The sequence below is a fragment of the Microbacterium sp. MMO-20 genome (genome assembly GCF_037147735.1).
Lineage (GTDB): Bacteria > Actinomycetota > Actinomycetes > Actinomycetales > Microbacteriaceae > Microbacterium.
Genome location: NZ_JBBCUU010000004.1, coordinates 56,665 through 114,004 on the forward strand (window position 1 = coordinate 56,665; position 57,340 = coordinate 114,004).

Annotated in this window: 50 protein-coding genes (2 of these 50 running past the window's edge); 26 read left to right on the forward strand and 24 right to left on the reverse strand. The window is 70.5% G+C overall.

Features of this window, described 5'->3' with window-relative positions:
- From eccCa to WFI52_RS07385, 6 genes are all read left to right on the forward strand, one after another.
- Positions 1-1,339, forward strand: partial view of a type VII secretion protein EccCa gene (eccCa, locus tag WFI52_RS07360; protein WP_336626565.1) — the 3' portion only. Its footprint begins 2,672 nt before the window's first position; only the last 1,339 of its 4,011 coding nucleotides appear in the window; its start codon lies off the left edge, out of view; the stop codon is at positions 1,337-1,339.
- Positions 1,340-1,460: 121 nt separating this feature from the next.
- Positions 1,461-1,889 carry a hypothetical protein gene (locus tag WFI52_RS07365; protein WP_336626566.1) on the forward strand — a complete coding sequence of 143 codons (429 nt, stop codon included), beginning with the start codon at positions 1,461-1,463 and terminating at the stop codon, positions 1,887-1,889.
- A 1-nt stretch (position 1,890) separates the two neighbouring features.
- Positions 1,891-2,301 carry a phage holin family protein gene (locus tag WFI52_RS07370; protein ID WP_336626567.1) on the forward strand — a complete coding sequence of 137 codons (411 nt, stop codon included), beginning with the start codon at positions 1,891-1,893 and terminating at the stop codon, positions 2,299-2,301.
- Positions 2,291-2,563, forward strand: coding sequence for a hypothetical protein (locus WFI52_RS07375; protein WP_336626568.1), 273 nt, complete (start codon positions 2,291-2,293; stop codon positions 2,561-2,563). Before WFI52_RS07370 ends, WFI52_RS07375 begins: the two co-directional genes overlap by 11 nt.
- Before the next feature lie 190 nt (positions 2,564-2,753).
- Positions 2,754-3,557, forward strand: coding sequence for a uroporphyrinogen-III synthase (locus WFI52_RS07380; RefSeq protein WP_336626569.1), 804 nt, complete (start codon positions 2,754-2,756; stop codon positions 3,555-3,557).
- Between the two features lie 81 nt (positions 3,558-3,638).
- Positions 3,639-4,109, forward strand: coding sequence for a hypothetical protein (locus tag WFI52_RS07385; protein WP_336626570.1), 471 nt, complete (start codon positions 3,639-3,641; stop codon positions 4,107-4,109).
- A 5-nt stretch (positions 4,110-4,114) separates the two neighbouring features.
- Here the strand turns inward: WFI52_RS07385 and WFI52_RS07390 are convergent, their stop codons facing one another.
- Positions 4,115-4,942, reverse strand: a complete 828-nt coding sequence (locus tag WFI52_RS07390; protein WP_336626571.1) for an ABC transporter permease — start codon at positions 4,940-4,942, stop codon at positions 4,115-4,117.
- A complete protein-coding gene (locus WFI52_RS07395) occupies positions 4,939-6,126 on the reverse strand; it encodes an ATP-binding cassette domain-containing protein (protein ID WP_336626572.1) in 1,188 nt (395 codons plus the stop codon). Before WFI52_RS07395 ends, WFI52_RS07390 begins: the two co-directional genes overlap by 4 nt.
- 131 nt (positions 6,127-6,257) lie before the next feature.
- On the opposite strand from WFI52_RS07395, the gene WFI52_RS07400 reads away from it, so the two are divergent.
- Positions 6,258-7,328 (forward strand): enoyl-CoA hydratase/isomerase family protein, encoded by a 1,071-nt coding sequence (locus WFI52_RS07400; RefSeq protein ID WP_336626694.1) that lies wholly within the window; start codon positions 6,258-6,260, stop codon positions 7,326-7,328.
- 3 nt (positions 7,329-7,331) lie between these two features.
- Positions 7,332-8,288: a DnaJ domain-containing protein gene (locus tag WFI52_RS07405; protein WP_336626573.1), complete on the forward strand. Its 957-nt coding sequence runs from the start codon at positions 7,332-7,334 to the stop codon at positions 8,286-8,288.
- Positions 8,289-8,296: 8 nt separating this feature from the next.
- Here the strand turns inward: WFI52_RS07405 and WFI52_RS07410 are convergent, their stop codons facing one another.
- Both WFI52_RS07410 and WFI52_RS07415 read right to left on the reverse strand, forming a co-directional pair.
- Positions 8,297-8,893 (reverse strand): TetR/AcrR family transcriptional regulator, encoded by a 597-nt coding sequence (locus WFI52_RS07410; RefSeq protein ID WP_336626574.1) that lies wholly within the window; start codon positions 8,891-8,893, stop codon positions 8,297-8,299.
- A gap of 57 nt (positions 8,894-8,950) precedes the next feature.
- Positions 8,951-10,153 carry a sensor histidine kinase gene (locus tag WFI52_RS07415; RefSeq protein ID WP_336626575.1) on the reverse strand — a complete coding sequence of 401 codons (1,203 nt, stop codon included), beginning with the start codon at positions 10,151-10,153 and terminating at the stop codon, positions 8,951-8,953.
- A gap of 91 nt (positions 10,154-10,244) precedes the next feature.
- Between WFI52_RS07415 and WFI52_RS07420 the strand changes: the two genes are divergently transcribed.
- The 6 genes from WFI52_RS07420 (at position 10,245) to WFI52_RS07445 (ending at position 16,670) form a co-directional block, all read left to right on the forward strand.
- The gene (locus WFI52_RS07420; RefSeq protein WP_336626576.1) at positions 10,245-10,784 is read left to right on the forward strand and encodes a YaeQ family protein; all 540 of its coding nucleotides are present in this window, start codon (positions 10,245-10,247) and stop codon (positions 10,782-10,784) included.
- 257 nt (positions 10,785-11,041) lie between these two features.
- Positions 11,042-12,592: an APC family permease gene (locus WFI52_RS07425; protein WP_336626695.1), complete on the forward strand. Its 1,551-nt coding sequence runs from the start codon at positions 11,042-11,044 to the stop codon at positions 12,590-12,592.
- Between the two features lie 29 nt (positions 12,593-12,621).
- Positions 12,622-13,320 carry an SDR family oxidoreductase gene (locus WFI52_RS07430; protein ID WP_336626577.1) on the forward strand — a complete coding sequence of 233 codons (699 nt, stop codon included), beginning with the start codon at positions 12,622-12,624 and terminating at the stop codon, positions 13,318-13,320.
- A 94-nt stretch (positions 13,321-13,414) separates the two neighbouring features.
- On the forward strand, positions 13,415-14,932 hold the full coding sequence (locus tag WFI52_RS07435) for an alpha-N-arabinofuranosidase (RefSeq protein ID WP_336626578.1): 1,518 nt from the start codon (positions 13,415-13,417) through the stop codon (positions 14,930-14,932).
- A gap of 59 nt (positions 14,933-14,991) precedes the next feature.
- Positions 14,992-16,191 (forward strand): cation:proton antiporter, encoded by a 1,200-nt coding sequence (locus WFI52_RS07440; RefSeq protein ID WP_336626579.1) that lies wholly within the window; start codon positions 14,992-14,994, stop codon positions 16,189-16,191.
- Positions 16,188-16,670, forward strand: a complete 483-nt coding sequence (locus WFI52_RS07445) for a glutaminase (RefSeq protein ID WP_336626580.1) — start codon at positions 16,188-16,190, stop codon at positions 16,668-16,670. Before WFI52_RS07440 ends, WFI52_RS07445 begins: the two co-directional genes overlap by 4 nt.
- A gap of 24 nt (positions 16,671-16,694) precedes the next feature.
- Here WFI52_RS07445 and WFI52_RS07450 read toward each other — a convergent pair whose 3' ends face one another.
- The 5 genes from WFI52_RS07450 to WFI52_RS07470 all read right to left on the reverse strand — a co-directional run bounded on the left by WFI52_RS07450 (position 16,695) and on the right by WFI52_RS07470 (position 23,289).
- Entirely contained in the window at positions 16,695-17,663 is a 969-nt protein-coding gene (locus WFI52_RS07450; RefSeq protein WP_442927716.1) for an acetylxylan esterase, read from the reverse strand.
- A gap of 120 nt (positions 17,664-17,783) precedes the next feature.
- Positions 17,784-20,078 carry a beta-glucosidase gene (locus WFI52_RS07455; protein WP_336626581.1) on the reverse strand — a complete coding sequence of 765 codons (2,295 nt, stop codon included), beginning with the start codon at positions 20,076-20,078 and terminating at the stop codon, positions 17,784-17,786.
- A 3-nt stretch (positions 20,079-20,081) separates the two neighbouring features.
- Positions 20,082-20,969, reverse strand: coding sequence for a carbohydrate ABC transporter permease (locus WFI52_RS07460; RefSeq protein WP_336626582.1), 888 nt, complete (start codon positions 20,967-20,969; stop codon positions 20,082-20,084).
- Positions 20,966-21,988 (reverse strand): carbohydrate ABC transporter permease, encoded by a 1,023-nt coding sequence (locus WFI52_RS07465; RefSeq protein ID WP_336626583.1) that lies wholly within the window; start codon positions 21,986-21,988, stop codon positions 20,966-20,968. The genes WFI52_RS07460 and WFI52_RS07465 overlap by 4 nt, the downstream gene beginning before the upstream one ends.
- A gap of 11 nt (positions 21,989-21,999) precedes the next feature.
- Positions 22,000-23,289: an extracellular solute-binding protein gene (locus tag WFI52_RS07470; RefSeq protein ID WP_336626584.1), complete on the reverse strand. Its 1,290-nt coding sequence runs from the start codon at positions 23,287-23,289 to the stop codon at positions 22,000-22,002.
- Between the two features lie 168 nt (positions 23,290-23,457).
- Here WFI52_RS07470 and WFI52_RS07475 point away from each other — a divergent pair, with 168 nt between their 5' ends.
- Both WFI52_RS07475 and WFI52_RS07480 read left to right on the forward strand, forming a co-directional pair.
- Positions 23,458-24,462 carry a LacI family DNA-binding transcriptional regulator gene (locus tag WFI52_RS07475; protein WP_336626585.1) on the forward strand — a complete coding sequence of 335 codons (1,005 nt, stop codon included), beginning with the start codon at positions 23,458-23,460 and terminating at the stop codon, positions 24,460-24,462.
- A 48-nt stretch (positions 24,463-24,510) separates the two neighbouring features.
- Positions 24,511-26,067: a glycoside hydrolase family 43 protein gene (locus WFI52_RS07480; protein ID WP_336626586.1), complete on the forward strand. Its 1,557-nt coding sequence runs from the start codon at positions 24,511-24,513 to the stop codon at positions 26,065-26,067.
- 31 nt (positions 26,068-26,098) lie between these two features.
- Here WFI52_RS07480 and WFI52_RS07485 read toward each other — a convergent pair whose 3' ends face one another.
- From WFI52_RS07485 to xylA, 14 genes are all read right to left on the reverse strand, one after another.
- On the reverse strand, positions 26,099-27,223 hold the full coding sequence (locus WFI52_RS07485) for a glycerate kinase (protein ID WP_336626587.1): 1,125 nt from the start codon (positions 27,221-27,223) through the stop codon (positions 26,099-26,101).
- Positions 27,220-28,257: a LacI family DNA-binding transcriptional regulator gene (locus tag WFI52_RS07490; RefSeq protein WP_336626588.1), complete on the reverse strand. Its 1,038-nt coding sequence runs from the start codon at positions 28,255-28,257 to the stop codon at positions 27,220-27,222. The genes WFI52_RS07485 and WFI52_RS07490 overlap by 4 nt, the downstream gene beginning before the upstream one ends.
- A 10-nt stretch (positions 28,258-28,267) precedes the next feature.
- Entirely contained in the window at positions 28,268-29,179 is a 912-nt protein-coding gene (locus tag WFI52_RS07495; protein ID WP_336626589.1) for a sugar phosphate isomerase/epimerase family protein, read from the reverse strand.
- Positions 29,176-30,378, reverse strand: a complete 1,203-nt coding sequence (locus WFI52_RS07500; protein ID WP_336626590.1) for a dihydrodipicolinate synthase family protein — start codon at positions 30,376-30,378, stop codon at positions 29,176-29,178. Before WFI52_RS07500 ends, WFI52_RS07495 begins: the two co-directional genes overlap by 4 nt.
- 11 nt (positions 30,379-30,389) lie before the next feature.
- Complete coding sequence (locus WFI52_RS07505; RefSeq protein WP_336626591.1) at positions 30,390-31,613, reverse strand: Gfo/Idh/MocA family protein; 1,224 nt, start codon at positions 31,611-31,613, stop codon at positions 30,390-30,392.
- 98 nt (positions 31,614-31,711) lie between these two features.
- Positions 31,712-32,380 carry a hypothetical protein gene (locus WFI52_RS07510; protein ID WP_336626592.1) on the reverse strand — a complete coding sequence of 223 codons (669 nt, stop codon included), beginning with the start codon at positions 32,378-32,380 and terminating at the stop codon, positions 31,712-31,714.
- Between the two features lie 4 nt (positions 32,381-32,384).
- Positions 32,385-33,266, reverse strand: coding sequence for a carbohydrate ABC transporter permease (locus tag WFI52_RS07515; protein WP_336626593.1), 882 nt, complete (start codon positions 33,264-33,266; stop codon positions 32,385-32,387).
- Complete coding sequence (locus WFI52_RS07520) at positions 33,263-34,255, reverse strand: carbohydrate ABC transporter permease (protein WP_336626594.1); 993 nt, start codon at positions 34,253-34,255, stop codon at positions 33,263-33,265. The genes WFI52_RS07515 and WFI52_RS07520 overlap by 4 nt, the downstream gene beginning before the upstream one ends.
- Positions 34,256-34,323: 68 nt before the next feature.
- Positions 34,324-35,616, reverse strand: a complete 1,293-nt coding sequence (locus tag WFI52_RS07525) for an ABC transporter substrate-binding protein (RefSeq protein ID WP_336626595.1) — start codon at positions 35,614-35,616, stop codon at positions 34,324-34,326.
- Positions 35,617-35,746: 130 nt separating this feature from the next.
- The gene (locus WFI52_RS07530; protein WP_336626697.1) at positions 35,747-36,652 is read right to left on the reverse strand and encodes a PmoA family protein; all 906 of its coding nucleotides are present in this window, start codon (positions 36,650-36,652) and stop codon (positions 35,747-35,749) included.
- Positions 36,652-37,773, reverse strand: coding sequence for a Gfo/Idh/MocA family protein (locus WFI52_RS07535; RefSeq protein ID WP_336626596.1), 1,122 nt, complete (start codon positions 37,771-37,773; stop codon positions 36,652-36,654). The genes WFI52_RS07530 and WFI52_RS07535 overlap by 1 nt, the downstream gene beginning before the upstream one ends.
- A 57-nt stretch (positions 37,774-37,830) precedes the next feature.
- Positions 37,831-39,087, reverse strand: coding sequence for a D-arabinono-1,4-lactone oxidase (locus tag WFI52_RS07540; RefSeq protein ID WP_336626597.1), 1,257 nt, complete (start codon positions 39,085-39,087; stop codon positions 37,831-37,833).
- Positions 39,084-40,394, reverse strand: coding sequence for a xylulokinase (xylB, locus tag WFI52_RS07545; protein ID WP_336626598.1), 1,311 nt, complete (start codon positions 40,392-40,394; stop codon positions 39,084-39,086). Before xylB ends, WFI52_RS07540 begins: the two co-directional genes overlap by 4 nt.
- Positions 40,395-40,509: 115 nt before the next feature.
- A complete protein-coding gene (gene xylA, locus WFI52_RS07550; RefSeq protein WP_336626599.1) occupies positions 40,510-41,703 on the reverse strand; it encodes a xylose isomerase in 1,194 nt (397 codons plus the stop codon).
- A 105-nt stretch (positions 41,704-41,808) separates the two neighbouring features.
- Here xylA and WFI52_RS07555 point away from each other — a divergent pair, with 105 nt between their 5' ends.
- Complete coding sequence (locus WFI52_RS07555; protein WP_336626600.1) at positions 41,809-43,008, forward strand: ROK family transcriptional regulator; 1,200 nt, start codon at positions 41,809-41,811, stop codon at positions 43,006-43,008.
- An 18-nt stretch (positions 43,009-43,026) separates the two neighbouring features.
- Here the strand turns inward: WFI52_RS07555 and WFI52_RS07560 are convergent, their stop codons facing one another.
- The gene (locus tag WFI52_RS07560) at positions 43,027-44,637 is read right to left on the reverse strand and encodes an MFS transporter (protein ID WP_336626601.1); all 1,611 of its coding nucleotides are present in this window, start codon (positions 44,635-44,637) and stop codon (positions 43,027-43,029) included.
- A 219-nt stretch (positions 44,638-44,856) separates the two neighbouring features.
- Here WFI52_RS07560 and glgX point away from each other — a divergent pair, with 219 nt between their 5' ends.
- From glgX to WFI52_RS07605, 9 genes are all read left to right on the forward strand, one after another.
- The gene (glgX, locus tag WFI52_RS07565; RefSeq protein WP_336626602.1) at positions 44,857-47,067 is read left to right on the forward strand and encodes a glycogen debranching protein GlgX; all 2,211 of its coding nucleotides are present in this window, start codon (positions 44,857-44,859) and stop codon (positions 47,065-47,067) included.
- A 5-nt stretch (positions 47,068-47,072) separates the two neighbouring features.
- Positions 47,073-49,577: a malto-oligosyltrehalose synthase gene (treY, locus tag WFI52_RS07570; protein ID WP_336626603.1), complete on the forward strand. Its 2,505-nt coding sequence runs from the start codon at positions 47,073-47,075 to the stop codon at positions 49,575-49,577.
- Between the two features lie 260 nt (positions 49,578-49,837).
- On the forward strand, positions 49,838-51,493 hold the full coding sequence (locus WFI52_RS07575) for a TIGR04028 family ABC transporter substrate-binding protein (protein WP_336626604.1): 1,656 nt from the start codon (positions 49,838-49,840) through the stop codon (positions 51,491-51,493).
- Between the two features lie 3 nt (positions 51,494-51,496).
- Positions 51,497-52,501 carry an ABC transporter permease gene (locus tag WFI52_RS07580; RefSeq protein ID WP_336626605.1) on the forward strand — a complete coding sequence of 335 codons (1,005 nt, stop codon included), beginning with the start codon at positions 51,497-51,499 and terminating at the stop codon, positions 52,499-52,501.
- Entirely contained in the window at positions 52,498-53,376 is an 879-nt protein-coding gene (locus WFI52_RS07585; protein WP_336626606.1) for an ABC transporter permease, read from the forward strand. The genes WFI52_RS07580 and WFI52_RS07585 overlap by 4 nt, the downstream gene beginning before the upstream one ends.
- Positions 53,373-55,043 carry an ABC transporter ATP-binding protein gene (locus WFI52_RS07590; protein ID WP_336626607.1) on the forward strand — a complete coding sequence of 557 codons (1,671 nt, stop codon included), beginning with the start codon at positions 53,373-53,375 and terminating at the stop codon, positions 55,041-55,043. The genes WFI52_RS07585 and WFI52_RS07590 overlap by 4 nt, the downstream gene beginning before the upstream one ends.
- On the forward strand, positions 55,040-56,116 hold the full coding sequence (locus WFI52_RS07595) for a putative FMN-dependent luciferase-like monooxygenase (protein ID WP_336626608.1): 1,077 nt from the start codon (positions 55,040-55,042) through the stop codon (positions 56,114-56,116). Before WFI52_RS07590 ends, WFI52_RS07595 begins: the two co-directional genes overlap by 4 nt.
- Positions 56,113-56,763, forward strand: coding sequence for a CMD domain protein (locus WFI52_RS07600; RefSeq protein WP_336626609.1), 651 nt, complete (start codon positions 56,113-56,115; stop codon positions 56,761-56,763). Before WFI52_RS07595 ends, WFI52_RS07600 begins: the two co-directional genes overlap by 4 nt.
- On the forward strand, positions 56,760-57,340 hold the 5' portion of the coding sequence (locus tag WFI52_RS07605) for an alkylhydroperoxidase domain protein (protein ID WP_294979728.1). The gene runs 43 nt beyond the window's last position; only the first 581 of its 624 coding nucleotides appear in the window; it begins with the start codon at positions 56,760-56,762; its stop codon lies beyond the right edge, outside the window. The genes WFI52_RS07600 and WFI52_RS07605 overlap by 4 nt, the downstream gene beginning before the upstream one ends.

Consider the following 57,340-nt stretch of genomic DNA (forward strand, 5'->3'; position numbering starts at 1 on the left):
CATCGCCGGAGTGGCCATGCGCACCGAGACCGAAGCCGTCCGACGCACGGTCGCCCAGGTGGAGGCTGTGCTCGACGCCCGCGAGCAGTACTTCCGGGCTCACGGCATCGACTCGATCGACACGTACCGCACGCGGCGTGCGCAGGGTCTCGTCGACGACGGGTACGGCGACGTCTTCCTCATCGTCGACGGCATGGCGACGCTCCGCGCGGAGTACGACACGCTCGAACCGCGCGTGCAGACACTCGCCGCCCGCGGCCTCAGCTTCGGCATCCACGTCGTCGTCACCGCGAATCGGTGGCTGGAGATCCGCGCAGGACTCAAGGACCTCATCCAGACGCGCCTCGAGCTGCGCTTGGGAGATCCGAGCGACTCCGAGATCGATCGCAAGCAGGCGGCCAACGTGCCGTCGGGTGCGCCCGGCCGCGGTCTGTCCAGCGGCAAGCTGCACATGCTCGCGGCGGTGCCGCGCATCGACGGCACTCGGGACGCCGCCCACCTCGTCGATGGGATCGACGACATGATCGCCCGCGTCTCGGCGGCCTGGACGGGCCCGGCCGGTCCCAAGCTGCGCCTCCTGCCGGAGCTCATCACTCTCGACGAGGTGCGCACCGCCGCCAGCGGCGACCCCCAGCTGGACGGACGGATTCTCCTCGGCGTCGACGAGGGAGCACTCGCACCGTTCGGCATCGACCCGCGCCAGGAGCCGCACCTCTACCTCTACGGCGACGCCGGCATGGGCAAGTCCTCGTTCCTGCGCGGGATCGTGCGCGAGATCACCCGCCTCTACCAGCCCAACGAGGCCAAGATCTTCGTCGTCGACTACCGGCGCTCGCTCCTGGGCGACATCCCGGAGGAGTACCTGGGCGCCTACCTCACCTCGCACGAGCTCGCATCGGGAGGCATGAACGATCTCGCCGGCTTCTTCGCGGGCCGGATTCCGGGGCCCGACGTCACCCCGGCGCAGCTGCGCGACCGCAGCTGGTGGAAGGGGGCGGAGGGCTTCATCCTCGTCGACGACTACGACCTCGTCGCGACGAGTCAGGGCAACCCGCTCCAGCCGCTGCAGCCTCTGTTGGCGCAGGCCGCCGATCTCGGCCTGCACGTGATCCTCACGCGCCGTACGGGCGGCGCCAGCCGCGCCGCCTACGACCCGATCATCCAGCGGTTCACCGACCTGGGCGCGACCGGCATCCTGCTCGGCGGCAACCCGGAGGAGGGGGCGCTGATCGGCCGGCTCAAGCCCGTGCCGTCGGTTCCCGGCCGGGCCCAGATCGTCAGCCGCGAGCGAGGGCTCGTGACGGCCCAGCTCGCGTCGGTGCCGCCGGAGCACGACTGAGACGACCGCGGACAGCGGTCGATTACCAGAGGCCGCCTCCCGAGGCAACCGTGGATGCCGGAATCGGCATACGGCGTTACCCTGGGACGGAAGCCACCGTTTTTCGACTGTGAGGAGCACCATGAGAGGCAAGATCGGCATCGTCGTCGGGCTCGCCGCGGGGTACGTGCTGGGCACGCGCGCCGGCCGCGAACGCTACGAGCAGATCAAGTCGGGGTTCCTCAAGGTCTGGAACACCGCGCCCGTCCAGAAGCAGGTCGGAAGAGTCGCCGAAGCCGGCAAGACCGCGGCGCTCGCCCTGCCGAGCGCGCTGTGGGACGGCGCGGTGAAGGTCACGAAGGCGGCCACGAAGAACGGCACCCCCGGGCAGAAGCTCGATGCCGCGATCAAGGCGGGCAAGGACGCGCAGACGGACGTCGTCCGGGGCGCGGAGCAGACGGCCGAGGCGGTGGAGAAGGCCGCCGACAAGGCCGTCGCCGACGCGAAGGCCGGCGCTGTGAAGACGACGACACCGGCGAAGAAGACGCCGCGCAAGACGACGGGGTCGTGAGATGAGCACACCCCGCGGATTCCGCGACCGGGCCGACGCCAGTCTGTTCACCCTGCTCGGCGAGATCCCGGAGCTCGTCAAGAACCTCGTCATGGCCGAGATCGACTCGGCGAAGGCGTGGGCCAAGAGCGCGGGCAAGCAGGCGGGTCTTGGCGGCGTCTGGTTCATCGTCGCGCTCTTCTTCCTGTTCTGGCTGATCCCGGCGCTCGGCGCCTTCGCGATCATCGGACTCGCCTCGTGGATGCCGGCGTGGGCAGCGGCTCTCATCGTCGTCGGGGTGTTCCTCCTCGTCATCGTGGTGACCGCGCTTCTCGGCATCCAGCGATTCAAGAAGCTCGGCAAGAAAGAGAACCCGGTCCAGGCGATCACCGTGGACGCGCGCATCGTGAAGGACGTGGCAGATGAGTATTGAGGTTCCGGTTCCCCGCACGGCCGTCGCGCTCGGGATCACCGATCCCGTCGAGAAGGCGCGAGCGGAGCTCAAGGCAGCACTCGCCGCGATCGAAGAGAAGTCGAACGTCCCCAAGCGCCTGACGCGCGCGACGGACCGCGCTGTGTCGTCCGCGCGCGGGTTCGTGCAGAGCAAACCGGTCGAGGGCGCACTCGCCGTCGCGGGCGTCGCCGTGGCCGTCGGCGTCGCCGTGTGGGGGATCGTGCGTCTGTACACGCGGTGATCACGAATCACCCCGTCAGACCCTCCGACCGTCGCCGACCCCGGCGGGGGTATGCTCGTGTACCAGGCAGTGGCGATGATGCAGAGGCTGCCGACCTGCCGTCCCGAACAGCGTAGCCGCCTATGTCCCGGGCCCGACACGGTCGGACGTGCGTGACCGTGCGACCGACCATGCACCACGAAAGTCGAGCATGAACCACCACCACCAGGCCGCCGCGGCCGCGAAGCCCCTCAAGGGGTGGCGCGTGCTCGTGCCGCGCGGTGGTCCGTGGGGGGACTCGGTGGCGGCGACTCTTCGCTCACAGGGCGCGGTTCCGGTGATCGCACCGCTCATCAACTTCGCGCCGTCGACCGATCAGACGACGCTCGAGACGGCTCTGGCCGACCTGGCAGCCGGTGCGTTCGACTGGGTGACCCTCACGAGCGCGACGACGGTCGACGTGCTGTACGCCTATCGCGCGCAGATTCCGGCGGCGACGCGAGTCGCGGCCGTCGGCGAGACGACCGCCGCGGCTCTGAGCGCCGTCGGCTACCGCGTCGATCTCGTTCCCGATGAGGACAACTCGGCGGCGGGCATGGCTGCGCAGCTCATCGCGCTCGAGCCCGATCCGCGCCACATCCTCACGCTCCGCAGCGAGATCGCCAAGCCCGTGCTCACCCGACGCCTCACCGAGGCGGGGCACGATGTGCGCAGCGTCGTCGCGTACCGCACCGTGGGCGTGCCGGTCACCGAGCGCATCGCCCACGACGTCGAGACCGGGCGGATCAACGCGATCCTGGTGACGAGCGGGTCGGTCGCGGAGCAGGTGCGCCTGCAGTTCCCCGACATCCCGGCATCCACCATCGTCGCAGCCATCGGGCCGCGGACTGCCAAGGATGCCCGCAAGGCGGGGCTCGGCGTGAACGCCATCGCCCGGGAGCAGACCGTCGATGGCCTCATCGCGGCCGTTCAGAGATTCCCCTTGCCGCACGCGACCGACGAGTTCGCGGTCTGACGGCCTCCCGCACCCCTGTCGAGATCGGATCGTTGCCGGTCCATCCTCCTCGCGGCATGCGCGCGCTGGCAGACTGAGGTGATGGTGACGCTGCTGCTCGACCGGGCCCAGCTGGAGGTCGCGCTCTCGCCCGTCGAGCGTGTGCTCTCCCGACGCAGCGATTCGGTGCGGGTCGACCGCGCGCACATCGGCAAGGTGCAGCTGACCGACGACGCGTGGACGTGGCTGCGCGGAGTGCCGAGCCCCGGCACGCTCGTGCGCGGCACGATCGCGATGGGCACATGGACGTCGGCGAGCGGCGACGACTTCGTCGTGGTGCGCCGCCGCCATCCCGCAGTCGTCATCGATCTCGACGAGGATGCCGCGTTCTCCCGACTCGTTCTCACGACCCGGCACGGCCTCGCGCTCGTCCGCGCGCTGAGGCTGGACGTGCCGGGCGACCAGGACGCGCCCGCCGATGTCACCGAGATCGCCGCGCGGAATCCGCCCCGCCCGCGCGGTGCCGGACGCACACCGCGACCCGCGGCGTCGCCGCGGCCTGCGACGGCCTGACGCCCTCAGCTGACGTCGCGACGCCAGCTGATCATCCAGCCGAGCGCGAGGAAGACGACGGCGTAGCCGAGCAGCAGCAGGCCGCCTCCCCACCAGGTGAGCGTCGAGCCGCCGCCGGCACCGCCCATCGTGGCGAAGATGCTCGCGCCGACGAGCGCGTCGGACGCGGCACCGGGGAGGTACGCGGTGACGTCGCCGAGTCCCTCGACGAAGGTCGCGACGGTACGCAGGATCGGTTCGATGAACTGCGTGAACGCCAGCACCCCGACGATCGCGGCGACCTGGTTGCGGATCAGCGTGCCCGCGCCGATGCCGATCAGTACCCACAGCACGAGGGCGATGGCCATGCGACCGATCAGCGCCCACGTGTCGGCCGCGCCGAGGCCGGTGTCGAGGCCGAAGGCGGCGAGCAAGCCGGCACCAGGGGCGACGGCGGCGACGATCGCGAGCACGGCATACAGCGCCCCCATGGCGACGCCCGCAACGACCTTGCCGCCGAGCGCGACGCCGCGACGGGGCGTTGCGAGGAACGTGGGCGTGAGCGTCTTGTGACGGAACTCACCGGTGACGAGCAGGGTGCCGATGAGAAGAGGAAAGACGTACCCGACCGACGTGGCGAGGCTGTAGATGATCGGCGCGAGCATGTCGCCGGTCGGTGTCGGGCCGTTCGTCGCCTCGGGGCCGATCGCGCCGGAGGACACGGCGCCGAGCACTCCGGCGAGGCCGCCGGCCGTCACTCCGACGTAGAGGAAGAGGATGAGCGCGAGGATCCACCACATCGAGGTGGTGAACTGCTTCGTCAGCTCGGAACTGGTGGCGCGCGCGAGACTCATCGGCCCTCCTCCGCATCGTCGGATGCCGCCGGATCGGACGCGGCGGAGTCCGTCGCGGCGGCAGCGGTGTGGTCGTAACGGGCGAAGAACGCGTCTGCTTGGTCGTCGGACTCGGTGCGCGGGTGCCCGGCATCCCAACGGACGGTGTCCTCGGCCGGCGCGATCACAGGATCGTCGAGATCCGGTTCGAAAGCGTGATCGGCTAGGAACTCGGGTTCGGGTTCGGGTTCGGGTTCAGGTTCCGGTTCGGGCTCCGGTTCCGGCGTGAGCTCCTGCACCGACGCGTGCACCCGCGTGCCGTTGACGAGGTCGAGGAACACCTCTTCCAGCGCGGGACCCTTGCGCTGCAGGTTCGACAGCGCGATGCCCGCGGCCGCGGCGATCGCGCCGAGCTGAGCGGGCTCGGCGCTGCGGACGGTGAAACCCGTGCGCAGTGCGTCGTAGTCGACGCCTGCGGCGTCGAGCGCCGCCGCGAGAGCCCCCCGGTCGGGGGAGTCGATCACGGTCGAATAGTCGCCGGGCTGCGTCAGCCCCGACATGTCGCCCTGGTAGACGAGGCGCCCGCGGGAGATGATGAGCAGCGCCGACACGGTCTGCTGCACTTCGGCCAGCATGTGCGACGAGACGAGGACCGTCCGGCCCTCCCGCGCGAGCGACCCGAGGAAGCCGCGCAGCCAGCGGATGCCCTCGGGGTCGAGCCCGTTCGCCGGTTCGTCGAGGACCAGCACGCCGGGGTCGCCGAGCAGGGTGTACGCGAGTCCGAGGCGCTGGCGCATGCCGAGCGAGAATCCGCCGACCTTCCGCCCCGCGACATCGGCGAGGCCGACGAGGCCGAGCACCTCGTCGACGCGCCCCTCCGTGATGCCCGCGGCACGCGCGTACACGCGGAGGTGGTTCACGGCCGTGCGGCCCGGGTGGAAGCTCGACGCCTCGAGTGCGGCACCCACCGTGTGCAGGGGATGGGCGAGATCGGCGTAGCGCTTGCCGCCGATGGCCGCAGTGCCCGAGGTGGCCCGCACGAGCCCCAGCATGATGCGCAGGCTCGTGGTCTTGCCGGCGCCGTTCGGGCCGAGGAAGCCGGTCACGGTGCCCGGCTCCACGCGCGCCGTGAGCCCGTCGACCGCCGGCACCGGCCCGAAGCGCTTGGTCACGTCGGTGAACTCGAGCACGTGTCCGTCGGGCATGGGGGGACCTCTCGTCGGCGGTGGCGTTCTCCCCATCCTGGCGGAAACCTCCGCGCGGCGCGCGTGCCGCGGTCGGGAGAAGCGCAGGTAACGTTGCCCGGGTGAGCACTGCATCCGGCCCGGACGCCCCCGTGGGAGGCGACGTCGAATCCACCGTCCTCGCCCGTACGGGTGATGGTGTCGGCCACCTGACCCTGAATCGGCCGCGCGCCATCAATGCGCTCGACGCCCCGATGATCGGTCTTCTCGCGGAGGCGCTGGATGCCTGGGAACACGACACCGAGGTCTCCGTCGTGCTCCTCGACGGCGCCGGCGAACGTGGATTCTGCGCAGGCGGCGACGTGCGGAGCCTCCGCGAGCAGATCCTGGCGGAGCGCGTCGACCTGACCGCCGGGTTCTTCCGGGCGGAGTACGCCCTGAACGCGCGCATCGCGGAGTACCCGAAACCCATCGTCGCCCTCGCCGACGGCGTCACGATGGGGGGCGGCATCGGCCTCGCGGGGCACGCGGCCGTCCGCATCGTCACCGAGCGCTCACGGCTCGCGATGCCCGAGACGCGGATCGGCTTCACCCCCGACGTCGGCGGCTCGTGGCTCCTCGCGCGCGCGCCGGGTCGGGTCGGTGAATACCTCGCGCTGACGGGAGCGACGATGGATGCCGCGGACGCGATCTTCGCCGGCTTCGCCGACGCGCTCGTCCCGAGCGAGCGCCTGAGCGACCTCGTCGAGGCGCTGCGCACCCGCGCCGACCCCGCCACGCCGGCCGAACTCGTCCTCCTCTTCGACGAGACGCCCGCGCCGTCGGCACTCGCCGCGGCGCGGGTCTGGATCGACGACGCGTTCTCCGCCGACACCGTCGACGAGATCGTCGCCCGCCTACGGGGGCGGCCCGAGCCGGAGGCATCCGCCGCCGCCGACACGCTCGACGAGCTGTCGCCGACGGCGCTCGCGGTGACCCTCGCGGCCGTCCGGTCGGCCCGTGCGCTGCCGGATCTCCGCGCCGCGCTCGCGCAGGAGTTCGGACTCGTGCTGTGGTTCGCGAAGACGCAACCCGACCTCGTCGAGGGCATCAGGGCGCAGGTGGTCGACAAGGACCGCACGCCCGCGTGGCGGCCGGCGACCCGCGCGGCGCTGCGGGACGAGCGGGGCGACATCGGGGTCGCCGCGCTCGCGCACGTGCCCGCCAAGCCGCTCTGGGACTGAGGCGTGTTCGACTCTCCGCTCTCGGCGTCGGCCTACGAGGTCCTCGGCGTCGCGACCGACGCCACCGACGAGGACCTTCGCAAGGCCTATCGGCTGCGCCTGCGCCAGACCCACCCCGACACCGGCGGCGACGCGGCGCAGTTCGTGCAGGTGCAGCGCGCGTGGGAACTCGTTGGCACGGAGCCGGCCCGCGCGGCGTACGACCGAGGTCACGGGTTCGGCGCGTCCGCCCCCCAGTACGGTCCGGAGGGGTCCGAGGCGGCGGACGGGGCTGACGGCGGTGGCTGGCGTCCGCCCCGCGCGGCGCACGACACCCGTCCCCGCGCCCGGTCCTTCGGGCAGCCCGGCGGGTGGCGGCGCGAGCGCTACCTCACGCTCATGCGGGAGTGGGTGGGGCGCGGCGCGCAGCTGCCCGATCCGTACGACCCGGCGCTCGTGCGCACGGCTCCGCGCGAGCTCAAGCGCCTCCTCGCCGATGCGCTCGCCGAGGAGGCGACCGCCCGCGCCGTCGGGGAGCTGGGAATGGGCTACACGGTGTGGCACGACATCGCCGTCGACGCGCGCGATCCGGGGGTCAAGCTCGACCACATCGTCCTCGGACCGAGCGGTCTCTACGCGATCCTCAGCGAGGACTTCGGTGCGCCGGTGCGGTTGCGGCGCGGCGAGCTCATCGGCGACGGCGTCGACGGTTCCCCGATCGCGGACACCGTTGCGGGGGCGCGCGCGATCGCTCGCGCTGCCCGCGTGCGGTTCAGCGGAGTGATCGTCGTGCTGCCCGACGACGACGTGGCGTCGGCGGTCGACGAGATCGGCAAAGTGCGCGGCACTCCCGTGGCGGTCATCGCGCGCTCTGCCCTGCAGACGATGCTCCGGCGCGGCCTCACGGGTGCGCGCGACATCGGTGGCAACGAGCTGTTCGACATCCGCACGAGGCTGCAGCAGGCTGTCCGGTTCGTCTGAGCGGGCGCTCAGGCGGGCGGCGCGAGCAGGTGATCGAGCAGCGCGAGCGCGGCTTCGTGGTCGACCGACGGCTCGAGCAGCCACTGCGTCTGCAGGCCGTCGGATGCCGCGATGATGAGCGCTGCCGCGAGCTGCGGATCGATGTCTGAACGGATGCGACCTGATTCCTGGAGCGCCTCGACCTCGGCCGTGAGCCCCGTCCGCAGCGAAGCGAAACGCTCGGTCACGTACGCGTGCGCCGCCGGGTGCGCAGCTCCCAGGGCTGACGCGACGAGGGTCGAGTACAGCTCGACCATGCCGGGGATCTCGCGGTTCTCCGCCGCGGCGATCCGCATGGACTCGGCCGGCGTCGCATCCGCTTTCTCGGCCTCGTCGCCGCGCGCAGCCGCCTCACGGTAGACCGCGACGAGCAGCTCGTCGAGCGAGCCGAAGTAGTGCGTGAGCGCCGCGTGCGTGACGCCGACCTCCTGGGCGATGGCGCGGAGGCTCGTGCGGCTTCCGCCGCGCTGAGCGAACACCTCGATCGCCCGGTCGAGGATCTCCTGGCGGCGTGCGACGCCCTTCGCGTAGCTGCCGCGGGAGCGGGGGGCGTCGTCGTCGGGCATGCGCCGATCCTAGTCGCGACGCGCGAAAACGTACACGTGGAGGTTTTGCGTCGGGGATCAGCTCCGGAGAACTCCGCGCGGCCGCGCCGCCGGGAGCGTGAGTCGGAGGCGGGCGCCGCCGCTGGGGGCATCCTCGATCGCGATGCGACCACGGTGTGCCTCGGCGATGAGCCGGCACGTCGCCAGGCCGATGCCGAGACCCGGCACGTCGCCCGCGTCGCCGCGCTCCATCACGTCGAACACGCGCTCGCGCAGGGGCGCCGCGATGCCCGGCCCGTTGTCGTCCACCGTCAGCGACCACGCGTCGTCGTCGCGGTGCGCGGTGATCCGGATCTGCGGGCGCACGCCCGCTCCGGCGGAGTACTTCACCGCGTTCGCCACGAGATTCTGCACGAGGATGCGCAGCAGGGCGGCGTCGCCGACGAGCTCGTCGTCCTCGGCATCCATCGTCACTGTCGCCTCCGCGACGCGGATCGTGGCGTCGAGGTCGGCGAGGGCGTCGGCCAGCATCGCGCGCACCGGCACGGGTCTCGCCGCCGGCTGCGCGCCGCCGAGGCGTGCGTAGGAGAGGAGCCCGGTGATCGTGTCGCCCATCCGCAGGGCCGCGGACTCGGCCGAGGACAGCGCCCGGGTCGTACGCGCCGTATCGCCCGCCTCGATACCCTCTGCGGCCAGGTCGAGGTGCCCGACGATCGCGAGCAGGGGGTTTCGCAGGTCGTGGCTGACGCGCCCGGCGAAGTGGGCGAGCTGACGGTTGGAGCGCGCGAGCTCGAGAGTCAGGCGACGCAGCTCGAGGACCTCGACCGCCTGGCGGGCGAGCAGATCGAGCGCAGCGCTCTGCTCGTCGGTGAGGGTGCCCGCCTCCTCCGCGAAGACGCACAGCGTGCCGATCGAGATGCCCTCGGGCGTGATGAGCGGGCTCGACGCGTAGAAGCGGATCTGCGCGAGCTCGCCGGTGACGAAAGGATTCGCGGCGAACCGCTCGTCGACGCTGGCATCGTCGACGAGCACGTGACGCGCGTCCTGCAGGACGATGGCGCACATCGAATCCTGGCGCGAGCAGATGTCGGCGACGACGCCGTACGCCGCCACCTGATGCTGATGCGCGTCGTCGATGATGTTGACGACGGCAGTCGAGACCCCGCACAGTGTCGCGGCCAGGCGCGCGAGGCTTTCGAGGTTCGGCTCGGCGGGTTCGCCGACGATCCGGTAGCGCGCGATCGCGTCGATCCGTGCGCTGTCGTCGACCGTGTTCGCCATTCGACTCCCCCTCCCGCCGAACCAGAATACGGGCCTCGGACGACGTCAGGCCGGAGGCGGGGGGCCTCGCCCGCTCATCTAGGCTCGAGGCATGGCGATCGGCGTTGTGATGCATACCTTCGACGTGCAGGTGGCGGACCTCGATCGCGGGGTGTACGAGGACCTCACGCTGCGTCTCGGTCAGCATCCGTCCGAGACGGCGGCCTTCCTCGTCACCCGCCTGCTGGCGTACTGCCTCGAGTACGAGGACGGCATCGCGTTCAGCGAAGGCATCTCGGCGACGAACGAGCCCGCCGTGCTCGTTCGCGACGCCACGGGTCGTCAGACGTCGTGGATCGAAGTCGGTGCACCGGATGCCGAGCGGCTGCACCACGGCAGCAAGCTCGCCGGTCGGGTGCGCATCTACACGCACCGCGATCCCGCGAAGGTCCTGCCGCTCTGGGCGGGCAAGAAGATCCACCGGGTCGAGGATGTCGTTCTCACCACGTTCGACCCGGGGTTCATCGACGATGTCGCGGATGCCATGGAGCGTCGCAACACCGTGACGCTCTCCGTGACCGAGGGGCAGCTCTATCTCGACGTCAACGGGGTGTCGCTGACATCCGGCATCCATCGCCGCAGCATCGTCTGAGCGCACGCCTGTCCGGCGGCGCGAACCCGAACTGCAAGGGATTGCGTGCGACACGCCGAGCGCGGCGGACGGGTGACGGCGTGTCGCCCTCGGAGCCTTGCCGTTGAGGCGGGCGCGGAAAGTTCCACCACCGACGGTCGGGCGATGTACGCCGCGTCCATACGTATGCGGAGAATCGCCCGCGCGGCCAGCTTCGGCGCGTGCGGCATCCCGCTACTCTTCTCGGCAACCCGACGACGACGCCTGGAGGTCAGCGGATGAGCGAATTCGGCAGCACCACCCCGATCCACCTGGAGCGCAGCGACGGCAAGGGCCTTGCTGCGGGCACCCTCGGGCTCTGGGGCTCGACCGTCATCGGTCTCGCCTCGACGGCGCCCGTCTACTCCCTCGTCGCGACGCTCGGCTTCGTCGTGCTCGCCGTCGGAGCACAGGCGCCGATCGCGTTCGTCATCGCGTTCGTGCCGATGCTCTTCATCGCGTTCGCGTATCGCGAGCTCAACAACGAGATCCCGGACTGCGGCACCACCTTCACGTGGGGCACGAAGGCCTTCGGTCCGTGGGTGGGCTGGATGGGCGGCTGGGGTGTCGCGGTCGCGGGCATGGTCGTGCTCGCGAATCTCGCTCAGGTCGCCTCGGTCTACTTCTGGGACCTGTTCGGCCTCGACCTCGCCAACAACGACTGGCGCATCATCCTCGTCGCCGTCATCTTCATCGCGGCGATGACCTGGGTGTCCTGGCGCGGCGTCGAGATCGGCGAGCGCATCCAGAACATCCTGCTCGCCGTGCAGTACATCGCCCTCGCGATCTTCGTCGTCGCGGCGCTGTGGCAGTTCTTCGCGGGAACGGCGCCGAACCCGACGCCCTTCGACTGGGACTGGATGAACCCCTTCGCGTTCACGGACTTCCACGGCTTCACCGAGGCGGTGCTGCTGGCGCTCTTCATCTACTGGGGCTGGGACACCTGCCTCGCCCTCAACGAGGAGACGAAGGACCCGAAGCGCATCCCCGGCCGCGCGGCGCTCCTCACGACGATCATCCTGCTGTTCACCTACGTCGCCGTCACGATCGCCGCGATGATGTACGCCGGCCTCGGCGAGGACGGCACGGGCCTGGGCAACGAGGCCAACGCCGACGACTTCTTCCTCGCGATCAAGGACGGCCTGCTCGGGCCGTGGGGTTGGCTGCTCGTGGTCGCCGTGCTCATCTCGGCGGTGTCATCGACGCAGACGACGATCCTGCCGACGGCGCGCGGCACGCTCGCGATGGGCGTCTACCGCGCCCTCCCCGCGCGGTTCAAGACCGTGCACCCGGTCTACAAGACCCCGTCGTTCTCGACGATCGTCGGCGGTATCGTCGCGATCTGCTACTACGTCGGCATGACGCTCGTGAGCGACAACATCCTGCAGGACTCGATCCTGTCGCTCGGCCTCGCGATCGCCTTCTACTACGCCATCACCGGCTATGCGTGCGTGTGGTACTACCGGCGCGAACTGAAGAACTCCGCTCGGGACCTGTGGTTCAAGGGCATCTTCCCGCTGCTCGGCGCCCTCATGCTCACCTTCGCGTTCGTCCAGTCGGCGATCGACATGTACGACGTCGACTACGGGTACACGGTGCTCCTCGGCATCGGCGGCACGTTCGTCGTCGGGATCGGCGCGCTGCTGCTGGGCGTCGTGCTGATGTTCCTCTGGTACCTCTTCCCGCGGTCGAAGCCCTTCTTCTCGGGCAAGAGCCTCAACCGCGAGACACCCGTCATGGTGCCGGACGAACCGGGTGACTTCGTCCGGTCGATCGACGGCGGGATCTGACCCGCTCCCGCGTCGGGGACGATGGACGGATGACCGCCACCCACCTCATCACGGGCGCCGGGTCCGGCATCGGGCGCCTCATCGCCGAACGTCTCGCCGCGCGCGGCGACCGGCTCGTCCTCGTCATGCGCGACGCGATGCGCGCCGACGACCTCACCCGCGCCTTTCCGGGGAGCATCCCGATCGTCGCCGATCTCGCCCGACCCGACGCGCTCGCCGCCGCGGTGCAGGATGCCGCCGACCTCCCGGACGCGATCGACACGCTCGTGCACGCGGCCGGCATCGTCGACCTCGGGCGCGTCGCCGACCTCCCGGTGACCGCGTGGACGCAGCAGCTCGCCGTCAACCTCGTCGCCCCCGCCGAGCTCACGCGCCTCGTCCTGCCGCGGGTGCGGGCCGCGCGCGGACAGGTCGTGTTCGTCAACTCGGGTGCGGGGCTGAATGCGCATCCGAGTTGGGCGGCGTATGCGGCATCCAAGCACGGCCTCAAAGCACTTGCCGACGCGCTGCGCGGGGAGGAAGCCGCGCATGGCGTGCGGGTCACGTCGGTGTACCCCGGCCGCACTGCGACACCCATGCAGGAGAAGGTGCACGCCCAGGAGGGCGCCGCGTACGACGCCGACCGGTGGATCGATGCCGCCTCGGTCGCCACGGCCGTGCTGACCGCGATCGATCTGCCGAGGGACGCCGTCATCAGCGACCTCACGGTGCGGCCCGGACCGCGCTGACGGACGCACTCCGTTCGCACTATTTGTTGCTGAACAAAACATATCGATGAGAGGATGAGAGGGCGACGCAGCCGTCGCAGGACGGAGCCCTCATATGACACGCGCACGCGCCGCCGTCGATCTCGACGCCCCCGGCCCACAGATCAGTCGCCACCTGTACGGACACTTCGCCGAACATCTCGGGCGCTGCATCTACGGAGGCTTCTGGGTGGGAGAGAAATCACCCATCCCGAACGAGCGCGGCATCCGGCTCGACGTCGTCGAGGCCCTGCGCCGCATCCGCATCCCGAACCTCCGTTGGCCGGGTGGCTGCTTCGCCGACGAGTACCACTGGCGCGACGGCGTCGGCCCGCGCGAGGAGCGCCCGACGATGGTCAACACGAACTGGGGCGACGTCGTCGAAGACAACGCGTTCGGCACCCACGAGTTCATGGACCTCTGCGAGATGCTCGGCGCCGAGCCCTACGTCAACGGCAACGTCGGCAGCGGCACGGTGCAGGAGATGAGCGAGTGGGTCGAGTATCTGACGCGCTCCGGCGACAGCCCCATGGCGCGGCTGCGGCGACGCAACGGGCGGGACGAGCCGTGGAGGGTGCCGTTCTGGGGGCTCGGCAACGAGGCCTGGGGCTGTGGCGGCCACATGACGCCGGAGTATTACACCTCTCTCGCGCGCCGCTACGCGACGTTCTGCCGCGAGCACGACGGCAACGCGCTCGTGCGCATCGCCGCGGGAGCCGCTGACGACGACGTCCGCTGGACGCACGCCCTCATGGCCTCCGCGACCTCGTCCAACGCTCCCGACCCGCAGCCCTCGCCGTTCCAGGCGATCTCGTTCCACTACTACACGCACGCGGGCACCGGCATCCAGAAGGAGTCGGCGACGTCGTTCTCCCGCGATGAGTATCTGCGCACGATCGCCCAGGCCCAGAAGATCGAGCGCGTCGTCCGCGGCCACGAAGCCGTCATGGACGCCTACGACCCCGACCGGCTCATCGGGCTGGTCTGCGACGAGTGGGGCACCTGGTGGCGCGTCGAACCGGGCACCAACCCCGGATTCCTCTTCCAGCAGAACACCATTCGCGATGCCCTCGTCGCCGGCATCCACTTCGACGTCTTCCACCGGCACGCCGCGCGGCTGCGCATGGCGAACATCGCGCAGACGCTCAACGTGCTGCAGGCGATGATCCTCACGGACGACGACGGCGGCCTCGTCCTCACGCCGACGTACCACGTGTACGAGATGAACGTCGGGCACCACGACGCGCTGTCGGTGCCCGCTCACATCGTGGAGACGCCCGTCGTCGGCGTCGACGAGAGGGAGCTGCCCGCGCTGTCCCTGTCGGCGTCGATCGCGGATGCCGCGGCGTTGATCTCGCTCACGCATGTCGGGCTCGACGAGGATCTGCCGGTCGAGATCGATCTGCGCGGGCGCGTCGCGCGCGTGACGCGGGCGCGCGTGCTGACGGGTGCGGATGCCGCCGCGCACAACACGCCCGATGCGCCCGACGCTGTGAGCCCGGCACCTCTCGAGGCCGCCATCGACGGCGGCATCCTGCGCCTCACCCTCCCGCCGCACGCGTTCGCGACGGTGGAGCTCGCCCTGGAGCCGTGACCGCACGCGACCTCTCGCTCCGCCCGTCCCGTGCCGGTACACGTCGGTAGGGTGGCTCCGTGAGCCTCCCCGACCTCGGCATCGTCCTGATTCCGCTCCTCGCAGTGCTCGCACCGCTCGCTGCGCGGGCGATCGGGCCGTGGCTGCGGGTACCCGTCGCGGTGTTCGAGCTCGTGCTGGGCATCATCGTCGGCCCCAGCGTGCTCGGCTGGGCAGGCCCGAACGAGTTCGTGGGTCTGCTGAGCGAGTTCGGGCTCGCCATGCTCTTCTTCGTGGCCGGCACCGAGATCGAGTTCGCGGCGCTGCGCGGGCGCACCGGGCGCCGATCCATGCTCGGCTGGGTCCTCTCGCTTGCGCTCGGCGTCGGGGTGGGGATCGTCGTCGCGCCCGGGCTCGGCGCCGTCGTCATCGGCGTCGCGCTGGCATCCACCGCCCTCGGCACTCTGCTGCCGATCCTGCGTGACGCGGGGGAGCTCCGGACCCCGTTCGGCCGGGTCGTCGGTGCGCTCGGAGCGGTGGGCGAGTTCGGCCCGCTCGTCGCGATCTCGATCCTGCTCGGCAGTCGTCGACCGGGCCTTGCCACGATCGTCCTGGTCGGATTCCTGCTCGTCACGGCGGCGGCGATCTGGTACGCGATGAAGGTGCCGCAGGGGGCGCTGCACCGTTTCGTCAATGCCACGCTGCACACGTCGGGGCAGTTCGCGGTGCGCGTCGTCATGCTCATCCTCGCCGCTCTCGTCGCGCTCTCGCTGGTGCTCGACCTCGACATGCTGCTCGGGGCGTTCGCCGCGGGAATCGTCTGGCGTCTGCTCATGCGCGACGCCGCTCGGCACGATCGCGAAGCCGTCGAGAGCAAGGTCGAAGCGATCGCTTTCGGCTTCCTCGTCCCGCTTTTCTTCATCTACACGGGTGTCACGTTCGATCTCGCCGCGCTCCTGGCCGACCCGTGGCTGCTGGCCCTGGTACCCGTCGCGCTCTTCGTGCTGTTCGTCGTGCGCGGGCTGCCGTCCGCGCTCGCCGCGCCCGCCGGGAGCGACCTCAAGACGCGGGCCGCGGTGATGCTGCTCGGTGCCACGGGGCTCCCGATCATCGTCGCGGTCACGAAGATCGGCGTCGCCGAGGAGCTCATCACCAGCGGAGTCGCGTCCGTGCTCGTCGGCGCCGGGATGCTGTCCGTGCTCCTCTTCCCGGTGATCGCGATGGCCCTGCACGGCGACCATCTCGCGGTGGCCGGCGCGCTCGCCGACGACGAGGCATGATGGACCGCGCTGACCCCGACCGACTCTTCGGCGCTGCACGGATGCGCCTCGCCGGAGCGCCGCGCGAGCGGCTCGGCGACTGGGCGCATGCCCGCAGACTGCTCGGCTTCGGGCGCGCACCCCGCATCGTTCCGGTCGGCGAGGCATGGCACGTCGGGGTGCTCCTCATCGGGGATGCCGAGGTCTGGGCGACCGGCGAGATCCTGCGCGCCCGCACGGAGGCCCCGCGCGGTTACACCGCCCAGGCGCAGCGGGAGCGCTCGGAGCGTGCCGCGGCCGCTGCGCGGGGCGGCTTCGCCGACGGAGAGGTCGTCCACCTCGGCGCCGCGCCGATCGACGTCGACGAGGTCCGTCGGGGAGGGGTCTCCGGCCCGCTGGCGGTGATCGCGGGCGTCGTGCACGTGCGCTGGAGCCCGACCGGCGTCACTCGCCCGCTCGCCGACTACCTCGACGAGCAGCTGGAGCTGCTGGGACGCTGAGGCGGGACGGGCGCGCGCCGCGGCTCACCAGCGCCCGGCGAGCCAGTCCGTCTGGCGCAGCCAGTGGTGCATGCCACCGCCCTCGTGCCCGTTGAACTCGTACACCTCGAGGGTCTTGTCCGCCGAGCCGAGTGCGTGGAAGGCCGCGAACACCGTCGAGGGCAGCACGATCTCGTCCATGAGAGCCACCGAGACGAGCGCGGGAGCGGTCACGCGGCGCGCGAGGACGGCACCGTCGACGTACGAGAGAGTGCGGCGCACGGCCTCCGCCTCGTCGCGGTGCACCGCGAGGTAGCGGGCGATCTCGGTGAACGGGTCGTGCAGGCTGTGCGTGATCGCTCGCGGGAAGTCGCACAGGAACGGCACGTCGGGCAGGACGGCCGCGACGCGGCTCGACAGCGCCGCCGCGGCGATGGCGATGCCGCCGCCCTGGCTCCCGCCCGTCACGACGATGCGATCGGGGTCGACGAACGGCATCGTCGCGACCGCATCGACGAGCCGGACGGCGTCGGTGAACACGCGCCGGTAGTAGTACGTGCGCGGATCGTGGATGCCGCGCGTCATGACGCCGGATGCCGCCGGGCCCGAGCCATGCGGATCGGGGGTGTCGCCGAGGCTCCAGCCGCTGCCCTGACCGCGCGTGTCCATGATGACGTGCACGTACCCGGCCGAGGACCACGCGAGACGCTCGCCGGGCAGTCCGCGCCCTCCGCCGTACCCGACGAACTCGACGACGGCGGGTGCCGGACGCCCGTCGCGGGGGCGCAGCACCCAGCCCCGCACGGGATCGCCGCCGAACCCGGGAAACGTGAGATCCTCGACGATCACGGTGCGCACCGGACCGTCGACCGCGGTGCGCGTCGCGCCGTCCCCCGCGGCTCGCGCTTCGGCGATCGTGGCCGCCCAGAAGGCATCCAGATCGTCGGGTTCGGGCAGCTCGGGCGCGTACGCGTGCAACTGGTCGAGCGGTAGATCGGTGTACTGCAGTGCCATGGTCGCTCCTCAGGGAACAGAGTCGGAAATCCACGCCGGAATCGGAGATCTCGCGGCGAACTATCCGATTCTGCTCGGGATCTCCGATTCCGGCGCGGGCGCGCGCGCCGCGCGGGGCGGTCAGGCCCCGCGCACGTCCACGCCCACGAGCCGTTCGTCCGTCGCGGTCACCGGGTGCACGTCGCCGGTCAGCTCGATCGTGCTCCGCGTCTCGCGATCGGCCACGGACGCCCCGACCCAGAGGTCCACGCGTCCGGGTTCGACGACGCGGCGCCCGCTCCGATCGGTGAACGCGAGCCGTGCCGTGGGCACGTCGAAGCCCACGCGCGCGCTCGCGCCGGGTTCGAGCTCCACGCGCACGTAGCCGAGCAGCTGCGCGACGGGGCGTACGACGCTCGCGTGCACATCGTGCGCGTACAGCTGCACGATCTCGGCACCTGCCCGGGTGCCCGTGTTGGCGACGGTCACCTCGACGGGGAACGCCCCCGAGGTCTCCGCGCGCGCCGGAGCGACGAGGTCTGTGCGGGTGAATGTCGTGTAGCCGAGTCCGAAGCCGAACGGCCGCACCGGGGTGCTGTCGGCGCTCGTGATCTCGCTCGGCCCGCCGAGCGGCGGCTGCAGGTACGAGAACGGCTGAGCGCCGGCCGAGCGGGGGAGCGAGACCGGCAGCCGCCCCGACGGCGAGGCGGCTCCGGACAGCAGACGCGCGATCGCCGTGCCGCCCTCCTCGCCGGGGAAGAACGCCTGCACGACGGCGGCCGGCGCCGTCTCGGCATCCAGCGCCCACGACAGCGCGTACGGGCGGCCGGTGAGCAGCACGACGACGACGGGGGTGCCGGTCGCGACCACCTGCTCGACGAGTTCGCGTTGCACGCCCGGGAGCTCGAGGCTCTCGGTGTCGTTGCCCTCGCCGACCGTGCCGCGGCCGAACAGGCCCGCGCGGTCGCCGACGACGACGATGGCGACATCGGCGGATGCCGCGGCATCCATCGCCGCCGCGAAGCCGGAGCGGTCGTCGCCCTCGACGGCGCACCCGGCGACGGCGGTGACCTCGACCTCGGGCAGCTCGGCGCGCAGCGCCTCGACGACGGTGGGAATCGCGAAGCCGAAGGGCGTCCCGGGGTGGTGCGCGAGCACGTGGTTCGCGAACGAGTAGCAGCCCATCAGCGCCGACGCGTCGTCGCCGTTCGGCCCGATGACGGCGACCCGCCGCGGGTCGGACAGAGGCAGCGTGCCGTCGTTGGACAGCAGCACGAGGGAGCGCTCGGCGAGCTCGCGGGCGAGGGCGCGATGCTCCGCCGTGTCGAGCTCGACCGCGGCGGGCGGGACGCTGTCGTCGGGATCGAGGAGGCCGAGCTCCTCCTTCTGCGCGAGCACGCGGGCGAGGGCGCGGTCGACGAGCCCCACGTCGATGAGACCGGAGCGGATGCCGTCGACGAGCGGCTGCGCATAGGCGTCGCCGCTCGGCAGCTCCACGTCGATCCCCGCCGCCAGCGCGAGGCGTGCCGCCTCGGTACGGTCTGCCGCGACCGCATGCATCGTCTCGAGGAAGGCGACGGCGAAGTAGTCCGACACCACGACGCCGTCGAAGCCCCACTCGCCGCGCAGGAGGTCGGTGAGGAGGGTCGCGTCGGAGGCGACGGGGATCCCGTCGACGTCGGTGTAGGAGTTCATCACCGAGCGCACACCGCCGTCGCGCACCGCCATCTCGAACGGCGGCAGGAAGACGTCCGCGAGCTCGCGAGGCCCCGCGTGCACGGGTGCGTGATTGCGCCCCGCCTGCGACGCCGAGTAGCCGACGAAGTGCTTGAGGGTGGCGTGCACCCCGGCATCCTGCATTCCGCGGACGTACGCGGTCGCGATCGTCCCGACGACGTAGGGGTCCTCGGCGATGCACTCGTCGACCCGCCCCCAGCGCGGGTCGCGGATGACGTCGAGAACGGGGGCGAGTGCCTGATGGATGCCGAGCGCCCGCATCGACGCGCCGATGGCGCGCCCCATGCGCTCGACGAGGTCGGGGTCGAATGCGGCTCCCCACGCGAGCGGCGTCGGGAAGGTCGCGGCCCGCCACGCGGCGAGGCCGGTCAGCGCCTCCTCGTGCACGATCGCGCCGATGCCGTGACCGGATGCCGCACGCAGCCGCTGCTGCTCGGCCCACAACCACGATGCCCGTGCCGCGGCATCCACCGGTCGCGTGCCGTACACGCGGGTGAGGTGACCGAGCCCGTGACGCGTCGCCTCGTCATACCGCTCCGACGACGCCATCTCGCCCGCCATGGGGGCGACGTTCTCCTCGCCCTGGTCGACCCAGAACCCGACGAGCTGCGCGACCTTCTGCTCGAGCGACATCGCGTCGACGAGCGCGCGCACCCGCGCGGACGCCGTGGCGGGGGTGGGGATGTCGGTGATCGTCATGCGTCAGCCCTTCACGGCGCCGGTCAGCCCGCCGACGATGCGTCGTTCGAACAGGCTGAAGAAGATGAGCGCCGGGATCATGGAGAGAGAGGTGAATGCCAGCACCATCGCCGTGTCGACGGAGTACTGCGTCGCGAACTGCTGGGTGCCGAGCGGGAGGGTGTAGAGGTTCGGGTTGTTGAGGATGAACAGGGGCAGCATGTAGCTGTTCCAGCTGCCGACGAAGGCGAGGATGCCGACGGTGATGACTCCGGGGATCGACAGCGGCAGTACCATCCGCCAGAAGAACCCGAGCCGTCCGCAGCCGTCGATCTCCGCCGCCTCCTGTAGCTCGTGCGGGATCGCGGCGAGGAACGGGACGAGGATGATGATCGTCATCGGCAGGGCGAAGGCGATCTGCGGCACGATGACGCCGAGCAGCGAGTTCGCCATCCCGAGGTCGCGGATGAGGATGTAGAGCGGCGTGATGGCCACCGTGATGGGGAACATCAGGCCCGCCGTGAAGATCGCGTAGATCGTGCCGCGCAGCCGGAACCGGTAGCGGCTCAGCGCGAACGCGGCCATGAGACCGAGGGCGACCGCCGCGATCGTCGTCGCGAGGGCGACGATCGCGGAGTTCATCATCATCTGCCAGAAGACGCCCGATCCGAGCACGTCGACGTAGTTCTGCCAGCGCCAGATCTCGGGGAGACCCGACGGGTCGACGGTGATCTCGGAGTTCGAGCGGAAGCCGCCGACGATGATGTAGAGGACGGGCGCGAGCATGAGCGCGACGAGCACGAGCGCCACGAAGTAGACGAGCATCGTCCCTCGCGACGTGCGGCCGGCGCCGGAGGGGCGCGGGGCTTCGCGGCGCGGCGCGGCGGCGGGGGCGGTGGTGAGGGCGGTCATCGGCGCGGACCTCCGGTGAGGGCGCCGGCGGTGTCGCGGCGCAGAACGAAGCGCTGGTAGAGGAGGGCCACGGCCAGCGAGATCAGGAAGATCACGACGGCGACGGCCGAGCCGTAGCCGTAGCTGCCCGCCATGCGGCCGTTGGAGACCATGTAGGTCGCCATGGTCGACGTGCCCGCGGTCGAGGAGACGTACTGCCCCCAGATGATCCACACGAGGTCGAACAGCTGCAGCGAGCCGATGATCGACAGGAACGCCCAGATGCGGATCGTCGGGCCGAGCAGCGGCAGCGTGATGTGACGCTGGATCTGCCAGAACGACGCCCCGTCGATCTGCGCCGCCTCGGCGAGCTCTTCGGGGATGCCCTGGAGGCCGGCGAGGAACAGGATGACGGCGAAGCCGATGTACTTCCAGGTGATGATGCCGAGGAGCGTCCAGATCGCGATCGACGGATCGGCCAGCCAGTCGGTCGCGAGGAAGCCGAGGCCGACGCGCTCGAGGAGGCCGTTGAGTGCACCCTCGGTCGAGAGCATGAGGCTCCAGCCGATGCCCACGACGACCTCGGAGATGACGTAGGGCACGAAGATCAGCACGCGGATCAGCGACTGGAAGCGCATCTTGCGGTTCAGCAGCAGGGCGAGACCGAGGGCGATCGGGCCCTGGAGTACGAGAGACATCACGACGATGAACCCGTTGTGGCCGAGCGCCTCGAGGAAGTCGGGGTCGGTGAGGATGACGCCGTAGTTGCGCAGGCCCACGAACTCGGTGGGCTTTCCGAACCCGTTCCAGCTGAAGAACCCGTAGTAGGCGGCTAGCAGCACGGGGAAGATCACGAACGTGCAGAAGACGAGCAGGGCCGGGCCGATCAGGACGATCAGCTCGAGCCGGGCACCCCACCCGCGCCCCGGCCGGCGCGCGGCTCGGGGCCGGGGCGCGGGCGGGGGGCCGGCCGGGGAGGAGAGCTCCTCCCCGGCCGTGGGGTGCGCGATGCCTGCCGAGGCGTGTGCAGCGGTAGTCATCGCGCCTCCTGTCAGGACTTCGCGGCGGCGGTGCTGACCGCGTCGACGATGTCCTGCGGGGTCGCCTTGCCGGCGAACATGTCGACGACAGCCACGTTGAGGGCGTTGCCGATGTTCTGACCGAACAGGGTGTCGAGCCACAGCACGACGTAGGGCGCCTTGTTGTAGGCCTCGAGGATGGGCTTCAGCACCTCGTCGGTGACGGCGCCCTGCGCCTCGACGGATGCCGGGAGCGTCTGGAACGCGGTGGCGTAGGCCTCCTGGTTCTCCTTCTCGACGATGAAGTTCAAGAAGTCGACGCACTCCTTCGGTGCGTTCACCCAGCAGGAGAAACCGTCGACGCCGCCCATCATCGCGCCCTCGCCGCCCTTGCCGCCGGGCACCTCGGGGAAGGGGAACCAGCCGAGGTCGGGGAGGGGCTTCTCGTCGGGGGTCAGCGACGCGATGACGCCCGGGTTCCACGCGCCCATGAGCTCCATGGCCGCCTTGTGGTTCGCCACGAGACCCGCGGAGGACGACGCGCCCTGCTGGGCCTGCGTCGTCAGGAAGCCCGAGTTGAACGGTTCGGTCGCGAGGAACTTCTGCAGGTTCTCGCCGGCCTCGAGCCAGCACGGGTCGTCGAACGACTTCGACGTGGCGACCTTGTCGAGCACGTCCTGAGAGCAGGCGCGCAGAGCGAAGTTGTAGTACCAGTGGGCTGCCGGCCAGGCATCCTTCGCTCCGACGGCGATCGGGTCGACGCCCGCCGCGCGCAGCTTGGTGTTCGCGGCCTCGAGCTCGTCGAGTGTCGTCGGGTTCGCGGTGACGCCGGCCTGGGTGAAGAGGTCCTGCGAGTAGTACATGCCGGAGGGGAGGATCGAGACCGGCATGCCGTAGTTCTTGCCGTCGACCGCGAAGGCGTTGAGGGCGGCGCCGACGGCGGACTTCGCGTCGGCGGAGATACCGGAGGTGATGTCCATCACCTGGCCGGCGGCGACGATGTCGGCGAGCTTGCCGCCGCCGCGCGCCATGAAGATGTCGGGGCCCTCTCCGGAGTTGAGCGAGGTCTGCAGCTTGCCGTCCATCTCCTCGTTCTGGATCGACTGCACCTCGATCGAGACGTTCGGGTGCGCCGCCTCGAAGGCGGCGACGGTGTCGTCCCAGTACTGCTTGCCTTCGCCGGTGGTCGAGTTGTGCCAGAAGGTCATGCTGACCTTCCCGCCCTCGGTCGCATCGCCCGAGCCGGAGCCCGAGCAGGCGCTCAGGGCGAGCGCGGCGGCGACGAGCGCTGCCGAGCCGATGAGCCATCTCTTCGTCTTCATGTGATGCCACTTATCTCTTCGTTGAGTGCACTGCCGCTGTCGCAGCGCGGGGATTCGGGGAGACCGCTGCGTCGGTGCGAAGCGGCTGACTGGGAGTCTCCGACGGGATATGTTGTCTTGTCAAACGTTTTCGAAAAGGTTTTCCACGCTGCTAGCATCACGATCACCATGAGCCGCAGACCCACCATCCACGATGTCGCCGCCGCCGCGGGCGTCTCGGTGTCGACCGTGTCGAAGGCCGTCAACGGCCGCTACGGCGTCTCGGACGAGACGATCGCGCGTGTGCTCGGCGCTGTCGAAACCCTCGGCTACGAATCGAGCCTCGTCGCCAGCAGCATGCGCTCGCGGACGACGGGGGTCGTCGGCGTCCTGGTGGCCGACTTCGAGCCCTTCACGACCGAGGTCCTGAAGGGCGTCGGCGCGGCACTGCGCGAATCCGGCCACGACGTCTTGGCCTACGCCGGCGCTCATCAGAGCGTGACGGGGTGGGAGCGGCGGTCGCTGCAGCGCTTGTCGGGCACACTGATCGACGCCGCGATCCTGGTCACCCCGACCGTGCTCACGCCGCCCGGCGACATCCCCATCGTGGCCGTCGACCCGCACACCGGTCGCGCCGACATCCCGACGGTCGAGGCGGACAGCTACGGCGGCGCGCGCCTCGCGACCGAACACCTCATCGCCCTCGGTCATCGCCGCATCGGGTTCCTCTCCGGTCGGCCCGACCTCCGCTCCGCGGCGCTGCGCGAAGCGGGCTATCGGCAGGCGCTCGCCGAGGCCGGTCTGCCTTTCGATCCACGCCTCGTCGCCAGCGGTCGCTACGAGGCCCTCGCCGCGCGCGAGGCGGCGGCCACGCTCGTGTCGGTCGAGGATCGTCCCACCGCCGTCTTCGCCGCGAACGACCTCTCGGCGCTCGCCTTCCTCGAGGTCGCCGCGGAGCGCGGCATCCGCGTTCCCGACGACATCTCCGTCGTCGGCTTCGACGACATCCCGGAGGCGTCGCGGCGTCGCACTCGCCTCACGACGGTGCAGCAGCCGATGGGGCGGATCGGGTCGACGGCGGCGGCGCTCCTGATGGCGCTCGTGCGCGGCGAGACCCCGGAGCAGACGCATCCGATCCTGCCGACCCGCCTCATCGAAAGAGCCACGACCGCGCCGCCGCCGCATCGCCTATGATTTTGTTGTTTTTCGCGACAAAATCTCTCGACGCGAGCAGGAGCAATCATGGGGCACGTGCGCAATCCGATCCTCGACGGCTGCCATCCCGACCCCAGCATCTGCCGCGTCGGCGATGAGTATTACCTGGCGACCTCGTCGTTCGAGTACCTCCCCGGCATCCCGATCCATCGCTCCAAGAACCTCGTCGATTGGGAGATCGTCGGGCACGCCATCGACCGCCCGGACCAGCTCGATCTGAGCGGGCTGCCGGGATCCCGCGGACTGTACGCGCCCAGCCTCCGCCACCACGACGGACGCTTCGTGGTCGTCTGCACTCTCGTCGGCGCCGAAGGGGACACGAGCGACCGCCGCCTCGGACACTTCGTCGTGACGGCGCAGGACCCCGCCGGGCCGTGGTCCGATCCGGTGTGGATCGAGGGGGCCGGAGGCATCGACCCCTCGGTGACCTTCGTCGACGGGCGCGTCTGGCTCTGCGGAACGCGCCTCGCCGAACCCGGCCGCTGGTCCGGTCAGACGGACGTCTGGCTGGTCGAACTCGATCCGGACTCCTTCCAGACGCTGTCGGAGCCGGTCGTCATCTGGCAGGGCGCGATGATCGGTGCGGTGTGGGCGGAGGGCCCGCACCTGTATCCGCGGCCCGGCGGCGGGTGGATGCTCGTCGCCGCGGAGGGCGGCACCTCGCGCGACCACGCCGTGTGCGTCGCCTACGCCGACGAGATCACAGGGCCGTACCGACCCGACCTCGCCAACCCCCGCTTGAGTCATCGCGACCTCGGGAACGAGGCGGAGATCGTCGACGTCGGGCACGCCGATCTCGTCGAGGGCCCGGACGGGAGGTGGTGGGCGACCGTCATCGCCGTCCATGCCGAGAACGGGGCGAACGGACTGCTCGGGCGGCAGACGCACCTCGTGCCGGTGGGGTGGGAGGATGGCCGCCCATTGTTCGCACCGGGGGTAGGGCGCGTCGAGCGCACGCTCGCCGATGACGCGCTCCCGGACCGCGCTGCGTCGGAGGAGTCGGCGGGTTTCCGGGACGACTTCGACGAAGCGGTTCTCGCGCGGGAGTGGACGGCGGTCGGCAGGATGCCGCACACCTTCGTCGACCTCGCGGCGCGGCCCGGCTGGGCGCGCCTCGCGGCGAGCGACGTCGATGCGTCGCGCGTCGGTGACCTCGCCTATCTGGGGCGCCGGTTGCCGGCGGAGCGGGGGTGCGTGCGGGCGGACGTCGAGTGGTCGCCGGGCGCACGGGCGGGGTTGCTGCTGCGCGTCTCGGAGGACGCCTTCTTCGAGGTGAGCGTCGGGGACGAAGACGTGGTCGTGCGGATCCGCGAGAAGGGCGAGATGCGGGTGCTGTGCGAGCGACGCCGTGACGATGCGACGGGCGCCTCGGATGCGACGGGCGCGGGTGCCGCTGCCCTGGAGATCGAACTCGACGGCTTCGCCGCGACGGCGCGGGTCGACGGCGTGGACCTCGCGCACGCCGATCTGCGGCGTCTCGCTCCCGACGGCGATGGCACGTTCGTCGGCGCGTGGGTCGGCGTGGTCGCCGTGGGCGCGGGCGTCGTCGACGTCGATGCGATCGAGATGCGGGCTCTGTCGTAGTCGCGGGCCGGCTCCCGGCTGCGGCCGCTGATCACGCCCGCGGTGCGTGCCGTGCAACCTCGGGGCGAGAAGCGAGGGCGGCGCCCGCGAGACGCAGCCAACGTATGGGGTCTGCGAGGGATGCCGTGCCCGAGCCGGCCAGGCGACTCAGTGACACCGTGGCGGCGAACGCGGAAGTGTCGGCCTCGGTGGCGATTCGCCCCGCCACGAGAACGGCTTCAGCACCGGCAGCGCGGCCTCGCTCCGCGACGAAGGCGGGAACCTTGCCGGCGGCCGACTGCCCGTCGTAGGCGCCTTCGCCCGTGATCACCATCTGTGCGCCGGCGAGGGCGTCGTCAAGACCGATGAGGCGTGCGACCTCGGTCGCGCCCGACGCGAGGCGCGCGCCCCACAGCGCCAGCGCGAATCCTGTTCCGCCGGCGGCCCCCGTGCCCGGTCCGAGAGGATCGGCCCACCCCCCGGTCAGCGCGGCGAAGCGCGCGAGAGCCCGATCAGCGAGGTCGAGTTCTGCGGCGGTCAGGCCTTTCTGTGGCCCGAACACGTGGGCTGCGCCGCGCGGTCCGGACAGCGGATTCGTGACGTCGCTGAGGACGATGGCCCCCTCCGGCGGAAGCGCGCGCAGGCCGCCGAGGTCGATCATGGCGGCCGCGTCGACTCCGCGCAATCCCGGCGCGCTCGGCGCCCCATCGGCATCCGTTACGACGGCGCCGAGCGCTGTCAGCAGCCCGACACCGGCGTCGGTCGACGAACTGGAGCCGATTCCGAGCACGAGGCGTCGCACACCGTGGTCGAGCGCCGCGCCGACGGCCTCTCCGAAGCCGAACGTGTCGGCATCCCACGGGCGCAGGTCGGCGCCGAGCAGCTCGATTCCGCTCGTGCTCGCGAGCTCGACGACCCCCGTGCCATCCGGAAGCAGCAGCCACGCGGCCTCGACCGCCCGACCGTGCGGGCCGCGCACCACGACCGGCATCCGCTGCGCCCCGGTGACCGCGGAGGCGAAAGACTCCAGGGTGCCTTCGCCGCCGTCGGCCATCGGCCGTACGACGATCTCGTCGCTCGGCCGCGCGTCCCGCCAGCCGGCGGCGACGGCAGCGCTCGCCTGAGCGGCGGTGATCGATCCTTTGAAGCTGTCGACTGCGATGACGATGCGGCTCATGTTCGCGGCGGCGTCGAGTCGCGGACGAGCACCTCGAAGGGGAGCGGCTCGGTCGAGGGCTCCCAGTCGTCGTCCGTCGCCGCCCGCAGCGCCGCGTAGCCGACGTCCTGCAGCGGGACGCGCACCGTCGTGAGTGCGGGTGTGAGATCGCGCGCCGAGGGGATGTCGTCGAATCCCGCAACGGCGATGTCGTCGCCGATCCTGCGCTCGGCGTCGCGCAACGCGGCGACGGCGCCGATCGCGATGATGTCGCTCACGCCGAAGACGACCGTGCCCACCTCGACGCCCGCCGCGAGGGCCTGCGTCATGAGGTCGTAGCCGGACGAGCGGCTGAAACCGCCCCGCAGCACCTGGACGAGTTCGCCGCCCGCAGCAGTGAATCCCCCCGTGAACCCCGCCACGCGCTGGTCGCTCGTCACGGTGCCGTCATCGGCCGCGAGCACCAGGGCACGGCGGTACCCCTGCCGTGCCAGCGCGCCACCCAACGCGCGCGCGGCACCGACGTTGTCGATGGTCACACTGCGCGGGGCGCTGCTGCCCGGTCCCAGTGCCACGACGCGGCCACCCGCCGCCGTGAGCTGCGCCAGCTCCGCGGAGAGCTCCTCCGAGTCGCCCGCCGAGGTGCGCGACGCCGCAAGGATCAGTGCCTGCGGGCGCTGGCCGCGTAGCGCCCGCACGAGCGCGACCTCGCGGACGGGATCGCGCTCGGTGATGGCGATCGTCACGATGAGACCGGCCTCGTCGGCTCCACGCGCGACGCCGGCAGCGATCTCGCCGAAGTACGGGTCGGCGATGTCGGCCACGAGCAGTGCCACGGTCGCCGAGGTGCCACGGGCGGTGGCCTGCGCCGAGAGGTTCGCCGAGTAGCCGAGTCGGTCGGCGGCCGCCTGCACGCGGTCGCGGTAGGAGTCGGCGACCTTCCTGCTCGAGCCGTTGAGCGCGCGCGACGCCGTCGCGAGCGACACCCCCGCCTCGCGAGCGACGTCGTGGAGGGTGACGGCGCCGGAGCGCGGGGTGGGAGATGAGGCGGTCACGATCGCGATTCTAGGCGGGGAGGTGCGGGGAGACGGCAGCGCCGAAGCCGGCGGCGGTGCGCCGCACCGCTTCCGCAGGGGCGGTGGCCCAGATCTCCTCGTTGAAGATCTCGACCTCGATGTCGCGGTCGTAGCCGGTCGCGATGACCGCCCGGGTGAGCGTGGCGAAGTCGATGACACCGTCGCCGGGGTAATGGCGCGACAGCAGCACGTCGGCGGCGAGGGGGGTCTTCCAGTCGCACACCTGGTAGGTCGCGATGCGCCCCTCGCGCCCGGCACGGGCGATGGATGCCAGGGCGTCGGGATCCCACCAGATGTGGAACGTGTCGACGGTCGCCCCGACAACTGCGGGGTCGAAGTCAGCCGCGATGTCGAGTGCCTGCCCGAGGGTCGAGACGACGCAGCGGTCGGAGGCATACATCGGGTGCAGCGGTTCGATCGCGAGCGTCACGCCCGCCGCCGCGGCGTGCGGGGCGAGCTCTCCGATCGCGTCCCGCACGCGTTCGCGCGCGCCGACGAGGTCGCGTGACCCCTCCGGCAAGCCCCCCGCGACGAGGACGAGTACAGCGGTCGACCCGGGCGCCCCGGCGGCGGCGAGGGTCGCGGCCTCCTCGATCGCGACGCGGTTGTCGTCGATCGAAGCGCGGCGGGCGGGGCCTTCGGGCATCGTGAAGAACCCGGATCGGCAGTGGGTCGTGAACCGCAGCCCGGAGTCGGTGAGCATCTGCGCCGCCGTGGCGAGACCGACCTCCTGCACGGGCTCACGCCACAGACCGATGGCCTGCACCCCGGCATCCGCCGTCACCCGCAGCGCGGTGGCGAGATCGGCGCGCTTGATCGTGGCCTGGTTGATGGACAGGCGCCGGTCCACGGCGCCGACGATCCCTGAGCCTGTCGAAGGGCGCGGGTCGCGGATGGTCATGCGGTCACTCCGTTCAGACGCAGCAGGTCGTTCCAGCGGGATGCCGCGAGGTCGGGCTGCTCGAAAGCCTTCGCTGTGTTCGCGAGCTCGACGATGCGGCTCAGGTGCGGCAGGCTCCGCGCCGAGTGCAAGCCCCCGACCATCTGGAACGCGCTCTGGTGGCCGTTGAGCCACGCGAGGAAGGCGACGCCGGTCTTGTAATAGAAGGTCGGCGCGGCGAAGATCTGCCGCGACAGTTCCTCCGTGGGCCCCAGGATCTCGAGGTATCGAGCCGGGTCTCGCTCGTCGAGGGCCTGAATCGCAGCGGAGGCGACGGGGGTGAGCGCCGCGAACGCGCCCAGGAGCGCGTCGGAGTGCTGCCGCGTCGCGCGCAGGTCGCGCTGCGGCTGGGGGGCATCCGGCACGTCGGCTCCGCCGATGAGGCCGACGTAGTTGAAGTCGTCGCCCGTGAACATGCGCACGCCCTCAGGCAGGCGTTCTCGCACGGCGACCTCGGATTCGGCGTTCAAGAGGCTCATCTTCACCCCGGCGATCTTCGCGGGGTTCTCGCGGATGATCTCGAGCAGCACGCCCGACGCGGTCGGCCAGTCGGTCGCCCCGAAGTACCCCTCGAGCTGCGGATCGAACGCCGTTCCCAGCCAGTGCAGCACGACGGGGCTGGATGCCGCGGCGAGCACCTCGCGGTACACGCGCCGGTAATCCGCTGCCGACTCAGCGGCCCGCGCGAGGTGGCGGGAGGCCATGAGCACGGGCCCCGCCCCCTGCTCTTCGGTGAAGTGCAGTTGCTCCTTGTACGCGTCGATCACACGGTCGAGGGTGATGCGCTCGTCCTCGACGTGGTCGGTGTTGACGCCGACGACGACCGCGCCGCCCGCATCGCGGGCGACCTCCGCCGAACGTGCGATCAGCTCACGGGTTGCCGCGGCATCCAGCCCCATGTTCCGCTGGGCGGTGTCCATCGCGTCGGCGACACCGAGCCCCCACGAGTACACGTTGCGCCGGAAGGCGAGGGTCGCGTCCCAATCGATGTCGGCGGGCCGGCCTGGCGTGTTGTCGGCGTGAGTCTTCGGCACGACGTGCGCCGCCGCGTACGCGACGCGCGAGCGTAGCGGCGCCATCGGTCGCGCATACCCGGATGTGTCCACGAGCGGCACGCGCCGGGTCGCGCCGTCGGGAGCGAGGAGGGTGAGGTCGGTCATCGGGGCGCCTCTCAGTGGAGCGTCAGCGCGTCGAGCGCGACCTTGCGGCCTTCGCGACTCGACTGGAGCCCCGCCTCCGCGAGCAGCACCCCACGGGCGCCGGCGAGCAGGTCGAACGGGTAGTCGGTGCCCTCGGCGAACGAGACGAGGAACTCCTCCCACTGCTGACGGAAGCCGTTCAGGAACACATCGTTGGTCGGCACCTGCTGCCAATCCGCGTCGTAGTCGTGCGTGTCCTCCAGGTCCGGGTTCCACACCGGCTTCGGCGTCGCGTTGCGCGGCTGGATCTTCGCGCCGAACAGCCCGACCACGGCCGAGCCGTGCGTGCCGTCGACGTGGAACTCGACGAGCTCGTCGCGGTTGACGCGCACCGTCCACGACGAGTTGATCTGCGCGACGATGTCGCCGTCCGCACCCTCGAGCTCGAAGACGCCGTACGCGGCATCCTCCGCCGTCGCCGTGTAGTGCTCGCCGCGCTCGTCCCAGCGGTCGGCGATGTGGACGGCCGCCTGCGCGTAGACCGACTTCACCTCGCCGAACAGGTTCTCCAGCACGTAGTTCCAGTGCGGGAACATGTCGACGATGATGCCGCCGCCGTCCTCGGTGCGGTAGTTCCACGACGGACGCTGCGCCGGCTGCCAGTCACCCTCGAACACCCAGTACCCGAACTCGCCGCGCACCGACAGGATGCGGCCGAAGAACCCGGAGTCGATGAGGCGCTTCAGCTTCTGCAGCCCCGGCAGATACAGCTTGTCGTGCACGACACCCGTCTTCACCCCGGCAGCGGCGGCGAGGCGCGCGAGCTCCAACGCCTCGTCGACCGACTCGGCCGTGGGCTTCTCGGTGTAGATCGTCTTGCCCGCCGCGATCGCCTTGCGCAATGCCGTCGCGCGGGCTTTCGTGACCAGGAAGTCGGCGTAGATCTCCCAGCGCGGGTCGGCAAGGGCGGCGTCGAGGTCGGTCGTGAAGTCCTCGATGCCGTGACGCGCCGCGAGCTCGGCGAGCTTCGCCTCGCTGCGACCCACGAGGAGGGGCTTGACCGTCAGCTTCGATCCGTCGGGAAGTTCGATGCCGGCCTGATCGCGGATCGCGAGGATCGAGCGGACAAGGTGCTGCCGGTACCCCATGCGGCCCGACACCCCGTTCATGATGATGCCGACCTCGCGGACGGACGGGGCAGTGGATGCCGCGGCACGGGCCGGGGCGGAAGCGGTGGCGATGGTCGTCTCGGTCACGAGGGTCGGTTCCTTTTTGTCGATGGAGGTGAGGATTATGTGGGTAAGCGCTTTCCGAGGTGATGATGCCACGCGGCATCCCCGTCACGCAATCCGCTTCAGAGTCGGGGAAGCGTGCGATCGCTCATGACGAACGCGGCGAACGCCGCGCAGCCGAGGGCGGGGAGGAGAAGAGGCGGCAGCATCCACGTCGTGGTCACGGTCAGGACGACCGCGGCCGACAGGTACGCGAGCCCGATCGGTCGACGGGCCAGGGTCCGCGGCGCGTCCCGCACCGCGGACCTCCAGCGGCGGGACACTCCCCAGTGCCCCGCCGCCATGAGGAGCGCTGCTCCGCCCAGCACGAGCCCGCCCGCGCCGACGATGCCCACGGCGACGGCGAGGGGACCCGCGCCGAGCGCTCCGCTCAGGGCGAAGGTCACGTCGAACGCGAGGATCACTGCCGCCGCGGCGGCGCAGATCCCCACGAGCACGCCCCCCGCGAGTGCGCTGCGCACGTCGGCCCAGAACAGCCGCAGCGAGGAGTCCTCCGCGCGCGCATAGCGGCGAAGGTGCGCGGCCCCGGCGGCGAGGCCCGCGGGCAGCGTCACGACCGCGACACCGACGAGGCCGACGAGCAGCCCCACGAGCATCACCTCCCCGAAGAGGGCGAATCCGCCCGCGCCGCCCGGGTAGCGCCCGATGGGACGCTCCTCGCGCACGGGGCCTGCTCCCGAGCGCTCTCCGCGTCGGCGTATCGCGGTCTGCTGCCTGGTCTCGGTCGACATGACATCACCCCTTGAGGCCCTGAGTGGCGACTCCGTCGACGAGGAAGCGCTGGAACACCAGGAAGAACAGCAGGACCGGCACCAGTGCGATGAAGGATGCCGCCACCGTCGCCCCGTAATCGGAGGTCGACGTCTGGTCGTTGTAGAGGCGGAGTGCGATCGGCAGCGGGTAGTTCTCGGGGCTCGTCAGGTATAGGAGCGGTCCGAGGAAGTCGTTCCACGACCAGATGAAGGCGAAGATCGCGCACGTGATGAGCGCCGGCTTGATCAGCGGCAGGATGATCGACCAGAAGATGCGGACGTGACCCGCGCCGTCGATGCGCGCCGCCTCATCCATATCGCGCGGCATCTGCCGCACGAACTGCACCAGCAGGAACACGAAGAACGCTTCGGTCGCGAGGAACTTCGGCAGGATCAGCGGCCAGAACGTGTCGACCATGCCGAGATTGTTGAAGAAGATGTACTGCGGAATGATCACGACGTGGAACGGCAGCAGCAGCGTGCCGATCATCGCGGCGAAGAGGATGCCGACGCCGCGGAACTGCACGCGGGCGAAGGCGTACGCGGCGAGCGACGACGAGAACAGGATGCCGACGACCGCCGAGACCGCGAGGAGCAGCGAGTTGCGGAAGAAGGTCGACAAGGGCACCCCCGCGATCCCCTCGATGACCTTGAGGTAGTTGTCGAATGTGGGATTGCGCGGCAGCAGGCTCATGCTGAACCCGAACTCGCTGTTGTCCTTGAACGTCGCGAGGAACAGCCACACGAGGGGGTAGAGGACCACGGCCGTCAGCGCGATGAGCGCGATGAACCAGGCGATCGTCTTCCAGGTCTTGCGGGAGAGGCGTCGCCGCGTCGGCGCGGCCGCTGTCACAGGAAAGCTCATCGGTTGTCTCCGGCGTAGTGCACCCAGCTTCTCTGGGTGCGGAAGAGGATGAAGGCGATGATCGCGACCACCACGAGAAGCACCCACGCGATCGCCGCCGCGTAGCCCATCTGGCCGTCGCTGAATCCGCGCTTGTAGAGGTAGAGCGTGATGAAGTTCGTCATCCCCGCCGGGCCGCCCGACCCGTTCGAGATGATGTACGCCGAGGCGAACACCTGGAAGGCGTGGATGAGTCCGAGCAGGAGATTGAAGAAGATCACCGGGGAGAGCATCGGCAGCGTGACAGTGCGGAAGCGCTGCCACGCGTTCGCGCCGTCCATTTCGGCGGCTTCGTAGAGCTCGCGCGGCACCTGCTTGAGCCCGGCGAGGAAGATCACCATCGTCGCGCCGAACTGCCACACGGCGAGCAGGATCATCGCCGGCAGGACGAGGGCCGGGTTGCCGATCCACCCGCCCAGGTTGATGCCGAACAGATTGAGAGAGGTGTCGACAGGGCCATCGGTGGCGAACATGGCCCGCCACACGATCGCCACCGAGACCGACCCGCCGATGAGGCTCGGAGCGTAGAACGCGGAGCGGAAGAACCCCGCCCCCTTGTCTCGGTAGTTGAGGAGCATCGCCACCGCGAGCGCGGCAGCGAGAGTGATCGGCGTGCCGACCAGCACGTAAACGAGCGTGATCTGCGCCGACTGGAGGAACGGCTCGTCATCGGTGAAGAGACGGATGTAGTTGTCGAACCCGACCCAGCGCGGCGGTGTGAAGATGTTGTACCGCGTGAACGAAAGGTAGAGAGAGTAGGCCATCGGCAGGAGTGTCAGGCCGAAGAACCCGATGAGCCACGGGATGAGGAATCCGAGGCCGGCCCAGGTCTCGCGCTGCGCGCGGGCGCGCTGCTCCGGTCGAATACCGGCTCGGTTCTCGCGCCGCTGGTGCGCGGGCGGCCGGCGCTTGTCGGCCGTGGTGACGGCCTCTGTCGCGGTGATGGTCACGAAAACTCCTGGGACGTGTGTGGGGAGGGAGGTCGGTCCCGGGTGCGTGTGCACCCGGGACCGCGCACTCACTGGTTGAGGACCACCTTCATCTCGCTGAAGAACTGCGAGACGGCGTCATCGACCGTGAGGGTTCCGTACTGGAGCTCGCGGGCGAGCTGGGTGAACTTCTCGTCGAGCGTTCCGTAGCCGACGACGGGCATGGGCGGCGGGTCGCCGATACGGTCGGCGACGGATGCCTCGTAGTCGCGCACCTGCTGGCTCAGCGGGTTGAGGTCGGCGGCTTCGAGCGCTGTCGTCGACGCGGGCAGGCCGCGGTTCGTGCCGAAGATCTTGCCGGACTCAGGCGAGTTGATGAGGAAGTTCACGAGCGTCGCCGACGCCTCCGGCGCATCGGTGTTGGCGGCGATCGCGTGCAACATGGCGGGCTTCATGTAGAGGTCCTTCGCGCCCTCCTTCGTGACGGGCGGCGCCTGCAGGCCGAGCTCGGTGTAGTCGGCGCCGAGGCCCGCGAGGTAGTTCGCGCCGAAGTTGTCCCAGATGAGGTCGGCAGCAGTCAGCGCCGAGTCGAACCCGACCTTGGGGGCGACTTCTTCGAGGCGCTGGGAGGGGATCACCGCGTCGTTCTCGCGCAGGTCGTTGGTGGAGTTCCAGAACTCGGCGAGACGCTTCTCGTCGAAGCCAGGCGTGCCGTCTTCGGAAAAGAGCTCTTTGCCCTCGGCACGCAGCTGCAACTCGAAGTTCTGGATGCGGATGCCGTAATCGGTGCCCCCCCAGAACGCCCCGCCCGCGCCCTGGCTGACCTTCATCAGCCAGTCGCGGTAGTCGGCCCAGTCGCCGCCCGCGAAGTCCTCGACGCCGGCGCGCTCGAGGAGCACAGGGTTCGTGAATAGACCCCACACGTTGGTGGACGTCGGGATCGCGTAGGTTGCGTCGCCGACGACGCCCGTCGAGAGCACCTCGTCGGACAGCGGCTCGGTGTCGATGATTCCCCCTAGGTAGGGAGTCAGATCCAGCAGAAGCCCGTTCTCGGAGTACTGGCGCAGGTACGAGTAGTCGAACTGCATGACGTCGGGGAGGTTCTTGCCCGCCGCTTCGGTCTGGCGCTTCTCCCAGAACTGGGGGAAGTCGAGGAACGTCGTGTTGACGGTGATGTTCGGGTACTTCTCGTTGAAGGCGGCGATCGCCTGGTCGTACAGGCCGGCGCGCACGTCGTTGCCCCAGAAGGCGAGGTCGATGGTGACCTTCTCGTTCGGGTCGAACGTCGCGGCGGGGGCGGCCGTGCCGCCACACCCGGCGAGGGCCAGCGCGGCGCCCGTGGCGAGCCCCAGCGTGGCAAGCGCTCTCTTGATGGTGAACATCCTTGTCCTTTCTCGAACGTCACTGTTCTCATGCTGCGGACGTCCGATGTCCGTGTGCTGTGTCGCTCTCATTATGGGAAAGCGTTTACCCCAAGATACAGCGAGTATTGCGAGGACGCAACAACAAATTTCAGATCGCGGGGAGCGGAGCGAGGGATTCCAGCGCGGCAGCGATGCGGGGCGCCGCGTCACGGTCGCCGTCGACGATTGCGACGGCGTACTGGAATGCGGCGGTCTCGGCGGGTGCGACCGTCTGCTCCGCGTGGAAGAACGGAGCCGGGCACAGCGCCGCGAACTCCTCGGTGCGCGCGAACCACTCCACGGGTCGCGCCGGTGCGGCGCCCGTGTCCTTCATCAGAATCAGCGAGGTCGCGTCGACCCCGTCGTGCCGGCCTTCGAAGGCCGCCCACTCCTGCCGGCTGCCGCGCACGTCGTCGCCCGTACCGACGCCGCCGGGCGTCACGATCGTGCCGCCCGCGAAGGAGCGCGGTCCGCGCCAGAACAATCCGCCGTAGCCCGCGTTCGCACGGCCGCGCGTCGTCGGCGAGCCGAGCGGAATCGCGCGATCGGTCACGTTCGTCATCGCGTGCGAGAACGTGAGTGCCCAGGCATCCTCATCGAGAAGTCGCGCCGTCACCGTGCGCATCTCGGTGAACATCGTCTCGCCCGATTGCGTGATCCACGCGAGGTCGTGAGCGAACCGCACGCCGCCGCCGGTCGACGCGAGGTCGGAGACGCCCACGTGCCGCTGCGCGCCGTTGTTCGGCAGGTCCACGTACCCCTGGCCGCGCACGTACGTCCCTCCGCCCCAGAAATTCTCGTTCTCGACGATCGGCAGGGCCCAGGCGAGACCCGTATGCCAGACGTGGTCCCAGGGGCGGAAGGCGGTCACGACGTGGCCCGCGAGAGTGCGGACGGGGTGCGCGTACGGTTTCGGCGACTCGATCTGCGGCGTATCGGGGGCGAAGACGTAGCGCAGCACCTCGGTGCCGTTCGCCACGACGGTCAGGGCGTGGCCGTCCGCATGCGCCTGCATCACGCGGGTGCAGCCGCCGTGTCGGGGGTGGCGGCGAAGGGGCGCATATCGCTGACCGGGCTCGCGAATCCCGTGCGGTGGGTCGCGTGCGTGGCGAGGTCGTCGGGCGCGATCACCGCTCCGCCCGCGGCGGACGACGCATAGATCGCCGCGACGATCTCGAACGACCGGCGCTGTTCCCGGGCGATCTCGGGCAACGCGCCGCCCGTCGCAAGAGCGGCGAACACCTCGCGGAGGAACGGCGCGTGGTTGCTGCGCTCGCCCTCGGTGGGGAACCGCCACTCGTCGGCCTGCGCCTCATACCCGGGCGCCGGTGTGATCGACCAATTCTCGAGACCGTGCGTGTAGAGGTGGTCGACCGTGACGGTCGCCCGTTGCGTGTCGATGCGGATGGAGCTCGTCTGTCGGGGGGAGACGGCGCTCGTCGTCGCCTGAGCGACGACTCCGTTCGCGAACGTGATCGTCGCTGTCGAGGCATCCTCGGTTTCGGTCTCTCTGTCGAGACGCCAGATGCGACCCTGGACGCTCGTCCAGTCGCCCATGAGGTGTGCCAGAAGGTCGATCTGATGGATGCCGTGACCGAGGGTCGTTCCGCCGCCTTCGGTCTGCCACTTCCCTCGCCACGGCGCGGCGAAGTAGTCCTCGTCGCGGTACCACAACGTCTCGCAGGTCGCGAGCAGGGGCCGCCCGAGGGCCCCCGACCGCAGGAGGTCCGCGACGTGTGCCGCCGCCGTGCCCGAGCGCTGCTGGAAGACGACGACGAGCTGGCGGTCGGCGCGGTCTGCAGCCGCGATCATCTCCTCGAACTCGTCGAGCGAGGGCGCGGGTGGCTTCTCGACGATGACGTGCGCGCCCGAGGCCAGCGCGGCGAGCGACTGATCACGGTGGGCGACGGGCGGGGTGCAGATGATGACGACGTCGGGGTGCTCTGCCTGCAGGAGTGCGTCGAGGTCGTTGTAGACGACGGGTGATCCCCAGCGGGCGGCGAAGGCGTCGGCCGTGCTGCGCACCGCGTCGACGACGGCGACGATCTCGGCGTGCGGGTCGTCGGCGATCGCAGCAGCGTGCAGGTGGGCGACGACGCCCGTGCCGACGATGGCGCATCGTTGCGGAGTGCTCATAGGGGCGAGTCTACGGAGAAAGATGGGAAAGCGCTATCCCAATCGTCGCTGGTTTCGTCAGAACCCCAGGCGCGCGAGGTGGTCGTTGACGAACACGCGGCGCGGGTCGAGGCGATCGCGAAGTGTGGTCATGTCCGCCCAGCGCGGGTAGAGCGGCGCGAGATCGGTGCGTGCGTGCAGCTTGCCCCAGTGCGGGCGGGCGACGGGCGGCAGGGCGGCCTCGAGGAGGGGCAGGAACTCCTCCACGGCCGGCTGGTCCGGCCGCCACGTGAAGTGGAACGCGACGCAGTCGCGCTCGAACGCGGGGCTCAGCCACAGCTCGTCGGCGGCGACCGTGCGGATCTCGCAGACCTGCAGCAGCGCGGCGATCCGCGAGTCGGAGTTCCCTGCCAGAGCGCGCAGCGCCGCGATGGCGTCCGGAGCGTCTGAGCGCGGCAGGAGGTACTCGGACTGCAGTTCATCGCCGTTCGACGGGGTGAACTCCTGACGGAAGTGCGGCAGCCGGTCGCCCGCCGGTCCGGGTGCGTCGAGCTGGACGGTGCAGGCCGACGCATCGACGCCGGGCAGGGGATGCCGCGGACCGTCGGCCGGCGTCGCGCCGAGAGCGCGCAGGGCCTCCTCGGGCGACGGATCGCTGTCGACGCGCTTCACCCAGATCTGATCGATCGCGTCGGCGCTTCGCCACGTCGTGAACAGGCTCACGCTGTACCCGAGTGACGTCACGGCGTCGAGGTCGCTGGCGACCTCGTCCCAGCGTGCGCCCTCGTAGACCCGCTGGCGCACCGTGAAGGCGGGCACGAGATCGAGTTCGACGTCGGTCACCGCGCCGAGCGCGCCGAGGTTCACGACGGCGCCGTCGAAGTCGGGGTCCCCGCGCCGCAGGGTGAGCTCGCCGCCGTCGGCGGTCATCAGGGTCAGGGCGCGGACGGCGCCCGCGAGACCCTGATTGCGATCGCCGGATCCGTGCGTCCCGGTCGCGACGGCACCCGCGACCGAGATGTGCGGCAGGGAGGCCATGTTCGCGAGCGCGTAGCCCTCGGCATCCACCGCCCGCGCCACCTCGCCGTACGTCAGCTGCCCCGAGACGCGGGCGACGCCCGCTGCGCGGTCGATCTCGCACAGCCGCGGCATGCGCTCCAGCGAGATGAGGGTGCCCGGGGTGTCGGCGATCGTGTTGAACGAATGGCGAGAGCCGAGCACACGGGCCGACGTGCTCTCGCCGATCACATCCGCGAGCTCCTGCCGCGAAGCCGGGCGCGCGATGTGCGCGGCGGCGTAGGTGAGGTTGCCCGCCCAGTTGCGCAGCGTCGTCACGACGTGGCCCCCGCGAGGGCGGCGGCCGCCTGGCGGGCGGCCCCGAGCGCGACGTACTCGGCGGGTTCGGGGCACTCCACCGGCACACCGAGGACGAGCGGGGCGATCTCGCGGACGGCCGCGGAGCGTGCCCCTCCGCCGATCAAGAGGGCGCGGGAGGTCGGCACGCCGAGCGCGCGAATGGCGTCGACGCCCGCGGCGAGGCCCGACAGCATGCCCTCCACGGCGGCTCGGGCGAGGTTCTCGCGCGTCGTCGAGGCGAGGGTCATGCCCGTGAGTTCGGCGGTCGCGTCGGGGAGGTTCGGGGTGCGCTCGCCCTCGAAGTAGGGGAGGAGGCGCAGGCCCCCGGCGCCGGGTTGCGCCTCGAGGGCGAGCGCGCTGAGCTCCGCGTGGTCGACACCGAGCAGGCGCGCGATCGCGTCGAGGACGCGCGCGGCGTTGAGCGTCGCGACGAGCGGCAGGAACGCGCCGTCCGCCGACGCGAACCCGGCGACCGTGCCGCTGTCGTCGATCGTCCGCGCGGCACTCACGGCGAAGATCGTGCCGCTCGTCCCGATCGAGACGACGACGTCGCCGACGGCGGCGCCGACACCGAGCGCGGCGGCGGCGTTGTCGCCCGCGCCGGGCGCGACGCGGCGGGCCGCGGCATCCGGCACCCACTCGTCCGCGGCGAGCACGCGCGGCAGCGTCGCGTCGTGGCCGAGTGCCGCAAAGAGCAGCTCGCGGTCGTAGTCGCCGGTCGCGGGGTTCCAGTACCCCGTCCCCGAGGCGTCGGAGCGGTCCGTGACGAGTTCGTCGAACGCGGGAAGTACGCCGTCCGCGACCGGGCCGTAGCCGCGCAGGCGCCAGGTGAGCCAGTCGTGCGGCAGGGCGACGGCCGCGACGCGTGCGGCATTGTCCGGCTCGGCATCCCGCAGCCAGCGGAGCTTCGTGATCGTGAAGGATGCCACGGGCACGAGCCCCGTCCGGCGGGCGAGCTCATCGGCGCCGAACTCGGCGATGAGGTCCGCCGCGGCCGGCGCCGAGCGGGTGTCGTTCCACAAGAGGGCGTCGCGCACCACCTCGCCGTGCTCGTCGAGGGTGACCATGCCGTGCTGCTGGCCGCCGATCGCCCACGCGGCGACGTCGTCCATGCCGCCGGCATCCGCGATCGCCGTCTGCAGCGCCGACCACCACGCCGCGGGGTCCACGCTCGTGCCGTCGGGGTGGCTCGCGCGCCCCTCGCGGACGATCGCGCCCGTCGCGGCATCCATGATCACGACCTTGCAGGACTGCGTCGACGAGTCGACGCCCATCACGAGTGCCATCGCGGCATCCTTTCGTTTCGTCATCCCTCCCGCGAGACCGCGCTTTCTCAGCGAGACCGGACGTCTGGATGCCGGGTCTCGCTGAGAAATGCGGGTCTCGCGGAGGCGGGGTGGGTCAGCGCGCGCCGAGCAGGTGCTCGGTCGCGAGCTGCTGCAGGCGGACGAATCCGAAGCCCTTGCCGCCCAGGTACGCGTTCGCGTCGAAGTCCTCGTAGGCGGAGCGGTCGGCGACGAAATCGTCGTACGTCTCGCCCGCGGCGAACGTCGGCTCGGCGAGCTCGGCGACGCGCGCGGCCGTGAGCGCCTCCTGCACCTCGGGGTCGGCGCGGAAGGCCGCGGCGCGCTCCTTGAGCAGCAGGTACGTGCGCATGTTCGCGGCGGCCGAATCCCACACGCCGGTCTCGTCCTCGGTGCGGCTCGGCTTGTAGTCGAAGTGGCGCGGGCCCGTGTAGGCCTGGCCGCCTCCGACGCCGCCGTTCTCGAGCAGGTCGACGAGAGCGAACGCGTTGTGCAGGTCGCCGTGCCCGAAGACGAGGTCCTGGTCGTACTTGATGCCGCGCTGGCCGTTCAGGTCGATGTGGAAGAGCTTGCCGTGGTACAGCGCCTGCGCGATGCCGGCGGCGAAGTTGAGCCCCGCCATCTGCTCGTGGCCGACCTCGGGGTTCAGGCCCACGAGTTCGGGGCGCTCGAGCGAGTCGATGAAGGCGAGCGCGTGGCCGACCGTGGGGAGCAGGATGTCGCCGCGGGGCTCGTTCGGCTTCGGTTCGATCGCGAAGCGCAGGTTGTAGCCCTTCGCCACGACGTAGTCGCCGAGGAAGTTGACGGCCTCGCGGTAGCGCTCGAGCGCCTGGCGGACATCCTTCGCGGAATCGTACTCGGCGCCCTCGCGGCCGCCCCACATGACGAACGTCTCCGCACCGAGCTCGGCGCCGAGGTCGATCTGGCGCAGCACCTTGCGGATCGCGAAGCGGCGCACGTCGCGGTCGTTCGAGGTGAACCCGCCGTCCTTGAAGACGGGCGCGGAGAACAGGTTCGTCGTGACCATCGGGATCTTCAGGCCCGTGGCATCCAGCGCGCCCTTCAGGCGATCGATCTGGTTCTGCCGCTCCGCATCGGTCGAGCCGAACGCGAACAGGTCGTCGTCGTGGAAGGTGAGGCCGTAGGCGCCGAGCTCGGCGAGCTTCTCGACCACGTGGACGACATCGAGGGGATGCCGCGTGGGCCCGCCGAACGGATCGGTGCCGTTGTACCCGACCGTCCAGAGGCCGAAGGTGAACTTGTCGGCGGGGGTGGGGACCGGACCGGACATGGGCGTGCTCCTTTGCGGAAGAGTTTGTTGTTGAAGACAACGTATATCAGGAGGGCGGGCGTGTCCACCCCTTTTCCAGGCGTAGACGCCGCCTATGGTGGACGGATGGAGACAGCGGGAACGACCGGCGAGGGGATGCGGCGGGCCAATCTGTCGCGCGTGCTGCGGCTCGTCCACGAACAGGGTCCGCTGTCGCGCGCCGTCCTCACCGACCGCACAGGGCTGAACCGATCGACGATCGCCGCCCTCGTCGGCGACCTCGCCGACGCCGGTCTCGTCGTCGAGGGCGCTGCCGAGGCGCTCGGCCGCGTCGGGCGGCCCTCGCCGCAGGTCACGGCCGCCCGCGACGTCGTCGCGATCGCGGTGAATCCCGAAGTGGATGCCGTGACGATCGCCGCGATCGGCCTCGACCTCGGCGTCGTCGCACGCGATCGCATCGAGGGGGACGCCCTCATCGACGCGGCGGGCGTCGCCGACCTCGTGGCGGAGCAGATCCGCACGTGGCGCGGCGGCGCGCTGGCGACGTGCCGCATCGCCGCCGTGGGCATCGCCGTGCCCGGCCTCGTCTCGGCATCCGACGGTCTCGTTCGGCGGGCGCCGCACCTCGAGTGGACGGATGCCCCGCTGCGCGAGCAGGTCGCCCGGGCGACTCATCTCGCGACCGTGATCGACAACGACGCCACCCTCGGCGCCCTCGCCGAACACCTCTCCGGAGCGGGCCGCGGCGCCCGCGATCTCGTCTACGTCAACGGCGGAGCGAGCGGCATCGGCGCCGGCCTCGTCATCGGCGACCGGCTCGTCCGCGGCGCGGGCGGGTACGCCGGTGAACTCGGGCAGAACCGCCCCGGGATCGTCGCCGCCGGCGACCGGCGATCGGGGCCCGGCGGGGTGCTCGAGGACGAGGTCAGCCGTGCACGGCTCCTCGCCGCCGTCGGGCTGCAGGCCGGCGACGAGCAGACGCTGGAGGCGGCGATCCACGCGGCGATCGCGGCGGGCGGGGTCGAGGTTCGCGACGAAGTCGAGCGCCAGCGGCGCATCCTCGCGACGGCGCTCGCGAACGTCGTCAACGTGCTGAACCCCTCCGCCGTCGTCCTGGGCGGCTTCCTCGCGACGCTGCTCGGCTACGACGCGGACGGGCTGCTCGCCGACGTCGCGACAGAGGCGATGGCGATGAATGCCGAGGACCTGCAGATCCTGCCCGCGGCGCTCGGCCCGGATCGGCTGCTCGTGGGCGCCGCCGAGATGGCGTTCGCGGCGCTCATCGACGATCCCCTCGGCGTCGAGATCGAGGCGCGCCGAGCCTGAGTGCGTGGCCGCTACGCGTCAGCGGCCGGTCCAGGCCCACTGGTCGTAGTTCTTGCCAGTCAGCAATTCCATAGCGTCACGTGCCTCGACGGTGACGTCGGCCTTCGACCCGCCGGCGCGCAGGCGCTCGATCTCGCTGATGATGAGCGCGTGATTCTGCCGGTTCAGGCGGAAGGTGATCGCGTTCCAGAGCAGCAGGACGAACAGGCCGCCGATGAGGAAGACGAGAAGCCCGGCGACATAGCCGGCGACGGTGTCAGGCTGCTGTTCCGGTGTCGGCAGCTTGCCGTCGATCTTCTCCGTGCGGAGTCCGCCGATCTGCAGCACGACGCCGACGAGCACCGTGATGACGACCGCCGAGGCCTTGCGGTAGAAGGTCATGACACCGGCGAAGATGCCCGCGCGCTTCTCCTTCGAGATGATCTCATCGAGATCGGGGATGAATGGGTACACGTTCCACGGCAGGAAGCCGATTACCGAACGGCCCAACTGGAACACGATCGACACTGCGACGAGCACCGTCATGATCGCGTTGTGCGGGATGGCGTCCTGCGTCAGGTACAGCACACCGTACGCGATCATCGCGATGAGACCGGTGGAGACCCCCACGATGTACAACGGGCGGGCGCCGAACCGGATGAACAATCCACCGAGGAAGGGTGCCAGGAACCAGCCGACGATCGAGAGCGAAAGGAGGATGTAGCCGTCGGTCGTCGTCTGGCCGGCCGCGATCAGCGAGTACGTCGCGAAGTACAGGAAGATCGTGTTGAAGGCGTCGATCGCGCCGTACGTTGCGAAGTAGAGCACGAGGTGCTTGCGGAACGTCTTGATGCGCAGTGTCGTGCCGACGGCGGCGAATGTGGCGACGATTCCCTGGAAGGGCGACAGCTTCGCCTCTTCGTCGAGCTTCTGCATCGCGATCTCATCGAGGGGCTGCTCCCACGTGGAGAAGAAGGCGATCAGCAGGATCACCGCGCCGAACGCGCCGTAGAGGATGCCGGTGTAGAGGTAGGTCGCGGGGTCGTCGGGGCCGAGCTGCGTCATGAGCCACGCCGGGATGATCGTCGTCAGCGACGAGGAGACGGCCGCGATCCACATGCGGAACGTGCCCATCTTTGTGCGCTGCACATAGTCGTTGGTCATGTCCGTCGGCAGTGTCTCCCACGGGATCACGATCATCGTGAAGATGAGCTCGAAAACGACGAGCGTGACGATGTAGTAGAGCGGGCTCGCCCCCGTGACCCATAGCAGGATGTACGACAGTGAGAGCGGAGCGCCGACCAGGAGGAAAAATCGGCGCCGACCGAACCGCTTTCCGAGCTTGGTGCGAGCGAAGAGGTCCGAGATGCGCCCCATGAGTGGCGACGCGACCGCGTCGATGATCAAGCGCCCGGTGACGATGATGAACGCCGCCATGAGGGGATCGATCCCGGCGAACGTCGTGTAGAAGAACAGCAGCGAGCCGCCGATGAAGCCGCTCGTGCCCGCGACGAACATGTCGACCGAACCCCAGCCAAGGGCGCGGTGCAGGCCCACGCGCCCGGCGGCCTTATCTGTGAGGAAGGGAGCCTTGATCGCGTGGGCGACGCGATGCATGACGTCGGAATCCTCGGTATCGGAGCGGGTCATGCTTAGCCTTCTCTCGTCTGCGGTTTCCGAGCCGGCTGCGATCTCCGGAACCTGTGGCGAATAAGTCTTTTTCGACAACAAATATGTAGTGTACCCGGACCGTCGTCCGCTCTCGGCTCCCATATCAACCCGAGTGCGCGACGTCCAGGGGTCACCCCGGATATCGGCCCGAAACGTGCACACCCTAGGCTGATCGGCAGACGACACGGGAGGCTCCACATGCAGGTATGGCCCGGATCCGCGTACCCGCTCGGGGCGACCTTCGACGGCAGCGGCACGAACTTCGCGCTGTTCAGCGAAGGCGCCGAGAAGGTCGAGCTGTGCTTGTTCGGCGACCGCGGCAAAGAGACGCGCGTCGAAATGCGCGACGTCGACGCGCACGTCTGGCACGCCTACCTGCCGACGGTCCAGCCCGGCACGCGCTACGGCTATCGCGTGTACGGCCCCAACGACCCCGCGCAGGGGCTGCGGTTCAACCCGAACAAGCTGCTGCTCGACCCCTACGCCAAGGCCGTGGAAGGCCAGATCGGCTGGAACCAGTCGGTCTTCGGCTACACCTTCGGCGACCCCGACTCGCGCAACGACGACGATTCGGCGGCCGCCATGATGAAGGGGGTCGTCATCAACCCCTACTTCGACTGGGCGGGCGACCGTCAGCCGAAGACACCGTACGCCGAAACCGTGATCTACGAGGCGCACGTGAAGGGCCTCACCGAGCGGCATCCCGACATTCCCGAAGAGATCCGCGGCACGTACAGCGCGATCGGGCACCCCGTGATCATCGAGCACCTCAAGCGCCTCGGCGTCACGGCGATCGAACTCATGCCCGTGCACCAGTTCGTCAACGACTCCACGCTCCAGGAGAAGGGGCTGTCGAACTACTGGGGCTACAACACGATCGCCTTCCTCGCGCCGCAGAACACGTACTCCTCGGCCGGCCAGCGCGGGCAGCAGGTGCAAGAGTTCAAGGGGATGGTGCGGGCCCTGCACGCGGCGGGCATCGAGGTCATCCTCGACGTCGTGTACAACCACACCGCCGAGGGCAATCACATGGGTCCCACCCTGTCGATGCGCGGCATCGACAACGAGGCGTACTACCGCCTCGAGCAGGACGACAAGCGGTACTACACCGACTACACCGGCACCGGCAACAGCATGAACGTCGGCAACCCGCACACGCTGCAGCTCATCATGGACTCCCTCCGGTACTGGGTGCTCGAGATGCACGTCGACGGCTTCCGGTTCGATCTCGCCGCCACGCTCGCGCGGGAGTTCTACGAGGTCGACAAGCTCGCCGCCTTCTTCGAAATCGTGCAGCAGGACCCGGTGATCAGCCAGGTCAAGCTCATCGCCGAGCCCTGGGACATCGGCCCCGGCGGGTACCAGGTCGGCAACTTCCCGCCCCAGTGGACGGAGTGGAACGGCAAGTACCGCGACACGGTCCGCGACTTCTGGCGCGGTGAGCCGTCGACCCTCGGCGAGTTCGCGTCGCGCCTGACCGGCTCGGCCGATCTGTACGAGCACGACGGGCGGCGGCCCGTGGCATCCATCAATTTCGTCACCGCCCACGACGGCTTCACGCTCCGCGATCTCGTGTCGTACAACGAGAAGCACAACGACGCCAACGGCGAGGACGGCAACGACGGCGAATCGCACAACCGCTCCTGGAACGGCGGCGTGGAAGGCCCGACCGACGACCCGGCGGTCCTGAAGCTCCGCGCCCGCCAGCAGCGGAACTTCCTCGCGACGCTGCTGATCAGTCAGGGCGTGCCGATGATCGCGCACGGCGACGAGCTCGGGCGCACGCAGGGCGGCAACAACAACGGCTACGCGCAGGACAACGAGATCACGTGGGTCGACTGGGAGCACGTCGATCAGCCGCTCATCGAGTTCACCGCCGCACTCACCCGCCTGCGCCGCGAGCACCCGACCTTCCGGCGCAGCCGGTTCTTCAACGGTCGCCCCGTACGCCGCGAGGCGGGTGCGCCCGTCCCCGACATCGCGTGGCTGCGGCCCGACGGCACGGAGATGCAGCCGGATGACTGGGACTCGGGCTTCGGGCGCGCGATCGGCGTATTCCTGAACGGCGACGGCATCCGCGAGCGCGACCGGCGGGGCCAGGAGATCCACGACCAGCACTTCTTCGTGCTGTTCAACGCCGGCGACGACGACGTGCAGTTCACGATCCCGAAGGCGGAGTTCAGCCCCGAGTGGGAGGTGCTCGTCGACACGGCGGGCGAGCGCGCCGACGAGGCGCCGCTGCACGGCGGCGACACGGTCGACGTTCCGGCGCGATCGCTCATGGTGCTGTGCCAGCACGAACCCGACGTGCCTGAGGTGGACCACTCGGTCGCCGCGTCGCTCGCGGCGCTCACGACGCCCATCGACATCGTCCCGGCGCCCGCTCCGCAGGCCGAACTCCCCCATTGATCGACGTGAGTCATCGACGGGGGAGTGCGCCCGCATCGACCTACCGTCTGCAGGTGCGCGCGGAATTCGACCTGGATGCCGCGGCGGCGGTCGTGCCGTACCTGCGTGACCTCGGCGTGGACTGGGCGTATCTCTCCCCGATCCTGCAGGCCGCATCGGGGTCGGCCCACGGGTACGACGTCGTCGACCCTACCCGCGTCGACGAGGCGCGCGGGGGTGCGGCGGGGCTCGCGCGGTTCGCGGCTGCGGCGCGGGCGGCGGGTCTCGGCATCCTGGTCGACATCGTCCCCAACCACCAGGGCGTCGCGACCCCCGCGGAGAACCCGTGGTGGTGGGACGTGCTGACCCACGGGGAGGCGTCGCGCCACGCCGACGCGTTCGACATCGACTGGCGATACGGCGGCGGCCGCGTGCGGTTGCCGGTGCTCGGCGGGGAACTCGACGAGGTGCTCGCGCGCGGCGAGATCGAGGTCGCGCCGCCCGCCGAGGGTGCACTCGTCTCACGCGAGGGTGCACTCGTTTCACGCGAGGGTGCACTGGCGCCGTTCGGGACCGCCACATACTTCGATCTCACGCTGCCGCTCGCCCCGGGCACGGCGCCGCTGCAGCCGACGACGGATGCCGCCGCCGTTCGCGACGTGCTCGCGAGGCAGCATTGGGAGCTCTGCTTCTGGCGGCGGGAGGCACAGCTCCTGAACTACCGCCGCTTCTTCACCGTGACCTCGCTCGCCGGCGTGCGCGTGGAGGACCCCGCGGTGTTCGCCGCGTCGCACGTCGAAGTGACGCGCTGGATTCGTGAAGGACTCGTCGACGGACTGCGCATCGACCACCCCGACGGTCTCGCCGACCCGGGTGGTTACCTCGACCGGCTGAGCAGCTGTTTTGCTGCACCCTCGGCGGGAACGAGTGCACCCTCGGGCGGAACGAGTGCACCCTCGGCGGGCGGGGCGGGATACGTCGTCGTCGAGAAGATCCTCGAGCCCGGTGAGGAGCTGCCCGGCTGGTGGGCGACGGACGGGACGACGGGCTACGACGCGCTCGGCGAGATCGATCGGGTGCTGACCGACCCTGACGGAGAACGGCCGCTGACCCTCGCTGATGCCTTCGCTCGCGGCGCCGCCAGCGACTGGCACGATCTCATCGCCGACACGAAGCGCACCATTGCCGACACCTCGCAGGCGGCCGAGGTCGGCCGCATCATCCGCGAGATCCCCGACGGCGAGGGAAGCGCCTTCGAGGACGATGACGAGGCGCGCGAGGCGATCGCGGAGCTTCTCGCCGCCTTCGGTGTCTACCGCGCGTACCTCCCCGCGGGCGCGGATCACCTCGCGGTTGCCGTCGACGCGGCATCCGCCCGCCGCCCCGATCTGGATCTCGCCCTCGCCTCGGCCGCGCGCCTCATCCGCCGGCGCCCGCACGGCGCCTTCGCGCGGCGCTTCATGCAGACCACCGGACCCGTCATGGCGAAGGGCGTCGAGGATCGCGCGTTCTACCGCTACGGTCGCCTCACGTCGCTGACCGAGGTCGGCGGCGACCCGTCGCAGTTCTCCCGCACCCCCGCGTCGTTCCATGACGCCCTCGCGACGCGGCAAGCGGCGTGGCCCCGCGCGATGACGACGCTCACGACGCACGACACGAAGCGCTCCGAAGACGTTCGCGCTCGCCTCGCCGTGCTCGCCGAGAAGGCGGAGATGTGGGCCCAGGCCCTCCGCGACCTCCGCGCGATCGCCGCGACGGGCGACGGCGCGCTCGACAATCTGCTCTGGCAGGCCGTCGTCGGCGCGTGGTCGGACGATCCCGCCCTCCCCGAGCGCCTGCATGCGTACGCCGAGAAGGCCGCGCGCGAGAGCGCCGTCGGCACCAGCTGGGAAGACCCCGAGCCGGTCTTCGAAGAGCGCGTGGCCGCGCTCATCGACGCCGCGTTCGGACCTGCGCGCGAGATCGTCGAGCGTGTGGTCGCGGCGATCGCCGCGCCGGGTCGCGTGAACGCCCTCTCGGCGAAGCTGCTGCAGCTCGCCGGTCCGGGCGTTCCGGACGTCTACCAGGGCACCGAGCTGTGGGATCTCTCTCTGGTGGACCCCGACAACCGCCGCCCGGTCGACTACGACGCCCGGCGAGCGCTCCTGCAGCGCATCGACGGGGGGTGGATGCCGGACGTCGAGGCGACGGGAGACGACGCCGGTGCCGCCAAGCTCCTCCTCGTCTCCCGCGTGCTGCGCCTCCGCCGCGATCGCCCCGAACTCTTCACCCGCTACACGCCGCTGGAGACGGTCGGTGCCGCGGCCTCCCACGCGCTCGCGTTCGACCGCGGCGGAGCGATCGCCGTCGCGACGCGTCTGCCGGTCGGCCTCGCCGCGCGGGGCGGATGGCAGGACGCCGCGGTCATGCTCCCGGGCGGCGAAGCTGCGCGGTGGCGCGACGCGCTCACCGGCCGCGTGGTCGCGGGTGGTGTCGCTCCTCTCGCCGCCGTTCTCGCGGATTATCCCGTCGCGCTGTTGACGCGCGACTGAGTGCACCCTCGCGCGAAACGAGTGCACCCTCGCGCGAAACGAGTGCACCCTCGCGGGAAACGAGTGCACCCTCGCGGGAAACGAGTGCACCCTCGCGCGAAACGAGTGCACCCTCGCGTGAAAGATGTTCCCGCGCGCGGGGAATCTTACGTTCCGTGACATCCGCTTACGTCGTGTGACCCCGGATTGGCGGCGTGCCGCGGCAGGTGGTGGGCTGAGGCATCCCTTGCACAGCACCACCGGATTCCCAGGAGACACTCATGTCCCGCTTCACCCGCACGGCGCTGGTCGCGGCATCCGCCGTTGCCGTCGTCGCCCTCGTCGCCGGCTGCGCCTCCGGCGCCTCGACGCCCGCCGCGTCCGAGACCGACGCCGCGCCGCAGCAGGGCGGCACGCTCAGCTACCTCGAGCCGCAGACATGGACGACGCTCTACCCGCCGTCCGCGGGCTTCTACCCGAACGGCGGAATCGTCAACAACATCACCGACCGCCTGCTGTACCAGAACCCCGACACGCTCGAGCTCGAGCCCTGGATCGCCACGGACTACACGGTCAACGACGATGCCACCGAGTACACGTTCGACCTGCGCACCGACGTCACCTATTCCGACGGCACGAAGCTCACCGCCGCGAACGTCGTGAAGAACCTCGACCTGTACGGCAAGGGCGACACGAACCGCGCCCTGCCCGTCTCCGAGGCGATCAACAACTACGACCACGGCGAGGTCGTGGACGACGACACGGTCGTCTTCCACTTCACCGCGCCGTCGCCGGGCTTCGCGCAGGCGGTGTCGACGATCAACTCCGGTCTGCTCTCGGATGCCACGCTGGATCGCGCGAGCGAAGGCTTCGGCCCCGGCAACGCGAAGGACATCATCGGCAGCGGCCCGTTCGTGGTCTCCGGTGAGGAGATCGGCACGAAGACGAGCGTCACGGCGCGTGCGGACTACGACTGGGCGCCGCCGTCGCTGGAACACCAGGGCGCCGCCTACCTCGACGGCATCGACTACATCGTCGCCGCCGAGAACAGCGTGCGTGTCGGCACCGTGGTCGCCGGGCAGGCCGACATCGCGCGCGGCATCCCGGCTCCGGACGAGGCCCAGTTCGCCGCCGGCGGTCTGTCGCTGCACGCCGCCGCCACGAACGGCGTCAACAACGGGCTGAGCTTCCGCTTCCGTGAGCCGCGGCTCGAGGACGTGCGCGTGCGCCAGGCGATCATCGCGGGCATCGACCGGCAGAAGATCGTCGACACCCTCTTCACCGCGAACTACCCGCTCGCGACCGGCGCGCTCGCCAAGACGGCGCTCGGTTACGTCGACACCTCCAGCTACTACACCTACGATCCGGACAAGGCGGCGAAGCTCCTCGACGAGGCCGGTTGGACGCTCGGCTCCGACGGCATCCGTGAGAAGGACGGCGAGAAGCTCTCACTCACGTTCAACGAGGCACTGCCCCAGCCCCGCTCGAAGGATGTCGTGACCCTCATCCAGGAGCAGTTGAAGGCGCTCGGCATCGAGGTGTCGCTCTACGCGGGAGACATGGCCGCACAGACCAAGGCATCGACCGACCAGTCGACGATCCAGGTGTACCACTCGATGGTCGGTCGCGCGGACTTCGACGTGCTGAAGTCGCAGTACTTCTCGAAGAACCGCAACACCCTGCTGAACCTCAACCCGGCCGATCAGACCGTGGGCGACCCCGAGCTCGACACGCTGCTGCTCGCGATCGCCTCCGAGCCGACCACCGCCGAGCGTCAGGCCGCGTCGGAAGCCGCGCAGAAGTACCTGGCTGAGAACGCCTACATTCTGCCGATCTTCGAGGAGCCGCAGGTCTTCGGCCTCACCGCCAAGGTGCACGGCTTCGACACCGAGTCGGTCGGACGCCCGTCGTTCTACTCCACCTGGCTCGCCGGCTGATCCATGTCGTACGTCCTTCGTCGTGTGGGCCAGGCGGTCATCGTCCTCGCTCTGGCCTACACGGCGGCCTATCTGCTCCTTGCGGCGCTGCCGGGCGATGCCATCATCGCCCGGTACGCGGCGCCCGAGTTGGGACTCACCCCCGACCAGATCGAGGCGATCCGCGAGGCCTACGGGGCCGACCAGCCCCTTATCGTCCGGTACGTGAAGTCGATCGCCGGCTTCCTCACGGGTGACTTCGGGTACTCCGTGGCCAGCGGCGCGGCGGTGTCCGACCTCGTGGCGACGGCTCTGCCGCAGACGCTCGTGCTCGCGGTGCTGGGACTCGTCGTCGCGATCTTCCTCGCGGTGACGATCGCGTTCACCGCGACGTACGGTGCGGGCGGGGCGCTGCGCCGGGCGTTTCGCAGCCTCCCTCCGTTCTTCGTCTCGCTCCCGGTGTTCTGGATCGGCATCATCCTCATTCAGATCTTCTCGTTCCGGCTCGGGCTCGTGCCCGTGATCGGGGCCGACCCGGTGCAGGCCCTCATCCTGCCCGTGGCGACCCTCGCGATTCCGATCGCGGCGCCGCTCGCGCAGGTGCTCATCCGCTCGATCGACGAGGTGCGCGAGCAGCCGTTCGTCACCGTCGTGCGCGCCCGCGGCGCCTCCACCTCATGGCTGCTCTGGCGCAACGTCGCCCGCAACGCCCTTCTGCCGACGCTCACGATGGCAGGGCTCCTGTTCGGTGAGCTCGTCGGCGGGGCCGTCGTCACCGAGACCGTCTTCGCGCGCGCCGGCATCGGCCAGCTCACCGCGCAGGCGGTCGCGAACCGCGACACCCCCGTGCTCCTCGCCGTCGTCGTGATCTCGACCGTCGCGTTCGTCGCCATCAATCTGATCGTCGACCTGCTCTACCCCGTCCTCGATGCGCGCCTGCGCACCGCCGACGGCGCTCGCGGCCGCTCGCGAACCTCGTCCGGGTCCACCCCGGAGCGCATCCCCGTCTCTGCAGGAGAATCCCGATGACTGCCCTCGCCACGACCGCCGGCCTGACGGACGACCCCGTCGCGGGCCCGTCGCCGGAGCGCCGCATCGCATGGTGCAGCCTCCTCTCCCGCGGCGGTTTCGTCGTGCCGGCGCTCGTCATCCTCCTGGCGCTCCTGTGGGCGCTGTTCCCCGCACTGTTCACGTCGCAGAACCCGACCGAGACCGTCGCGCCCGCATTGCAGGCGCCGAGCGCGGAGCACTGGTTCGGCACGGATGCCACGGGCCGTGACCTCTACGCGCGGGTCGTCTACGGGGCATCCCAATCGATTCTCGGCGCGCTCGTCGCCGTCGTCGTCGGACTCGTCGTGGGCACGGCGATCGGTGTGACGGCCGGGGCTCTCGGCGGCGGTGTCGACGAGGTGCTCATGCGCGTCGTCGACGTGCTCCTCGCGATTCCCGCGCTCCTCCTGTCGCTCAGCGTCGTGATCCTGCTCGGGTTCGGCACCGCGAGCGCAGCCGTCGCCGTCGGCGTCACGTCCATCGCGGTGTTCGCGCGACTTGCGCGCTCGCGCGTCGTCGGCGTGCGGGTGACCGACTACGTCGAGGCGGCCTACGGCTCGGGCGGGACGTTCTTCGGTGTGCTGTGGCGGCACGTGCTGCCCAACTCGCTGACCCCCGTCATCGCGCTCGCCGCGCTCCAGTTCGGGTCGGCGATCCTGCAGATCTCGACCCTCGGCTTTCTCGGGTACGGCGCCCCGCCGCCGACACCGGAGTGGGGTCTGCTCATCGCGGAGGGCCGCAACTACGTTGCGACGGCGTGGTGGCTGACGGTCCTCCCCGGCGTCGTCGTCGTCCTCGTCGTCCTCGCCACCAACCGCCTGAGTCAAGCGCTCCGAGGAGGCGATGCCGCATGAGCACGCAGCCGCTGCTGTCCATCCGCGACCTCGCCGTGCAGTACCGCACGCGGCGAGGCCCCGTCGAGGCCGTCCGCGGTGTCTCGTTCGACGTCGAGGCGGGCTCGGTCACCGCGCTCGTCGGCGAGTCCGGATCGGGCAAGACGACCGTTGCGCAGACCGTCATCGGTCTGTTGGCTACGAACGGCGCCGTGACCGCGGGGAGCATCCGACTGGCGGAGCGCACCGACGGTCTCACCGACCTCGTGGGCCTCTCCGAACGTCGCTGGCGGCACCTGCGCGGGCGCTGCATCGCCCTCATCCCGCAGGATCCGGGCAACTCCCTCAACCCCGTCGCCACGATCGGCTGGAGCGTCGGTGAAGCCCTGCGCATCCACGGGTGGAAGGATGCCGCGAAGATCCGCGCGCGCGTCGTGGACCTTCTCGAGCGCGTCGGCATCGACGACCCCGAGGCCCGGGCGCGGCAGTACCCGCATGAGCTGTCGGGCGGCATGCGCCAGCGCGTGCTGATCGCGGCGGCGCTCGCGCTCGAGCCCGAGCTGATCATCGCCGACGAGCCGACCAGCGCGCTCGATGTCACGGTGCAGCGGACGGTGCTCGATCTGCTCGACGAGCTCCGCGCGGAGACGGGCACCGGCATCCTCTTCATCACGCACGACCTCGCCGTCGCCGCCGACCGTTCCGACCGGATCGTCGTCATGCGCGGCGGCACCGTGCAGGAGGCGGGCGGGACCGCTGAGGTGCTGACCGCACCGACGTCGCCCTACACGCGGACTCTCCTCGCGGATGCCCCCTCACTCGCGCGCGTCGTCGAGCGCACCGCGCCGGCGGCGACCGCACCCGCGCCCCCGCTCGTCGAGGTCTCTCACCTCACTCAGGAGTTCCGCCGCCCGGGACGCGCGCCCTTCGTCGCCGTCGACGACGTGTCGTTCACGGTCGCGCGGGGGACGACGCACGCGCTCGTCGGGGAGTCGGGCTCGGGTAAGACGACGACGGGGCGTGCCGTCGCGGGCTTCCGCGCGCCGACGTCCGGGACCGTCCGCGTCGGCGATACCGAGGTGACGGCGCTCGCGTCCGGCCGCGCGCGGCGGGCGTTCCACCGGACGACCCAGCTGGTCTACCAGAACCCGTACGCGTCACTCGACCCGCGGCAGAGCGTCGCCGACATCCTGAGCGAGCCGCTGCGCAACTTCCAGATCGGCACCCGCGCCGAGCGGACCGACCGGGTCGCGCACCATCTGGAGCTCGTCGCCCTCGCGCCGGAGATCGCGGCGCGGCATCCGCGTGAGCTCTCCGGCGGTCAGCGCCAGCGCGTCGCGATCGCCCGCGCGCTGATCGTCGAGCCCGAGCTCGTCGTGCTCGACGAGGCGGTGTCGGCGCTCGACGTCACCGTGCAGGCGCAGATCCTCCGACTGCTCGCCCGCCTGCAGGAGGAGCTCGGTCTCACCTACGTGTTCATCTCGCACGATCTCGCCGTCGTTCGACAGATCTCCGACACCGTGTCGGTGCTCCAGCGTGGCCGTCAGGTCGAACACGGGGTGGCGCAGGCGGTGTTCGACGACCCGCAGCATGGGTACACCAAGGAGCTGCTCGCGGCGATCCCCGGGGGGTCGCTCCGCGCCCCCGAACCCCATCTCGACGACCGCAAGGAAGAGGTATCCGTATGACCGGCCCCCGACTCGGGTTCTTCACGCGCCTCCTCGAAGACGCCCCCGCTGCGGACCGTTACCGGTTCGCCCTCGAACAGATCGATCAGGCCGAGCGCAGCGGGTTCGCCTCGGCGTGGATCGCGCAGCACCATTTCGGCGCCGATGAGGGCGGCCTGCCCTCGCCCTTCGTGCTGCTCGCGGCGGCGGCAGCGCGGACGACCCGCATCGCCCTCGCGACGGGCGTCGTCACTCTGCCACTCGACGACCCCCTCCGCGTCGCGGAGGATGCCGTCGTGCTCGACCAGCTGAGCGGAGGGCGCGTGCAGCTGGGGCTCGCGACCGGCGGCACGCCGTCGTCGTTCGCGGCGTTCGGGCGTGACTCGGATCGCCGCCGTGAGATCTTCGCCGAGCACTTCGAGGTGCTCCTCGACGCGCTCGCCGGTCGCGGCATCCGCGGTACGGCATCGGAGATCTACCCGGCCGCCGGCGATCTCGGCGAGCGCATCTGGCAGGCGACATTCTCCGTGGACGGCGGGCGCCGCGCCGGCGAGCGCGGTGACGGGCTGCTGCTCTCGCGCACCCAGCCGCGCGGCGACGCGGGACCGGATGCCCCGCTGCACACCCTGCAGCTGCCGATCGTCGAGGCGTACCGTGCGGCGCTTCCCGAGGGCGCGCCGGTACGCATCCTCGCGTCGCGGACGGCAGTCGTCGTCGACCCCGAGGACCGGACGCGCGCTCTCGAGCTCGCCGAGACGGGCCTGCGCCAACTCGCCCGCACGCTCCTCGGTTTCGACCCCGACGGCCTCTCGATCGACGAACTCGCCCGGCTCACCGATACGCACATCGGCACCGTCGACGAGGTCGTCGCCTCGCTCGCCGCCGACCAGACGCTCGCCGCCGTCAGCGACGTGTCGTTCCAGGTGCACTCGGTCGCCGCGACCCACGAGCTGACCCTCCGGTCGCTCCAGCTCCTCGCCGACGAGGTGGCACCCCGCCTCGGCTTCGCGACGGGCCCGGACGCCGCCGCCGATCTCCACCGCGCGCACCGCCCGCTCGCGGCCGCCGTCCCCGCTCAGGAAGGAACACGATGACCGCCTCCGCCGACATCATCGACCTGCTCGCCGGCATCGCGCCCGGCGATCCCCTCACCGCCGTCCGCGACCAGCGAGCCCAAGCGCGCGAGAACGCGCAGCGCAGCTTCACGGCGCTCCTCGAACCGGAAGACCCCGGCACGTTCACCCTCGCCGAGCGCTACGCCGTGGCCGCGTTCGTCGCCCGGCTCCACGGCTTCGACGCGGCGACCGCGTTCTACGACGACCTCCTCGGCGACGAGGCGCCCGAGCTCGTCGGCGCCGTCGCCGCGGCGGCCGCCGCCACGGCGACGCAGGGCCCGTACGGCGCCTACCGCGAGCCGCAGCTCGCGGGCGAATCGACGGCGGGCCCGCGGTGGACGGCGCGCGAGGTGGATGCCGCGGCATCCGACTCCCTCGGCCCGCGGCTCGCCGCTGCCCTCGCGCACACGCACACGCTCGTGTTCCGTCCGCGCGAAGCGCGTGCGGACGCGCTTCGGGCCCTCGTGGCCGCGTCCTGGAGCGCCGACGACATCGTGTCGCTGTCGCAGCTGGTCGCCTTCCTCGCCTTCCAGCTCCGGCTCGCGTGGGGACTGCGCGTGCTCGCGGCAGCCGGCCCCGCCGACGCCGAGGCGTCCGCCCTCTCGACCGAAGGAGCGATTCGATGACCGCGCTCGTCACCGACTACCCCGACCTGGCCCGGCCCGAGGCGTTCACGCAGCAGGGTCTCGGGTGGGTGCCGTGGCTCGAGCCCGTCGCCGAGGACGACCTCACCGACGTCCAGCGCGAGGCGCTCATCGAACCCGCCCGCGCCAAGATGCCGTACTTCCGGCTGCTCGCGCGCGACCCCGCCGCCCTTCACGCGCGCACGCTGACCGATCTCGACATCTTCTACAACGTCACGGGCGGCATCGGCCGCGCCGAGCGCGAGCTCGCCGCCGCGGCGACCTCGCGCTCCAACGGCTGCGTGTTCTGCGCGTCGGTCCACGCCGCCTCCGCGACCCGCGAGTCGGGTCGCGAAGCCGACGTGCAGCGCCTACTCGACGAGGGGGTGCAGGCCGATCTCGGCGACGAGACGTGGAACGCCGTCACGGCGGCATCCGTCGCCCTCGCCGAGACGCCGCTCGCCTTCGGTGCGGGCGACATCGCGCGGCTGCGCGCCGCCGGCCTCGACGACGCGGAGATCGTCGACGTCATCGGGGGCGCCGCCTTCTTCAACTGGGCGAACCGGCTCATGCTGTCGCT

Excerpts from the sequence above, each read along its gene's own strand:
- WFI52_RS07430 (WP_336626577.1), top strand. The coding sequence starts at position 12,622 with ATGACCGCCACCCACCTCATCACGGGCGCCGGGTCCGGCATCGGGCGC.
- WFI52_RS07380 (WP_336626569.1), top strand. The coding sequence starts at position 2,754 with ATGAACCACCACCACCAGGCCGCCGCGGCCGCGAAGCCCCTCAAGGGG.
- WFI52_RS07385 (WP_336626570.1), top strand. The coding sequence starts at position 3,639 with ATGGTGACGCTGCTGCTCGACCGGGCCCAGCTGGAGGTCGCGCTCTCG.
- WFI52_RS07555 (WP_336626600.1), top strand. The coding sequence starts at position 41,809 with ATGGAGACAGCGGGAACGACCGGCGAGGGGATGCGGCGGGCCAATCTG.
- WFI52_RS07485 (WP_336626587.1), bottom strand. The coding sequence starts at position 27,223 with ATGAGCCGCATCGTCATCGCAGTCGACAGCTTCAAAGGATCGATCACC.
- WFI52_RS07450 (WP_442927716.1), bottom strand. The coding sequence starts at position 17,663 with ATGGCACTGCAGTACACCGATCTACCGCTCGACCAGTTGCACGCGTAC.
- WFI52_RS07600 (WP_336626609.1), top strand. The coding sequence starts at position 56,113 with ATGACCGCCTCCGCCGACATCATCGACCTGCTCGCCGGCATCGCGCCC.
- WFI52_RS07510 (WP_336626592.1), bottom strand. The coding sequence starts at position 32,380 with ATGTCGACCGAGACCAGGCAGCAGACCGCGATACGCCGACGCGGAGAG.
- WFI52_RS07500 (WP_336626590.1), bottom strand. The coding sequence starts at position 30,378 with ATGACCGACCTCACCCTCCTCGCTCCCGACGGCGCGACCCGGCGCGTG.
- WFI52_RS07410 (WP_336626574.1), bottom strand. The coding sequence starts at position 8,893 with ATGCCCGACGACGACGCCCCCCGCTCCCGCGGCAGCTACGCGAAGGGC.
- WFI52_RS07480 (WP_336626586.1), top strand. The coding sequence starts at position 24,511 with ATGGGGCACGTGCGCAATCCGATCCTCGACGGCTGCCATCCCGACCCC.
- glgX (WP_336626602.1), top strand. The coding sequence starts at position 44,857 with ATGCAGGTATGGCCCGGATCCGCGTACCCGCTCGGGGCGACCTTCGAC.
- WFI52_RS07525 (WP_336626595.1), bottom strand. The coding sequence starts at position 35,616 with ATGTTCACCATCAAGAGAGCGCTTGCCACGCTGGGGCTCGCCACGGGC.
- xylA (WP_336626599.1), bottom strand. The coding sequence starts at position 41,703 with ATGTCCGGTCCGGTCCCCACCCCCGCCGACAAGTTCACCTTCGGCCTC.
- WFI52_RS07465 (WP_336626583.1), bottom strand. The coding sequence starts at position 21,988 with ATGACTACCGCTGCACACGCCTCGGCAGGCATCGCGCACCCCACGGCC.
- WFI52_RS07375 (WP_336626568.1), top strand. The coding sequence starts at position 2,291 with ATGAGTATTGAGGTTCCGGTTCCCCGCACGGCCGTCGCGCTCGGGATC.
- WFI52_RS07460 (WP_336626582.1), bottom strand. The coding sequence starts at position 20,969 with ATGACCGCCCTCACCACCGCCCCCGCCGCCGCGCCGCGCCGCGAAGCC.
- WFI52_RS07535 (WP_336626596.1), bottom strand. The coding sequence starts at position 37,773 with ATGAGCACTCCGCAACGATGCGCCATCGTCGGCACGGGCGTCGTCGCC.
- xylB (WP_336626598.1), bottom strand. The coding sequence starts at position 40,394 with ATGGCACTCGTGATGGGCGTCGACTCGTCGACGCAGTCCTGCAAGGTC.
- WFI52_RS07580 (WP_336626605.1), top strand. The coding sequence starts at position 51,497 with ATGTCGTACGTCCTTCGTCGTGTGGGCCAGGCGGTCATCGTCCTCGCT.
- WFI52_RS07475 (WP_336626585.1), top strand. The coding sequence starts at position 23,458 with ATGAGCCGCAGACCCACCATCCACGATGTCGCCGCCGCCGCGGGCGTC.
- WFI52_RS07470 (WP_336626584.1), bottom strand. The coding sequence starts at position 23,289 with ATGAAGACGAAGAGATGGCTCATCGGCTCGGCAGCGCTCGTCGCCGCC.
- WFI52_RS07585 (WP_336626606.1), top strand. The coding sequence starts at position 52,498 with ATGACTGCCCTCGCCACGACCGCCGGCCTGACGGACGACCCCGTCGCG.
- WFI52_RS07495 (WP_336626589.1), bottom strand. The coding sequence starts at position 29,179 with ATGACCATCCGCGACCCGCGCCCTTCGACAGGCTCAGGGATCGTCGGC.
- WFI52_RS07365 (WP_336626566.1), top strand. The coding sequence starts at position 1,461 with ATGAGAGGCAAGATCGGCATCGTCGTCGGGCTCGCCGCGGGGTACGTG.
- WFI52_RS07575 (WP_336626604.1), top strand. The coding sequence starts at position 49,838 with ATGTCCCGCTTCACCCGCACGGCGCTGGTCGCGGCATCCGCCGTTGCC.
- WFI52_RS07390 (WP_336626571.1), bottom strand. The coding sequence starts at position 4,942 with ATGAGTCTCGCGCGCGCCACCAGTTCCGAGCTGACGAAGCAGTTCACC.
- WFI52_RS07425 (WP_336626695.1), top strand. The coding sequence starts at position 11,042 with ATGAGCGAATTCGGCAGCACCACCCCGATCCACCTGGAGCGCAGCGAC.
- WFI52_RS07560 (WP_336626601.1), bottom strand. The coding sequence starts at position 44,637 with ATGACCCGCTCCGATACCGAGGATTCCGACGTCATGCATCGCGTCGCC.
- WFI52_RS07595 (WP_336626608.1), top strand. The coding sequence starts at position 55,040 with ATGACCGGCCCCCGACTCGGGTTCTTCACGCGCCTCCTCGAAGACGCC.
- WFI52_RS07420 (WP_336626576.1), top strand. The coding sequence starts at position 10,245 with ATGGCGATCGGCGTTGTGATGCATACCTTCGACGTGCAGGTGGCGGAC.
- WFI52_RS07435 (WP_336626578.1), top strand. The coding sequence starts at position 13,415 with ATGACACGCGCACGCGCCGCCGTCGATCTCGACGCCCCCGGCCCACAG.
- WFI52_RS07530 (WP_336626697.1), bottom strand. The coding sequence starts at position 36,652 with ATGCAGGCGCATGCGGACGGCCACGCCCTGACCGTCGTGGCGAACGGC.
- WFI52_RS07455 (WP_336626581.1), bottom strand. The coding sequence starts at position 20,078 with ATGACGATCACCGACATCCCCACCCCCGCCACGGCGTCCGCGCGGGTG.
- WFI52_RS07515 (WP_336626593.1), bottom strand. The coding sequence starts at position 33,266 with ATGAGCTTTCCTGTGACAGCGGCCGCGCCGACGCGGCGACGCCTCTCC.
- WFI52_RS07590 (WP_336626607.1), top strand. The coding sequence starts at position 53,373 with ATGAGCACGCAGCCGCTGCTGTCCATCCGCGACCTCGCCGTGCAGTAC.
- WFI52_RS07370 (WP_336626567.1), top strand. The coding sequence starts at position 1,891 with ATGAGCACACCCCGCGGATTCCGCGACCGGGCCGACGCCAGTCTGTTC.
- WFI52_RS07415 (WP_336626575.1), bottom strand. The coding sequence starts at position 10,153 with ATGGCGAACACGGTCGACGACAGCGCACGGATCGACGCGATCGCGCGC.
- WFI52_RS07445 (WP_336626580.1), top strand. The coding sequence starts at position 16,188 with ATGATGGACCGCGCTGACCCCGACCGACTCTTCGGCGCTGCACGGATG.
- WFI52_RS07395 (WP_336626572.1), bottom strand. The coding sequence starts at position 6,126 with ATGCCCGACGGACACGTGCTCGAGTTCACCGACGTGACCAAGCGCTTC.